The 57,671-nt window shown below is 36.0% G+C and carries 39 protein-coding genes (2 of these 39 running past the window's edge); 19 read left to right on the forward strand and 20 right to left on the reverse strand.

Annotated features, from left to right (window positions below):
* Positions 1-534, reverse strand: partial view of an efflux RND transporter periplasmic adaptor subunit gene (locus K4L44_09290; GenBank protein ID QZE12782.1) — the start only. It extends 582 nt beyond the left edge of the window; 534 of the gene's 1,116 nt are visible here — the first part of the coding sequence; it begins with the start codon at positions 532-534; its stop codon lies beyond the left edge, outside the window.
* A 1-nt stretch (position 535) separates the two neighbouring features.
* Positions 536-2,866 carry a TolC family protein gene (locus K4L44_09295; protein QZE12783.1) on the reverse strand — a complete coding sequence of 777 codons (2,331 nt, stop codon included), beginning with the start codon at positions 2,864-2,866 and terminating at the stop codon, positions 536-538.
* Positions 2,867-3,307: 441 nt separating this feature from the next.
* Here K4L44_09295 and K4L44_09300 point away from each other — a divergent pair, with 441 nt between their 5' ends.
* The 3 genes from K4L44_09300 (at position 3,308) to K4L44_09310 (ending at position 6,777) form a co-directional block, all read left to right on the forward strand.
* Positions 3,308-4,474 (forward strand): DUF418 domain-containing protein, encoded by a 1,167-nt coding sequence (locus K4L44_09300; protein ID QZE12784.1) that lies wholly within the window; start codon positions 3,308-3,310, stop codon positions 4,472-4,474.
* 676 nt (positions 4,475-5,150) lie between these two features.
* Positions 5,151-5,507: a P-II family nitrogen regulator gene (locus K4L44_09305; GenBank protein ID QZE12785.1), complete on the forward strand. Its 357-nt coding sequence runs from the start codon at positions 5,151-5,153 to the stop codon at positions 5,505-5,507.
* A 49-nt stretch (positions 5,508-5,556) separates the two neighbouring features.
* A complete protein-coding gene (locus K4L44_09310) occupies positions 5,557-6,777 on the forward strand; it encodes an ammonium transporter (protein ID QZE12786.1) in 1,221 nt (406 codons plus the stop codon).
* Between the two features lie 275 nt (positions 6,778-7,052).
* On the opposite strand, the gene K4L44_09315 is transcribed toward K4L44_09310, so the two are convergent.
* The 6 genes from K4L44_09315 to K4L44_09340 form a co-directional block, all read right to left on the reverse strand.
* Positions 7,053-8,153, reverse strand: a complete 1,101-nt coding sequence (locus K4L44_09315) for a discoidin domain-containing protein (protein ID QZE12787.1) — start codon at positions 8,151-8,153, stop codon at positions 7,053-7,055.
* 7 nt (positions 8,154-8,160) lie between these two features.
* Complete coding sequence (locus tag K4L44_09320; GenBank protein QZE15989.1) at positions 8,161-8,466, reverse strand: hypothetical protein; 306 nt, start codon at positions 8,464-8,466, stop codon at positions 8,161-8,163.
* 97 nt (positions 8,467-8,563) lie between these two features.
* Entirely contained in the window at positions 8,564-8,959 is a 396-nt protein-coding gene (locus tag K4L44_09325; protein ID QZE12788.1) for a transposase, read from the reverse strand.
* A 43-nt stretch (positions 8,960-9,002) separates the two neighbouring features.
* Positions 9,003-10,676: a transposase gene (locus K4L44_09330; protein QZE12789.1), complete on the reverse strand. Its 1,674-nt coding sequence runs from the start codon at positions 10,674-10,676 to the stop codon at positions 9,003-9,005.
* Positions 10,677-10,731: 55 nt separating this feature from the next.
* Entirely contained in the window at positions 10,732-11,790 is a 1,059-nt protein-coding gene (locus K4L44_09335; protein QZE12790.1) for a transposase, read from the reverse strand.
* Between the two features lie 171 nt (positions 11,791-11,961).
* Positions 11,962-12,543, reverse strand: coding sequence for a carboxypeptidase-like regulatory domain-containing protein (locus tag K4L44_09340; GenBank protein ID QZE12791.1), 582 nt, complete (start codon positions 12,541-12,543; stop codon positions 11,962-11,964).
* A gap of 593 nt (positions 12,544-13,136) precedes the next feature.
* On the opposite strand from K4L44_09340, the gene K4L44_09345 reads away from it, so the two are divergent.
* Entirely contained in the window at positions 13,137-14,351 is a 1,215-nt protein-coding gene (locus tag K4L44_09345; protein ID QZE12792.1) for an ISL3 family transposase, read from the forward strand.
* Positions 14,352-15,169: 818 nt separating this feature from the next.
* Here K4L44_09345 and K4L44_09350 read toward each other — a convergent pair.
* The 3 genes from K4L44_09350 to K4L44_09360 form a co-directional block, all read right to left on the reverse strand.
* Entirely contained in the window at positions 15,170-17,479 is a 2,310-nt protein-coding gene (locus K4L44_09350; GenBank protein ID QZE12793.1) for a family 20 glycosylhydrolase, read from the reverse strand.
* Between the two features lie 311 nt (positions 17,480-17,790).
* Positions 17,791-17,991, reverse strand: a complete 201-nt coding sequence (locus tag K4L44_09355; protein QZE12794.1) for a helix-turn-helix transcriptional regulator — start codon at positions 17,989-17,991, stop codon at positions 17,791-17,793.
* On the reverse strand, positions 17,981-18,451 hold the full coding sequence (locus tag K4L44_09360; GenBank protein ID QZE12795.1) for a hypothetical protein: 471 nt from the start codon (positions 18,449-18,451) through the stop codon (positions 17,981-17,983). The genes K4L44_09355 and K4L44_09360 overlap by 11 nt, the downstream gene beginning before the upstream one ends.
* Positions 18,452-19,104: 653 nt before the next feature.
* Here K4L44_09360 and K4L44_09365 point away from each other — a divergent pair.
* Both K4L44_09365 and K4L44_09370 read left to right on the forward strand, forming a co-directional pair.
* Complete coding sequence (locus K4L44_09365; protein ID QZE12796.1) at positions 19,105-20,553, forward strand: alpha-L-fucosidase; 1,449 nt, start codon at positions 19,105-19,107, stop codon at positions 20,551-20,553.
* A gap of 1,360 nt (positions 20,554-21,913) precedes the next feature.
* On the forward strand, positions 21,914-22,150 hold the full coding sequence (locus tag K4L44_09370; GenBank protein ID QZE12797.1) for a hypothetical protein: 237 nt from the start codon (positions 21,914-21,916) through the stop codon (positions 22,148-22,150).
* A gap of 226 nt (positions 22,151-22,376) precedes the next feature.
* On the opposite strand, the gene K4L44_09375 is transcribed toward K4L44_09370, so the two are convergent.
* Positions 22,377-23,906, reverse strand: a complete 1,530-nt coding sequence (locus tag K4L44_09375) for a SusD/RagB family nutrient-binding outer membrane lipoprotein (protein QZE12798.1) — start codon at positions 23,904-23,906, stop codon at positions 22,377-22,379.
* An 11-nt stretch (positions 23,907-23,917) separates the two neighbouring features.
* Complete coding sequence (locus tag K4L44_09380; protein QZE12799.1) at positions 23,918-27,043, reverse strand: SusC/RagA family TonB-linked outer membrane protein; 3,126 nt, start codon at positions 27,041-27,043, stop codon at positions 23,918-23,920.
* An 812-nt stretch (positions 27,044-27,855) separates the two neighbouring features.
* Between K4L44_09380 and K4L44_09385 the strand changes: the two genes are divergently transcribed.
* Positions 27,856-30,060, forward strand: a complete 2,205-nt coding sequence (locus K4L44_09385; protein QZE12800.1) for a TonB-dependent receptor — start codon at positions 27,856-27,858, stop codon at positions 30,058-30,060.
* Between the two features lie 504 nt (positions 30,061-30,564).
* Here the strand turns inward: K4L44_09385 and K4L44_09390 are convergent.
* Positions 30,565-31,746 carry a hypothetical protein gene (locus tag K4L44_09390; protein QZE12801.1) on the reverse strand — a complete coding sequence of 394 codons (1,182 nt, stop codon included), beginning with the start codon at positions 31,744-31,746 and terminating at the stop codon, positions 30,565-30,567.
* Positions 31,747-32,064: 318 nt separating this feature from the next.
* Here K4L44_09390 and K4L44_09395 point away from each other — a divergent pair, with 318 nt between their 5' ends.
* Positions 32,065-32,532 carry a superoxide dismutase, Ni gene (locus K4L44_09395; protein QZE12802.1) on the forward strand — a complete coding sequence of 156 codons (468 nt, stop codon included), beginning with the start codon at positions 32,065-32,067 and terminating at the stop codon, positions 32,530-32,532.
* 210 nt (positions 32,533-32,742) lie between these two features.
* Here K4L44_09395 and K4L44_09400 read toward each other — a convergent pair whose 3' ends face one another.
* Both K4L44_09400 and K4L44_09405 read right to left on the reverse strand, forming a co-directional pair.
* A complete protein-coding gene (locus tag K4L44_09400; protein QZE12803.1) occupies positions 32,743-35,076 on the reverse strand; it encodes a glycoside hydrolase family 3 C-terminal domain-containing protein in 2,334 nt (777 codons plus the stop codon).
* Between the two features lie 385 nt (positions 35,077-35,461).
* Positions 35,462-38,146 (reverse strand): hypothetical protein, encoded by a 2,685-nt coding sequence (locus K4L44_09405; GenBank protein ID QZE12804.1) that lies wholly within the window; start codon positions 38,144-38,146, stop codon positions 35,462-35,464.
* Between the two features lie 256 nt (positions 38,147-38,402).
* Between K4L44_09405 and K4L44_09410 the strand changes: the two genes are divergently transcribed.
* Positions 38,403-39,680 carry an IS4 family transposase gene (locus K4L44_09410; protein QZE12805.1) on the forward strand — a complete coding sequence of 426 codons (1,278 nt, stop codon included), beginning with the start codon at positions 38,403-38,405 and terminating at the stop codon, positions 39,678-39,680.
* A 65-nt stretch (positions 39,681-39,745) separates the two neighbouring features.
* Here K4L44_09410 and K4L44_09415 read toward each other — a convergent pair whose 3' ends face one another.
* A complete protein-coding gene (locus K4L44_09415) occupies positions 39,746-41,200 on the reverse strand; it encodes a glycosyl hydrolase (protein ID QZE12806.1) in 1,455 nt (484 codons plus the stop codon).
* A gap of 517 nt (positions 41,201-41,717) precedes the next feature.
* Between K4L44_09415 and K4L44_09420 the strand changes: the two genes are divergently transcribed.
* Together K4L44_09420 and K4L44_09425 are read left to right on the forward strand one after the other, a co-directional pair.
* The gene (locus K4L44_09420) at positions 41,718-43,151 is read left to right on the forward strand and encodes a carbon starvation protein A (protein QZE12807.1); all 1,434 of its coding nucleotides are present in this window, start codon (positions 41,718-41,720) and stop codon (positions 43,149-43,151) included.
* A 62-nt stretch (positions 43,152-43,213) separates the two neighbouring features.
* Positions 43,214-43,813: an NAD(P)H-dependent oxidoreductase gene (locus K4L44_09425; GenBank protein ID QZE12808.1), complete on the forward strand. Its 600-nt coding sequence runs from the start codon at positions 43,214-43,216 to the stop codon at positions 43,811-43,813.
* Positions 43,814-43,901: 88 nt separating this feature from the next.
* Here the strand turns inward: K4L44_09425 and K4L44_09430 are convergent, their stop codons facing one another.
* The gene (locus K4L44_09430; protein ID QZE12809.1) at positions 43,902-45,386 is read right to left on the reverse strand and encodes a succinate CoA transferase; all 1,485 of its coding nucleotides are present in this window, start codon (positions 45,384-45,386) and stop codon (positions 43,902-43,904) included.
* A 412-nt stretch (positions 45,387-45,798) separates the two neighbouring features.
* Between K4L44_09430 and K4L44_09435 the strand changes: the two genes are divergently transcribed.
* The 3 genes from K4L44_09435 to nhaC all read left to right on the forward strand — a co-directional run bounded on the left by K4L44_09435 (position 45,799) and on the right by nhaC (position 50,127).
* Entirely contained in the window at positions 45,799-47,457 is a 1,659-nt protein-coding gene (locus K4L44_09435) for an RNA pseudouridine synthase (protein QZE12810.1), read from the forward strand.
* A gap of 176 nt (positions 47,458-47,633) precedes the next feature.
* Complete coding sequence (locus tag K4L44_09440) at positions 47,634-48,227, forward strand: sigma-70 family RNA polymerase sigma factor (protein QZE12811.1); 594 nt, start codon at positions 47,634-47,636, stop codon at positions 48,225-48,227.
* Between the two features lie 424 nt (positions 48,228-48,651).
* Positions 48,652-50,127 (forward strand): Na+/H+ antiporter NhaC, encoded by a 1,476-nt coding sequence (nhaC, locus tag K4L44_09445; protein QZE12812.1) that lies wholly within the window; start codon positions 48,652-48,654, stop codon positions 50,125-50,127.
* Positions 50,128-50,183: 56 nt separating this feature from the next.
* Here the strand turns inward: nhaC and K4L44_09450 are convergent, their stop codons facing one another.
* Both K4L44_09450 and K4L44_09455 read right to left on the reverse strand, forming a co-directional pair.
* A complete protein-coding gene (locus K4L44_09450; protein ID QZE12813.1) occupies positions 50,184-50,840 on the reverse strand; it encodes a leucine-rich repeat domain-containing protein in 657 nt (218 codons plus the stop codon).
* Between the two features lie 1,584 nt (positions 50,841-52,424).
* On the reverse strand, positions 52,425-53,984 hold the full coding sequence (locus K4L44_09455) for an arylsulfatase (protein ID QZE12814.1): 1,560 nt from the start codon (positions 53,982-53,984) through the stop codon (positions 52,425-52,427).
* Between the two features lie 337 nt (positions 53,985-54,321).
* Between K4L44_09455 and K4L44_09460 the strand changes: the two genes are divergently transcribed.
* The 5 genes in view from K4L44_09460 to K4L44_09480 are tightly spaced (at most 3 nt apart) and all read left to right on the forward strand, a layout consistent with a single transcriptional unit that may run on beyond the window.
* Positions 54,322-55,275, forward strand: coding sequence for a MoxR family ATPase (locus K4L44_09460; protein QZE12815.1), 954 nt, complete (start codon positions 54,322-54,324; stop codon positions 55,273-55,275).
* 3 nt (positions 55,276-55,278) lie between these two features.
* Complete coding sequence (locus tag K4L44_09465; GenBank protein ID QZE12816.1) at positions 55,279-56,196, forward strand: DUF58 domain-containing protein; 918 nt, start codon at positions 55,279-55,281, stop codon at positions 56,194-56,196.
* Positions 56,177-56,638, forward strand: coding sequence for a DUF4381 domain-containing protein (locus tag K4L44_09470; GenBank protein ID QZE12817.1), 462 nt, complete (start codon positions 56,177-56,179; stop codon positions 56,636-56,638). The genes K4L44_09465 and K4L44_09470 overlap by 20 nt, the downstream gene beginning before the upstream one ends.
* The gene (locus K4L44_09475; protein ID QZE12818.1) at positions 56,604-57,611 is read left to right on the forward strand and encodes a VWA domain-containing protein; all 1,008 of its coding nucleotides are present in this window, start codon (positions 56,604-56,606) and stop codon (positions 57,609-57,611) included. Before K4L44_09470 ends, K4L44_09475 begins: the two co-directional genes overlap by 35 nt.
* Positions 57,604-57,671: the 5' end (the start) of a VWA domain-containing protein gene (locus K4L44_09480; GenBank protein ID QZE12819.1), read on the forward strand. Its footprint extends 1,669 nt past the window's final position; only the first 68 of its 1,737 coding nucleotides appear in the window; its start codon is at positions 57,604-57,606; its stop codon lies off the right edge, out of view. The genes K4L44_09475 and K4L44_09480 overlap by 8 nt, the downstream gene beginning before the upstream one ends.

Consider the following 57,671-nt stretch of genomic DNA (forward strand, 5'->3'; position numbering starts at 1 on the left):
AGCAAAAATAACTCCATAAGACACCTGCTTTTTCTGAATTTCAACAGATCGAAGAGAGGACTCATAGTTTGCATTGTTGTTGGCATAAGATGTCTTCGCATTCTCATAATCACTTAAAGAAGCACTCCCTTTTTCGTATAGGGTACGTGTACGATCTAGAGTAGAAGAAGCGGTATTTAAAGCGGTCTTAGAACTACTTAGCGCTGCGATCGATTGTTCTAAAGCAAGTTGCGCTTCGGTATTATCAATACGCGCTAACATCTGCCCTTTTTTCACCTTCTGCCCATTATTAATATTTAATGTAGTCAAGATACCACTAGTCCGAAAACTTAGATTTATCTCTTGATCGGAGCGAGCATGTCCTGGAAAAGAAGCCTCTTTATTGATTCCAAACATATTCACTTCAGCAACTTTTACTGGTCGTAAACGAACAATTTTCTCCTGTTTCTTCTCCGCACAACCCTGGATTCCAATCCATAAGAAACCCAGAATAAAAAGTGTCAGGGTGTTATATTTAAGATTACTTCTTTTCATATTATTGCATTATTTTTGATTTCAGATTCATTAGGTACTCCATATTCTCCGCTTCGGTATGAAGAGGGAAAAAGTAGTTTATATATCGTTGAAGATTTAAAGAGACACCAAGAAATTCAGTCACTGCATTCGCCTCATCTTGCTTTGCCTTGATATATGCTTTTTGCGCATCAATTAAAGAGGTAATAGAAGTAGCTCCTGATGCATAAGATATCTGCATTAGATTTAAACTCTCAAAAGCAGACTCAGAAGATATCCGAGACAGACGAATATTAGATGCTTTTGCTACGATATCCCCTAGTAAGGTGTTCACATCTTTTGAAATAACCGACTGAATATTCTGTTGCTCAAAGGATATTTGCTGATATTGATGTGCAGCTTTTCTTTTCTGAATATTTCTTTGATTTCGATCATACAGAGGAATAGACATGTTCAGACCTATCGAATAGTAGTTAGAAGGAATCACGGTACTCTGTTGGTCAATGGTATAATTATAGCTACCCTGCAATGCAATCGTAGGCATATACTTACTTCTATTATACATCTTCATCGTTCTATCTGCACTCAATAAATTGTATCCAAGTGCCTCCAATTCGGGAGAAGACTCTATCGCGATATTTGTAACAATTTGCACCACTTGGACACGTTGTTTCGGATCATCAATGATATCGAATAGTGGTTTGAAGTATTTCTTTTTACTCAACACATCATTAGACTCTATACTCTTCACATCTATCTTCTCTTGAATCGAATTACCAACAATCTGATTTAAGTTGTAAGCGTTTTGTTTCAAGGCAAAATAGGAGTTTACTAACAACTGGGTGGCATTGGCTAACTCACTTTTCCATCGCAAAACATCCGCCTTTCCAGTCTCTCCGGCCTCATAGTTATTCTTAGAGATCGCATAGTTCTTTCGTGTCAAGGAAAGATTCTCATCCGCAATTTGATAATTTGTCTTTGCTACAAGCATCTGATAATAGGCCCCACCCCCTTCACTCATCATATTAAGCACTTGGGTAGAATATTGCGCCTCAGTCGCTTTCTGCTGATATTTCTGGATTTTGATATTGGAGCTCGCTTCTTGAGAATATATCACCTGTTCCACAGAAGCTTTCACCGAGGAGTTGATCGATTTATTGCTTTGGCCCATAACTTCAGCAATTGCTGGGTCAAGATTCATCGCGTTTGCCGATGCGGTCGCCTTTGGCAGGTAGCTACTTTTGGCATATTTCGTATTCTCCTCAGCAATCTTGATATTCTGTTTTTCAGACTGAAGTTTAAAATTCTGATCTACGACCTGCTCTAATACACGCTTCAAATCATAAGTTTCAGCAGCATTAAAATCTAAAACATTACCTGAGATATTCAATCCAAAAAGTTGGCTATACTTAGGATTAAAATCAATCTGATAAGAGGTTTTAATATTAAAATTGATATTATCATCTTGAATTACCTTGGTTGGTAGCTCCTTAGCAGGAGTTCCATTCATTATGGATTCAATATTCAATGCAATACGACGAATAACCTTTTTGTGATCTCCCTCTACTCCTTTAGAGAAAAGCACCCCTAAACGTGCAGCTTCAGGTATTACAGAAGAGAATGTGGGAATCTTCATTTGATTTAAACCATCAATAATCTTTTGGAGAGAATCTAGTTCATACTCCTCTCCCGTTAAAAGATAAGCAGCATCATGTTGCGAAAGTTTCTTACCAAGCTCTTTCTTGTTCGCTTCAAGTGGCACTATCTCATATTTAATGTTGGTTCCCTTAAGAATCGTATCAAGATAATCATTGAGAGGAAATATATTCAATATCATTGGATTCACCAATATTGCCACATTATGATATGATACATAACCTTGAAATGTAATTAAGTCCTTTTTTATAGAGAAAGGAGTGATTACATAAGATATATTTTTCTTACGTTCGCCACTCCACAAACTATTACTTAGTTCCTCAATAATCTTTCCGACGACAAGAGTTGATTTAGTAGGTGCCCCAAGACTTTCAACAATGAAATTCGAAACAGCTCCTTGCGAAATAATAATATCTACAGAAGAATCCTCTTGTAAACGAAGATAATTTTCTTTTGCTTTCTCTCCATCGAAATCGTTCTCGTATACTCTCATTGGTTGATCTAGAACAAGTAGTTCTTTTCCAATAATTCGATGAACTTCTTCTTCCACCTCTTTACAGAAAGTCCGACTTTCTACATTATTTTCATCCACCAAAAAACCAATAGAACATCGTTTCTGTGCGCATACAGTATAACTGAGGGACAAAAAACAGATGATCAGTAAAACTGGTTTTACTATAAAAAAAATTCTTCTCATATAAAATATATTTCTTTTAGGAACAATAGGCAAAATAGATTGTTCGGTTATCTGCCCATTAAATCAAGATTTATTACAAACAAACAAATGTTTTATTATTTTGTATAAAACATTCACTGAAAATCGCGTTCTCTTCAATCAAGGAAACAGATGCAATAAAAAAAGGAATAACGATATGTAATATAACCTATTACACATATTTGTATGCATTCGTTTGACTTAAAGTAGAATTGAAAAACACATAACACCATATAGGAGTATTTTTAGCATAAGAATCTATCCCATTCAATGGACAACCTCCATGAACACTAAAATACCAACAGACACTAGACCCATTGATTTACAGCACAGTTAGTCCTATTTTTCAATCAAGAAACTTTGATTATTTTATCAATTTCATCTTTTTTTACATATCTTTAAGAATAAATAAAACACACAATTATGACTAAAAAACGTATTCTCTTCTTAGATGTACTAAGAGGAATAGCTATTTGTGCAGTACTTCTGCTGCATCATCTCGAACATTTCGATGTTTATCATTTCCCCAAAACGTACCCATCTTGGTTGGTAACTCTCGATAAAGGAGTTTGGCAAAGCCTCTTCTTTATTTTTGCGGGAAAAGCATACTCAATATTTGCGATGCTATTTGGAGTCACCTTCTATATTCAGATGAACGGAGCCAAAGAGAGAGGAACAAAGTGCTGGGATCTTGTTTTTTTTAGACGCATGATAATACTCTTTCTTGTAGGAATGATTAACTCTATATTCTTTCAAGGAGATATTCTATCGATATATTCCGTACTTGGAATACTCTTGATCCCCCTATCCCATATACGAAATACTAAAATATTATGGTCTATCGCCTTTATCCTTATGCTACACCCTCTTGCCGTGTATCAATTAACAGATGGTTTACTTCACCCTACGCAAACATTAGAAAATCCTGCATCGTGGCACTATTTTGGGGAGATGAACAAATATATCACGGAAGGGAGCTTTATTGCAACAGCAAAAGGAAACCTTGTCAATGGTAGAACTGCCGTATTATTATGGAGTTATGAGAATGGAAGATATTTCACCATCACCGCACTTTTTATCACCGGATGGCTTTTGGCTAAAAAGGATCGCTTCTCCCATAATGAAAAGAATCATATTTTTTGGAGAAATTGTGGATTCACAGCACTCGGACTTTCAGTCATTATACACACACTATTCTATCTAGCCAAAGCACATATTAAAGTGATACCTATTTCTCGTCCTCTCATGGAGATTCTTTCGTGTTGGAAAAATATCTCTTTTATGTTTGTCTTGGTAGCACTATTCTATTGGGGGTACAATCAAGTAAAACTAAAAAACATAATGAACTTCTTTGCCCCATTGGGAGCAATGAGTATGAGTAATTATGTATTCCAGTCTCTAACGGGAGGACTTATATATTATGGTTATGGATTGGGACTATACAAGTATACGGGAGCCACATTTAGCTCTCTTATTGGTGTGGTAATTATTATCACGGCACAATACCTCTCTAGATGGTGGCAATCAAGCCACAAAAGAGGTCCTTTAGAAACAGTCTGGCATAAGCTCACTTGGCTAGGTAAAAGATAACCTAATGCTCTCCCCCTCGATAACTGTCTTATAAAAACATTATCGAGGTTTTTTATGTCAAATATATATAGAACAAACCATCATAGTTCTAGTAAATATTAATAGCAGAATGTCAAACAATGGAGTTTGTTTATAAAAGATATATTCCATTCATTTTAATCTGCAAATCCCCATCACCCCTTCCATAGAATTAATCTCTTTCTTAAAAACACACCACACAATCTCCTATTTCCCCCTTCTTAAAACTGCAAAATAGAGAGAATATCCTTTAAAAAGGATCATAAGACCAAGATCACAACATACTAAAGTAACATTTTGCATTTAAAGCTTATCAGGGACACAAAGAAGAAGTAAGAATCATATTACCCAAATATCATTTTATCAGAAAATAAATACAGTCATTTAGTAAACAATCAACATACAGACAAACACAACCAACCATACATAATGCATTTCAAAACAATATCACCCTTAAAACAACAGGGTATTACTCCATAAAACATATTTTTATAAACCAACAACCCCAACAATAAACACATCTGTTAAATAAATATTAAATACTACAATCTTTTAAACAAAACACAAACTTTCCTAATAAAACATGATACTTTTTAGCCTATATTGACATTATGATCGTTTAAAGAAGCAAAAACAACCATTTTGTAAATATATTACTATGAAAAAAATTGAGGCAATTATTCGAAAATCAAAATTCGATGAAGTAAAAGAAGCCCTCCACCTTGTCGGTATAGAGTTCTTCTCTTTTTGGGAGGTAAGAGGAATCGGAAAAACGATAGAAGAGAGATCGTATAGAGGGATTGTTTATGACACCAGTACTATCGAAAGAGTAAAACTATCCATTATCGTAAGAGATAAAAATGTAGAAAAAACCATCGATGCATTGATACAGACAGCACAAACAGGAGAAATTGGGGATGGTAAAATATTTATCGTCGATGTTATCGATGCCATTCGAATACGAAATGGAGAAAGAGGAAACAGTTCTCTCTACCTAAAAGGAGAAGAAGACTAATCTCTCTTTAAAATCAAATCACACAAACGAACGAAAAAATTACTCCATTATGATACTTTTAAATACCCCCTTATTTAACTCTCTTGACACCCTATGGGTATTAATATGTGGCTGTTTGGTAATGTTTATGCAAGCAGGATTTTCGCTTGTCGAAGTAGGGTTCACCCGTCCCAAAAACTCTGTCAATATACTAATGAAAAACCTTATGGACTTTAGTTTTGGATCACTAGCCTATTGGCTTATTGGCTTTGGGCTGATGTTTGGTTCCTCTATAGGCGGATTCATCGGCAATATAAGTGACGATAGTCAATCCATTTTTGGGACCCTCTCTCCCATGACCTTTATCTTTTTTCAAACTGTTTTCTGTGCCACCTCCGCTACGATTGTCTCTGGAGCGATAGCAGAAAGAGCCAAATTTACAACCTACCTGCTCCTTAGCCTTTCGATCGGAATCATCATTTATCCTATAGCAGGACATTGGATTTGGGGTGGAGGATGGTTATCAAACCTTGGATTTCATGATTTTGCTGGATCCACAGTAGTACACTCTGTCGGTGCATGGATCGGTCTATTGGCAGCAAAAATGGTAGGACCTAGAATAGGGAAATACAATGGTAAAGCAAAAGCAATTCCCGGCCACAACCTAACACTAGGGACTTTAGGAGTCTTTATACTTTGGTTTGGCTGGTTTGGATTTAACCCAGGCTCTCAACTAGCTATCGATGGTGCAGAGAATGTAGAGAAGGTCTCCCTTATATTTATCACAACAAACTTAGCGGGGGCAGCTGGAGCCGTTGCTTCTATGCTTGTATCGTGGAGAAGATACAAATTTCCATCTCTCTCAATGACCCTAAATGGAGCATTGGGTGGATTGGTCGCGATTACTGCAGGATGCGATGTGGTCACTCCCACTATGGCTATCGTAATAGGGGCAACCGCAGGGATAATTCTACCTTTTGCAGTGGAATATATCGATCAAAAGCTTAAAATAGATGACCCAGTAGGTGCTGTTTCTGTTCATGGTGTATGTGGAATCTTCGGTACCCTCATGGTTGGAATCTTTGATACTCAAAATGGTCTATTATACACAGGTTCTTTTGCCCATCTAGGAATTCAAACAGTTGGGGTAATTTCTGTTGCTGCATGGGCACTAGGGACAGGATATATCGTTCTATCTATACTCAAGAAATTATTTGGACTTAGAGTTACCAAAAGAGAAGAAGAAGAAGGGCTAGATATCTACGAGCATGGAGAATCTGCCTACAATTAAAATCAAATATAAAAATCTATCAATAACCTAACATCATCATCTATATAAAAGATAGTTCCCCTACTTTTATGGGAATATATCGAACCTTTTTTGAAAGAGAGGTATACTTCGATACTATCATCAATGGATAAGATCTGGGTATCTCTCTAATAAAAACAAGCGGACTACATATAGTATGTAGACCGCTTGCAACTATACCAACTAGCAACGAAATTTATGTAACTAGCAATTGATTCAACGAATCATCCTGTAATCAATTTTCATCTATATTTTTACTATTTCCCTTCTAAACCATTAATGATAAATTCAGCACAGCCAATGTTGTTACTTCTATTACTATTTTCAAAAATTATACGAAGATAACGAGCATCCACAAGATCCTCAACTTCAACAGACTTATGACGTATCTGACTGTTATTAGGAAATAGTAGTGCCCCAAAAGTTTCCCAGGTTATATTGTCTTCACTAGTCTTGATCGTTACATCTGCCATATCACTATAACCCGATCTTTGCCATAGATCAATCATAAACAGCTTATTAACCTTTTGCATATCGATATCAATGACATAAGGCATATCATAAAATGGGTCCCAACTAGAGTGATAAAATGAATTGAAATCATTATCAAACATCTTATTGGCTTCATAACCTCCTGCGACACTATTTACTGATAAAATGGTCCAGCTACTACGATCAATTGTCTTATATGGAAATTTCGCAGTCACACTTTGAGGAGCTTGAAAAACATCTATAGAGGTAGGTTCTGGCTTGAATTTAGTGACATATGTGAACTCTCCTCCTTGAACAAAATCTCCCAACAGTGTCTCATTCTCTCCTTTTGGCACTGAATGATTGACCACCTCTCCATCTTTATTGGTATAAGTCATCTCAACGCCTTCTGACCCCTCCATCACTCTCCAATGAATATGAACAGTATCATTCTCAATAGTGATCGACTGGACTTTCTGATTTTGAAGTTCGGTGACATACTTTTCCCCATATACTTTGATCGATTTGATAGTTTTAAGAGACTTTAAACCTGAACCATCAGAATTAAAGAGTTCAAATATATATCTACCTTCCTGAAGCTCAATGATTGTTTCACAAGTATCCTCTTCCGTTTTAACTAACTCATTTTCTAACTGAATTGATTCTTTTCCATTATTCCATGAGATATTACAGTACTTCGCTTTAGGATCGGAGTTTAACAACCAAGTAATCTTTACCCGATTTTTTCCTGTAAATACTTTTACAGAATCGTTTTTACCGATATAAATATTCTCTCCATCTGCGAGATATTTTTCATGAAGATAATTTTGATCTTCGCAACTATATATAGTAACTAAGGCAACTATTATTAGGATTATTTTTTTCATAGGAAACTTAATTTTGTTGTTCAACGACTTGTCCCCAGAAGGTTAACTCACCCCATTGAGCATATACTCCACCACTCCAGTTTTCAGACATGACAATACGAATATATCGTACAGAAGGAGCATCTAAAGGAAACTCAAAATCCTCACCTCTGTTAATATATTCTCTGTCCTCATTCGTAACAGGACCATCCCCTGAAGGCTTAATAGATTCACAGTCAAGCAGCTTTGTCCATGAGTCGAATGAACCATCAGGATTTGGAGAGGTAGCCCCCCACACTTCCCATTTTTTAGGCTGATTATGCCTGTAGTAAATATTTTGTAACTACTCGTAACTACTCAGCTTCATTTATAGTTTAGCCTCCATTCGCTAAAGAATGGAGGTTCAGAAAATATATAATGTGTAAATTATTTTATTGCCAACTGACCTTAAGATGGTTTTGAGATAACCAATGAGCAATCATTCTCACTACACTCTTTCCTTGTTTTTTAAGTGTATCAACAATAGAGCGTAACATGGCATACCTTTGGGCTCCTTCTTCTGTTCGATAACCTGCAGATACTTTTTGTTTTATTTTAATATTACGTATTGACCTTTCGGATGCATTGTTGTCAAAAGGAACTTCGTAATACTCTAAGAAAGTAAACACACTATCAATCCTTTTAATTAATCGACTCCGTAATGTCTTGATCTCATCTAGCTGATCGTCATACTCGTCATTTTTCAACAGCAATAAAAGCTGTTCTTTAAATATTGATTTGTCTTTTAAAGGATATTGGTTCTCGGCTGATTCTCTCTTTAATTTCATGGCTTTATAGAATGAGTCCCCCACGAGAACCCCTTTTATGGAATTATAGGATTATGCGTATTTTGGGACTTTTTAGTCTACAAAACTGAATCTGAATCTTAGTAACAATAACACTTTCTAATAAAGTCATTTTCGCAATAAAAAGATCACACAATTTACATTTAAGCATGTTTATGACCATCGAAATGTTTAGTTCGGAATAGTATTTTACTATTCGAACAAAATTCACCCATAATGATCTAGCTACTGCCCACATTTGATGTTTTATCAATCCTCTATAGACAGTGTTTTTTCCATTACAATGAAAACCTAATTGAAAAATACTCGCTTCTACATTATTCCTTATTTGAAGCTTTTCTATTGGGGTTTCTTTTATTCTTTGCCTTAAAAGACTTTTCTCAACCTCAGTCAATTTAAAATAGCGAAACTTGCCTTCTTCTAAATATATTTTATATCTATCTAACTCATCTTTTCCTTTGTATTTTGTATAATCAACATACCGTTGATGCTTATTATCAAACACTTTTAGAACTTGTGCCTCTAAACTAAACCGAAATCGTCCTTCTTTACCTTGTATGGCATGTAGATATAGGTGTTGGTTGTTTTCTGCACAATATTCTTGATTTTCCTCACTATTATAAGCCCCATCTGCATGAATGTTTATTACATTATATCCCAATACTTCTTGTGTCCTCTCTATTGATCCCTTAAAATGAGCAGTGTCCGAATGAGATACTTTTTCTACTTGTATAGAAGTAATGATATTAGGAAGTCCATTGTCTCCAACTACTTCTGTCAAATTAGCTGAATACCCTTTGCATTTATCACCTGCTTTATTTCTATAATCACAGTCCGTATCAAACGGAGTTTGCATGTTCTTTGCAGATAAATCTTCTCCTTTTATTGGAGTGGTAACTCCCTGATCATCTTTGAAAAACTGCTCTTTAAATAGACGTAATAGATTATCGTAATAACTATTGGCAGGTCCAGTATATTCATTAAGAATATTTGAAATGAGTATCCCAAGATCCACGATCTTTTGTTTAATTGAATCTGTTGAATTGCGATAAACAACCTTATCTCCATCTGTTGAGACCACATCTGAAATATGAGGTTTAAGATCATCAGAGAAATTAAAATTATTGCAACCTTTTGTCAGAAACAAGGACAATGTCTCATGTATTAGACTATATCGAGAAAGCCATTTTATGTTGCTATTCAGCAGTTTGCTATCCATTCTTATAGTATCACTCTTAATGCCAAGTATTTCTATATGAGAAGAAGTGATTTGTGTAAAAACATCTTCAAATAAATCAGATTCATTCTTCTCATTATATTCTTTTACTTGTTGTCTAAACTTATAATAAGTAGATTGTGCAGGAATAGAATCAGAAGCATGTAAAAGTCCTAACGCTGATCGGTAAAGTAGATTGAATTGACAGTTTTCAAACAACATTTCATCACTTATACCAGCACCTTCTTTCAAAATCATCATACCAACAAGAATACGAATAGGATAGTTGGGACATCCATTATCTTGACAATAGATCGGCGCAAAAATATCCTCACTTATCTGATAAACAACGAGCTTTCTAAATTGATTGTGCCAATGATTGTCATCATGATAGATATTTGATGCACGAGATGGTAATCCTTCAATTATTGAGGGACTATCAAACATATCTAGTTGTTTGTTGGCAGGACTACGTTTAAACATTTTGGATTATTATTGTTCTTAATACCATAAATATAACACTTTAATTAACAATATATTATATTAGGCGTAAGGTTTTCGGAGTGGACTCATAGAATATATTCAAAATATCCTCTGCCCAACTGTTATTCGTTTGTTGTTTAATATAGATTAATTCTCGTTGTAAATGTGCTAAACATAGTTGATAATGTTTGGCTGGAGTTTTTAATTGCGAAGCATAACAGTCACTGACTAAGGTCGCATTAATAAATCCTTTTTTAAAATTTTCTACGACAACTTTATACCCTCTAGACTTATTGGCTGTAATGAATGTTATCTCATGATTTTGCCATACCCACATCCATCCTTTGCCTCCATTGATCTTGCAACCTGTTTCGTCTGAGCCAACTACACTGGATTTGGATATCGATTCACGAAGTGATTCATATAAAGGAGTCATCACCTCTTGGGCTTTATTTAAAATATTAGTAATAGTCCCATCTCCAATTTTAAATGATGTTATCTCTTCCACTAGTGAACCAATACGGTTTAAAAGGATATAATGTTCAACATACAAGCTTACAATTAGTGAACGTAAATGAGAACCGTATTGGACAGGTGCTTTTATATTCGAGGGCATAGAACCTTTGTGTAGTTGACCACAACTGCATCTATTTTCATAAAGACGATGCTCCGTGCAGATTTGTTCAAGAACAGGTGGTATGTCAAAAACCTGACGTTTGCATAACAAGCTAGCGTCTTCTTGATTTAATGTATTACCACACTGACACGTCGATGGAGGATAATATGACTCTATGCTTGTTGGGAAATCACTCTGTTGTAATGTCGATCCTTTATGTTTGGGTTGACCTCCGGGTTTCCTAGTGGATTTATTTCGAAGTGATTGATTTTTCTTTACTGTATGTAAATCTCTTGAAGGTGGAAAACTACTATTACTACTGTTTTTATGATTATGCGATAGTTTGTCTTCTAGATCCTTTACTTTTTCATGAAGCATAGTATTCTCTTGTGACAAAGCTTGAACTCGTGACATCACTCTGTCTAGCTCTTTCAGTAATGTCTCAACCTGCTTCTTTAAAGCTTGATTCTCTCGTTCTAAACGATCTATTGTTCTCATGATTACAAAGATTCATTGATCTTGACAAATTAGAAAATAATATAACAGAAAGTAATCAACAATACGGCCTATTATTATTAACAATCATCACTAAAACAACGTGTTTGGAACTTTTGTGTGATTATTATACTCAAAAAGAACCTGAGTAGTTACCAACATTATCAATCAAAATTAATGGGTTCGCTTTGCCTGTTCCAAAGTAGTCACTCCTCGAACAAAAAATTCTGCATTATCTTGACCCGGCTCCCCACTTCTTTGGTAAGAGATCACTCCAGACATACGTCCCGCAAACGCAGTAGTAAGGTTACTCGAAGGGACCTTTAACTCTTTGGTTGAGACTGTCTCAATAGAGGAAATCACACTCTCTTTTTTCTGCTTACCAAATGCTACAATAGTAACATCTTCTAGTTCATTCTTTACAAGTTCTAGACTTATTTCAATGGTAGTTTTGTTTCCCACTTTTATAGTCTTTGACTCGTAACCTATAAAAGAAAATATCAGTTCATCGTTATTAGAAACTTTAATTTCGTAATCTCCATCAAGCCCAGTAACAACACCACTGGTCGTTCCTTTTATAATAATGTTTGCGCCAGGAAGAGAAGCTCCTTTCTCATCACGGACAACTCCTTTAATCCAACGCTTTTCAGATTTCTGACCGAACCCTTGATCGTTTTTTGCATTAACAATTGTTGCCATCGTGTTAAAGTGACACAACAATAGTGTTAAAACTATGGTCAATAGTTTTTTATTCATACATTTGTTTCGATTAATTAGTTATATAATACCGAAAATGGTATTGTGTAATTCTTTTGGGGAATAGTTGGCGCTATTCCTCATTTTTTAAATAAAGTTGGTTTGTTTAGTTTCAGCCTCCCTTCCTTTTTTGATTAGTCTTACTCAAATATATCTACTTAAAATTTTAATTTCAACTACACAAAGCACTTAATATTGTGTTACATAGCACTAAAATCTACATTTTTGTATCTATAACCAATAAAAAATATCTATTGTTAACAATGTGATATTTATGCTTGAAAATTGGACGTTATAAAAGGGATTATTTTTTTGAAATAAACATCAAACTCTACTAAATAATTGACAAAAAGGACCTACTAACAGAGGTGATAACAAAGACTCCCAAATCTCATATTTACAAAACATAAATAAATATAAGACAGAAAATACAAATGTTCTTTAAGTGCCATTATTATAATTGATTTACAATGAGTTGCCATTCTAAATAACAACGAACAAAACATATATGATTCTTCCATGAATTGCGTATATGAACAAAAAGACTGGTAAACATATTCTATAGTTATTTCTTATATAAAACGCTATAGACTATGAATACCAGTAGTATATATCATTGTTTAGGATTACAAGACCAGCAATTATTATCCACATCCTATGTTGGAGATACCATCCAACTTAAAGTTAAAACAAAAAAAGACAAACTACGTTGTAGTCGCTGTAAAAGAATGCATGTTATTTGTTGTGGAGTTGTTGAACGTAGTTTCAAGGGGCCAATGATAGGCAAAAAGAAGTGCGTTATTATCATAGATGTTCAACGCCTTTATTGCAAGAAATGCAAGATCGTACGTCAGGAACATTTAAGGTTTGCAAAAGAGCAGAAGTCCTATATTCGATCTTTAGAGAAGATGGTTTTACTTCTCTCTTCTCATATGACGATTCAATCAATCAGTCGACTTTTAGACCTTAACTGGAATATTGTAAAAGATATCATTAAGTCTCACTTAAAATCAAAATATCATTCTCCTGGGCTAAAGGGGGTGAAACATATTGCTATCGATGAATTCGCAGTGAGGAAGGGACATGTATACATGACTTGTGTATATGACTTAGATAAAGGAGTCGTTTTGCATGTAGGAAAAGGTAAAGGTTCCGAATCATTGGTTCCATTTTGGAAACGAATAAAGATCAATAAAGTCCAAATAGAGTCTGTTGCTATTGATATGTCAGCTGCCTATATCCTTTCAGTAAAGACCAATGCACCTAAAGCTACTATGGTATTTGACCATTTCCATATAATAAAGAAACTAAATGAGACTATAAGTAAAATTAGAAGAGATCTTTACAACAAAGAGAAGGATAAGGTTATCAAGAAAAGTTTAAAAGGAAGTCGTTGGCTATTGTTAAAAAACCCAGAGAATCTCAACCTTCAGAAAGGGGAAGACTCAAGACTTGAAAAAGTATTAGAAACGAATACCACCTTGTTTTACGCATATTATTTGAAAGAAGAATTGAGAGAATTATGGAATCAAGATAATATTAGAGACGCTTCAAAATTACTTAAACAATGGATAGAAGAGGCAAATGAGACTGAAATACCACGTCTTAAGAAAATGGTTGAACTATTGACCAAGCACAAAACAGGAATTTTAAATTGGTATAAGTGCAATATCTCCACGGGGCCTTTAGAAGGAATAAATAACAAGATTAAAACCTTAAAAAGACAAGCATATGGCTATCGTGACTTAGATTTTTTTATGTTAAAAATAAAAGCAATGCATCAAGATATATACGCAAAATATGGATGAACCATTTTTTTTAGGTTAAGAATAAAAGCAATGCAACAAGATATATACGCAAAATATGGATGAACCATCAAAATCAATAGTAAACTGAGAGAAGAATCGTTGAATACGTCTTAAATTAGAATCATAGCTAGCATTACTATTAAATCCCTGTGTAAGATTCACAAACGAAACAGATTGAAGCTTTATCAGAGAATGGATAAGCATACAAAAGCATTTAACTCGAGACAAATGCCAATTAGTATTTTCTTTTATTAACTCGTCTAAATCACTATATTTACGGTCAACTTTGGTATTCAGGTACATTATAAAAGACGTGATAAATCCTTTACAAGATACTGAACAACAGCAACTTATACAACAAACCTTGTACTAACCCACTAATTACCAGATAGTTATTTCTTGTCATATACTATAGTACAAAATATTACCTATACATTTTATCGTCTACACATGAAACTAAAAATACATTGGGAAGATTGAGATATTCTATTTCACCAGAATGGCATGAAGTATCGTACAATCGCGAAACCCTTCGACAAGCTCAGGAACCACTTGTCGAAGTACAGAAACCAAAACATAAGAAGCTAGTTACAATAACATCTCTCACAGTGATAGTATCCTGTTACTACATCAACAAATGGATCCATCAACCACGTCCTATCATTATTCGTTCTCAAACAAAAAATGGGCAAACATACAAATCCGCAACGACCATAAGAACCATAAAGAATTCCATAGTCATTGCAAACCTGTAGGCTTGCCCATCATCAAAAATATCAATAGATTGTGTCCATTAGAACACAATCTACGTCCAAATATTAATGGCTAAACCATGAAGAAGGGACGTCAGTAATCTCTTTGTCTCCTACCTTCACTTTTAATCCAAGATTATTTCCACCAGAACCTTCAAAATATCGAACACTGATAGGATAAGATCCCGCTTTCAATGCAATAACATCCTTTTTCCACTGCATTCCATGTCCCCCATCATTATCAATAAACACTTTATTGTCTAGAGATAGAATAGATCCATCATCCGATCCGATACCGAAGAAATACACATTATCCTCTGGCACGGTGATAACTCCAGTAAAAATCATTCCAAAATGATCCTCTGGAGCTTGTTTAATAATCTCTACCTTATCCGAAGTATAACGTTTTCCATCTGTTTTCTTCAAAGCCTTACAAGAAGAGACCTTTTTTTGGATTAAATAAACCTCTAACCCCTTTTTTGCCCCTTTAGTCGCAGTTGGGTTAATATAGTCAATCACCTCTACTGGAACAGAAACCACTGCACTCTTTTGATCCTCAGAGATAATATTACAACACTTCACTACTCCTGCTTTTGTTAAAGTGATTGGGCCTTCATATTTCAAAGATTGCTTTGTTGGCTCCGATCCATCAAGAGTATAATATAACGTACCATCGATAGATGTGTTTTCAAACGAAAGTTTTCCTTCCGTAACAAATCTCACTTTAGAAATAGATGCTTTAGGAGCCAATATTTTATCAAATAAATTCACATCCAACAGTTTCAATCGTTTTTTATGATCTACCATAATCTTTTTGAAACGCTCAAACGACTTCTTCGATGGATCTAACCATGCTACTTCTGATAAGGCACATGCTCTAGGATAAACCATATACTCCACATGCTTACTATTTGGCATATACTCAGTCCAAACATTTCCTTGTACCCCAATGATATGCTTCTTCTCCGATGCGGTCAATGAAGATGGGAAAGGATTATAGCTATACACTTTATTTAATGGGAGGAAACCTCCAATTGCAAGAGGCTCTTCGCTTGGATTATTTTGATAGTGATCCAAATAACAGTGGGAACCCGGTGTCATCACCACGTCATGTCCCTCTTTAGCAGCCTGGATACCACCTTTTTCACCTCTCCATGACATCACAGTAGCGTTTGGTGCCAATCCACCTTCAAGAATCTCATCCCATCCAATGATCTGGCGACCATTCTTGTTTAAAAACTTCTCAATACGGTGAATAAAATAACTCTGTAGCTCATGCTCGTCTTTACAATGCTCTTGTTTCATGCGTTTTTGACACTTAGGACACTCTTTCCAACGCTCTTTTGGACATTCGTCACCTCCAATATGGATATATTTTGAAGGAAAGATAGCCATCACTTCAGTCAAGACATCCTCCAAGAACTCAAAAGTCTTCTCATTTCCTGCACAGTACACCTCATTCATCACACCCCAACGAGTAGAGACTTCATAAGGACCTCCAGTACAACCAAGGTGAGGATATGCGGTAAGTGCTGCTTGAGAGTGACCAGGCAACTCAATCTCAGGAATTACGGTTACAAAACGTTTTGCTGCATAAGCAACAACCTCTTTTGCCTCTTCTTGGGTATAGAATCCACCATATTTTTTATCATCCGTTTTTTTACCATGTCCTAGATGACCAACAATTGTTCCCTTACGGAAAGCTGCTTTCTTTTCCAGTTCAGGATATTTCTTAATTTCAATACGCCACCCTTGATCTTCTGTTAGGTGCCAATGAAAAATGTTCATTTTATGATACGCCAATAGATCAATATATTTCTTTATAAAAGATACAGGGAAGAAGTGACGTCCTACATCTAACATCAAACCACGATATTTCAACATTGGTTCGTCTTGAATCTGAACACAAGGAACAGTCCAATCCATATTTGCCACCACCATAGAAGACTCGATTTGTACTGGCAATAACTGTCTTAACGATTGAAATCCATAATAAAGACCTACTGCGGTATTGGATGAGATTATAATTTCGTCCGAAGTAATACTCATTTGATAACTACCCTTTTTCCCTGTTAAAGTTGCATCCTCTACAAAACGAATGGCATTATCTGTTTTGCCTGCATCTTTAGCCACTTGTAGTTCAAACCCTGTAGCTTTGGTGATAAAACGAGAAAATTCAGAAGCCACAAATGAAGCATCTTCACTCCCTTTGTAAGAAATCTTAGAGTCAGAATCTAAATGGAATTGCCCCTGCTCAGGAGTCAAATTAGCCGGATAAGGGACAATATTATATTCATTCTTCTTAGTACTTTGGCTACAAGAAGAAAGAAGCGCACCTACAATGAAAGTGCATAAAAAGAGAAGTCTCGTTTTCATTTTAACGTGTGTTTAGTAATAATTGGTAAAATTCATTATTTAAAGAACCCTTTAACTTATCGACATAAATATACAAAACTATCTCCACATCAATCACCTAAACAAACAACATTTGTCTAAATTATTTTAAATTAAGAGTATATAGAGAATGACTACAGACATCCCAAACTCTCTAAATCAGGCAACACAACAAGCAACAAAAAAAACACGTTCATTACAAAATATCGTCATAGAAATAAATGGATATTTATATCTACGACGATAGAATCTTTAAATAAAGCCACACTTAAGTATGCCATCCTTAAATTTCTTTAATCCTCCTCTTCCAAACTAAAAAGCGCTTCTACTGGCTTCTCAAAAAATCTAGCCAGTTTCAATGCAAGGACCGTAGAAGGAACGTATTTATTCAGCTCAATAGAGTTGATCGCTTGTCTTGTCACTCCAATTTGATTGGCCAACTCTTGCTGGGTTACATCTTTTATTGCTCTCTCTATTTTTAACCTATTTTTCATCCTGAAGTGATTTTTTATTTTTGTATAAAATATAATAGAAACGAGATATATGAATAATCAAGGTCGTAAACATATTAAAAATCATCACATAAAAGAAACTAAATTCATACACAAATAGCATCGACAAAATCAACACCAAATAGTTCATATAAGTTCCCCATACCAACGACTCCAAACGATTTCTACTGATAAACTCATCTTCATTCTTCTCTTTGGAGAAGGAGATCATAAGCAAACCAATGATAGACAAAATTCCAAATATCTCATCCGCAATATTATTCTCTAAGATGCCTATTCCTCCTTTTGAAAAAATATCATTTTTAATACCAAAGACATGCACATTAAGAATATCTATCTCTAAAACATCAAAAAGACCAAGCAAACCAATCACTACAGAAGGGATAAATAACAACCAACCTATCTTTTTAAAACGATGGGAAAATAAATAATTTGTTTTCATATCAGTACAATTTTATAATTAGTACTTCGAAAGTAATGACTATTTTCCATTAAGACAAGTATTATTGTCAAAATGCAATTAATACTTTACATTTTGACAACAATACCATACCCTACTTAAAGTCAAAAAAGACACACAATTCATGCAACTCTGAAGCATTTAATAAAGCGTAAAAACAAAAGATTCCCTAAAAATAGAGCCAATATCTCTCCTCCTCTATAGAGGGGGTCAGTCATTGAAATTTGAGCCTTTTAGTGAAAAAGAAATATAGAGATCACAACAGAAAGAAGTTATCTTATATTAAACAATACAGGAAAAGCACGAATATTTATATCTTTGATAAAACGAACAAACTAATACAATCCAAAAATAGCTTATGAAATACAAGATATTTTTAGCACTGTTATTATTCACAGCTTGTCAAAAGAAACCGAGTCGAAATTATAAGTTACCACAAGTTTACGACACCCCATAAATCTATGTAGAGAGCACCAACCCTTATACTCTTAGAATTCACGACAAAATGATTAAAATTCCATCTGGAGTTTCTCAATGGAAACTAAAAAAGTAAATTTTTAAGAAGTGGGCAAAACTCCCACTTCGTCCTAACAACAGAAATAGTACACTACTAATTAAATAAACACCAAAAGAGAATGAAAAAAACAATTTTAACAAGCACATTGCTATTGATGGCAATCGCTGTTTTCGCACAGTGGAAAGACAAAGAATATTATGTAGAGAAAGATCCCAAAGTACAACAAAAATTAGAAGATTGGAAAGACCTTAAACTAGGTTTTATGGTGCATTGGGGAGCATACTCCGTAGAGGGACTATGCGAATCTTGGCCTATCGTCTCTGAAGATGTAGAGTGGCTTACACCACACAAGGATATTCAGGCCTTTCGCAAACACTACTTCAACCTCGCAACCAAATTCAATCCTACGGAATTCAAACCAAGTGACTGGGCTGATCTTGCAGAAGATATGGGAGCAAAATATTTTATTTTCACCACCAAACACCACGATGGATTCACCATGTGGGACACCAAACAAACCGATTTTAAAATCACCAATCCAAAATATCCATATGCCAAATCAAAGCATGCAGACATCACAGGAGAACTATTTAATGCGATGCGTAAAAAGCATATGATGATTGGGGCATATCTTTCAAAACCAGACTGGCATCACCCTAAATATTGGACTCCCTCTTTTGATGCAGCCACAAGAAATGTGAACTATAAAATATCAAGACACCCTGAATGGTGGAAAGATTACACCGATTTCTTTTATAAGCAAGTAGAAGAGTTGATGACTCAATATGGAGATGTCGACATTCTATGGCTTGATGGCGCATGGGCTACAAAAACCAACAGAGGACAGGATATGAAGATGGATGAAGTGGGCGAGATGTGTCGCAAACACCAACCAGGAATCCTTGTGGTCGATCGTTGGATTGGGGGTAGATGGGAGAACTATCGTACTCCAGAGCAACATATTCCATCGGAGTCAGACAACACTCCATGGGAGTCAAACATGACCGTAAACTGTTGTTTCTCTTATCGTTTTGTCGACAGTCCTGAAACAAGAGTCAAGAGCAGTAGAGAACTTACCCACAAACTAGTAGACGTGGTATCTAAAGGAGGAAACTTCCTTATCAACCTAGGAGCCTCTCCTCAAGGATGGTTCAACCAAAAAGAGATCGAGTCAGTACAAGGTTTGGGACAATGGTTAAAATTAAATGGAAAGGCAATCTATGAAACTCGTGCTATTGCACCATTTGGAGAAGCAAACGTACGCTACACAAAAGCCAAAGACAACAGCAAGGTCTATGCGATAGTCCTTCTTTCAGAGGGAGAGCAGATGAAAAAGGCAATGCTTCCTGGCTGTCTAGTGGCCAAAGGCGCTACAGTAAGAGATATCGCTACAGGCAAAAGAGTACGATTCTCTCAACAAGGAAATGCCACACTCATCGACATGCCTAAGAAAAAAGGAGTGGGACACTATGCTGTAGCATTCGAGATCTCAAAAGTAGAGAGAATGGCAGGTAAAAAATATGGCATGTCTCAAGATGCAATAGATGCAGTAAATAGAAATAAATAACCTTTTGATTCCTAATAGAAATCTAGTTTCTAGCCATACCATAATCTACAAACATAGATTCCTTTCATCACATCGAGATCAACAGTAAAATCAAAAAGGAGAGGCTTCAATAGTCTCTCCTTTTTGATTCTAAAAAAATCTTATTTGTAATATTCCATAAAATAAGAACCTACCATATTTAATTAAATATTTATGAAACGAAAATGTCTTTACCTTAGCCCATTTCAACCGTTTTATGCTTCTTATAGTTTTCTGCCTGATGGAAGATATCATGGGTTAGTCTAAGAGGGTGACATTACTACGCCACAGTATTTGTGCAACATTGCGTTGCACTATATCAACATCTTACCACGCTTCAGCAAATTTTCGTATATATTTTAGGTTACATGGAGTATCAGAACCACGCAAATACGACGACACAAAATATGGTAAAAACATGACTGTCATATCAGGGCAAACACATGGGTTTGCAGCTACCATACAACATATTGTTGCTACAAAATAGAACGATATCAAATATGGTAATTAAAGGAGCATCAATAATCGATGCATCAACACCTGGGAGATAGGAAGCTCCTGCTTCCGTGTGTTGTTTCAATCTTTTTAAAATTATTGACTCAAGGAGTATTGCACGAAGTCTCGTGCAATCTCGAAGCGAGAGCTTCGAGGATCCCAGGAGCTGTCGCTACAAATCGCTATAACAATTTTACACGACATCCACCATGTAGGGGCATCTCCAAAGTACCTTTTGGCAAAACTCTATATAAACAATGAAAGAAACAGATAAAGCAATAGATGTAGCAACCTTAATTATAAGCGCAAATGAAAAAGTGCCCAAAATTACTGGAAATCAAACAAAAGAAGATATAAAAGCATCAATTTACGTAAATTAACTTTAATTATATTATACAATACAAAAAGTATTTTGCTATTTTACAAATAAATTATTTCTTTTTTGCAAAATTTAAAATTGAATATGAAAATGTCCTTAAAATTACTTGTTTCATCTATAGTCTCTTTTATACTTTTAATTATATCTTTTTACGTATTAAGTCAAAGTAATAATTTTAGTTCAGGATTAGTAGCTGTAATTGAACAACTATCAACTCTTTTAACATATATGACGCTCCTTTTGTTTTCAGGTTTCTTTTATAGAAAATACATTGTAAAAGATTAGATGTACTAATGGACATAACATATTCAGAAGACCCAAAGTACTTTAGTCTTTTCTTCAGGCGTAAATTCTAGATTTAGATGCAACACTTATTTTAAAGGCAAATGAAAAGGTTTCTACAATAAATCCTAACCTGCGTAGTAAAGTTTGATAGAATATTTTAAAAAAAACTTATATTTAATAATTATGAAAGAAAATGATAAAAAAAATAAAATTGTATTTCTTACTGGTATTATTACTGCAATTACAACGTTTACTCTCTTGAATATTTTTCTTGATGGAAAGATAATTGAGATACCTAAAGATACACTTGAAGGCAGAATCATTACTATTGTAGGGTACGGAACAATTATGTTTACGACTTCCCTTCTTGCATTTGTGACACTAGTGATATTGAAAAAGAAATCAAGACTATTTAAGTGAGAATCTTTAGTATTATAGATCCCGAATGTAGCAGGCAATTAAACCTATTATCTATCTGTGTTGTTTCTACTTTTTTATTTGTTTATACCTTTTGTTTTAAATTGCAAAATAGGTTGCTCACCTAAAACACCCAAACGAAAATAGCCCACAAGTAAAAACTTGTAGGCTATATATATACAGTATCCCTCTTTTATTATGGGGATACGAAACCATGACCATCACAAAACTATCTTTGCCACCACATTTTATCTCCTAACATGGCGTTTGCATTATACGAATTAGGATTCAGGTTTTTTTCAACGAGAGGATATGCTAGACGATTAATGAAAGTCTCTCCATTTAACGTCGCCGATGGGTCAGGTGCTGGGATCGGAATAAAATTAGGGAATCCAGTTCTACGGAACTCTGTCCATCCTTCGAATCCATCAGGAAAGAGAGCCAACCACTTTTGTGTCGTGATCTTCTCTTGATCAATAGTACCACTTACCGAAGCGATATAGTTCGCTATCTCTTTTTCCGTAGGAACAGGTCCTTGATAAACTTTATGAGACTCTTGGCTCCATTGCAACATACTTGCACGGATACCCTCTTCATAAAGTGATTTCGAATCACCTGAGACACCCAAGTTCATTACAGCCTCTGCTTTCAAGAAACAAACTTCTGCATAGGAAAAGATAAACATCGGAAGTTCTTTACCCGCATCTAGTGGCATGTATTTCTTTTTATCGGCATCATATGTATATTTAGAAGCGATAGGACCTACATTGGAATAGCTACCCAAGTCTCCTGTTGGAACGTCTTTTACAGCCAATCCATTTTGAACTCCTTTAAAGTTTGAAACATCATAAGGATCTTCATTATTACGAACAGCCACTGGTGCCCAATACATCTTCAATCGAGGGTCAACCACTCCTAGTTTGTCACCATTCATATAGATCTCCATGGTCTTACTCATACGGAACTCATTCCAATATGCAATCTCATGAATCGGGTTTGTTGCCTCTCTGTTATTTGGATCACTAGGCAGCACCGCAGCATCGTCATTGCTAGTCATCACTCCAGAAGCGATTGCTTTGGTTGCAGTCTCCCTCGCCAAATCAGGCTCCACATTAGAGATATGTATCGCCATACGAAGAAGCAAAGAGTTTGCAAAACGTTTCCATTTTGCTGTCGATCCTTGATAGATCACATCTGCACTACCAAATCCACCTGCTTCCATGTTTGGATCTAGTTTACTTATCGCATCCTCTAACTCTACAATCAAATTGTGGTAGATAGACTCTTGCGAATCATATTTTGGTTTAGAAATTCCAATACTTGCTTCACTATAAGGAATAGCCCCCCAAGTATCAGTCCATCTTTGAAACATAAAGGCACGATAAATACGAGCCATCTGCACACGATTTACATTCTCATTAGGATCCGCAATAATTTGATTTAGAACTCTAAAATGTTCACTATAAAATTCATTCCAAACGCCTTCGATCCAACCATTATTCATTGTATAACGGTCACTAGGAAAGTAGTTTGTTGTGTTTGCCCAATATTGGGCATATTGATTTACATAGAGACTCTGCATCAACTGGTAAATTCCCCAATTAGAAAATCCGCCTCGCTTCTCTACTGTTGTAAAAAGATATTTAGAATCTAAATCAGTAACCTGAGTCGGATTGTTATTCAATTGATCAAAATCAGATGTACAACCAGACAAAGCGACTAAAGCTAAAAGAACTTTTAATATATTATTTTTAAACATCCTTCGTATGATTAAAAGTTAAACCCAACATTAAAACCTAAACTTCTTGTATAAGGCTGACTAAATGCCTCAATACCTTGTACAGAATCAAAATTACTTGAAGAGCTATTAGGTACCCATCCATCGGTATTTTTATATACATACCAAAGGTTTGATCCATATACACCGACCACCACATTCTTTAAACTAAATTGGTCATTACCAATATCTCCAATTCGATAGCTTAACGAAAGGTTACTTAAAGAGATGTAAGAAGCATCATAAAGGAATGGCTCAACTGCTCCATTCTCTCCACCTACCGCTTGCCAATATTCTTGTGCAGTCACAGAAGTGGTATTCTTCTCTCCTGTCGTAGCATTCACACCTTCTACAACCATTCCACCTTCGCGATAATCTGTTGTGAAAGATCCATTACCGTTTCCTGCCAATACAGAATTTGTCCAAGAGTAAACCTCTCCTCCAAAACTCATATTAAACATGAAATCCAAGGTCCATTTTTTATATCTAAAAGAGTTACCCCATCCTAATAGAACATCAGGCTGATTATTTCCTAAATTCACATAGTCAGTGGTTAGCAAAGGGAGTCCATGATCATCCACCAATACATTGCCATCGCCATCTCTTTGATATCCGCGTCCATAGATATCACCATAACCACCACCAGCAGTAATTCGAATGTTGGCAGGAATAATATTGGAATTGGCCATCACAGAATAGTAATTTAAATCTTCATTCAATGAAACCACATAATTGGTATTTTTACTTGCATTCAAACTTGAAGTCCAATTAAATCCATTCTCGTTTCTGAAGACCTCAGCGGAGATAGAAAGCTCATGACCATAGTTCTGAATCTCTCCAGCATTCACCACACGTTGTTTGTATCCAGAAGAGGGAACATCATCGATGACTAAGATCTGATCTTTGGTACTATTCTTATAATAAGTATAATCCAATGACAGTCTACCATCAAATAATTTAAATTCCGCACCAATCTCATACGAAGTAGTCTGCTCTGGTTTTAAATCATCTGCAGGCTTCACAGGGTCCACACGACCAAATTGATTGCCATCTACTCCAGGCTGTAAAGTATAGGTAGAATTGGTTAGATATGCAGGAGCATCGTTACCCACTTTCGCAACGGACCCACGTAATTTACCATAAGTTAACCACTCTGGAAGAGAAACATCCATACGAGTAAGCATATCAGACCAAACCCATCCTAAAGATGCAGAAGGGTAAAAATAAGATCTATTATTCGATGGTAGCGTCGAAGACCAGTCATTTCTAGCTGTAATATCTAAATAGATAAAATGTCCATAAGAGAGTTGTCCAAAAGCATACAACGAGTTAATACGTTTTTCATCATGACTCCATTTGGTTTCAGGATTCGGTGTATTCGTTACAGAAAACCACCCTGGTACAGTTAAAGAATTGGCTGTCACATCTGTACGATCATAATAGTGATAATACATATTTCCTCCTGCAGATAGCGATGCAGACCAATCCTCATTAAAGTCCTTCTGGGCAGTAATCAAGAAGTCATTATTCATATCAAAAGATCTTGAACTTCCTTCGCTATAACGTCCAGACTGAAATGTTGGGTTTGCATATTTCGATTCCGAAGTGTTACGACTATAATAGTCGACTCCTGTACGAACAAACATAGACAACCAATCATTCGCTTTATATGAAAACTTTGCCATACCTAAAGTACGAGTTTTCTCTGCGGTAGACATCAAATTCTCTGTCAACCAATATGGATTCAAAAAGATGGTATTCTCATTAAAATAGTGATATGAGTGGTCTGGCGTTACATACCCCTGCATCATGCTATTTGGCAAAGAAGATGGTGTATAAATCAACCCTTTTACTGGGTTGGCAGCAGAACTACCAAAATCAGTCTTATTTTGATCGTTATTATACATCATATTGATCTTGGTATCCAAATCAAATTTGTCACTCAGATCAAATGTCGTACGCAAACTAACATTATATTTATCCAAAGTTACATTTGGCGTGATACTATTCATGTCGGTATAGGTCATTCCCAAAGTGCTTTGCACCTTCTCTGTACCACCAGAAATATTCACACTATTAACAAATTCATGACCCGTTTCATAAAAGTCACCATAACGACTTTTACTTTGATTTGCAGAGTACTTGGATCCATCAGGAAGCACTAGCTCTTGTCCAATATTCTTTGATCCCCAAGATGTATAAGCGTTGCTATTATTTCCTGCTCCAGTATAGAACACCCCATTGTTCCCTTGGACATAATCATATTGTAAACGGTCTTCATTTTCTTTTGCAATGGTATTAAAAGTAAATTTACCATTGTAACTCACCTTTACTTGTCCTGACTTACCCTTCTTGGTGGTGATTAAAATCACCCCATTGGCAGCTCTCGATCCATAAAGTGCAGCAGCAGTTGGACCTTTCAACACAGACATACTCTCGATATTATCTGGATTAATATCAGCTGCAGTATTTCCATAGTCTTTACCTCCCCAAAGGTCATCACCACCCAAACTTCTATTGTCTAATGGCACCCCATCAACAACATACAGCGGCTGATTGTTTCCAGCAATAGAAGAACTTCCACGAATCGTAACTCGGACTGATCCTCCTTCACCTGAAGCAGAGTTATTCACCTGAACCCCTGAGACTTTTCCTGAAAGAGAACTCATCGGATTGGAGTCTCCTTTATTGAGGTCATCCCCTCCTAAATCTTGAACAGAATATCCCAATGATTTCTTCTCCTTCCTAATTCCTAAGGCGGTCACAACAACCTCGTCAACCTTCTGAATATCGCTCTTTAATACAATTTGATAAGACTTTGATCCATCAACAACAACCTCTCGTGTTACCATTCCCACATAAGAGATCTGAAGTATATCCCCTTTTGATACTTTAATTTGGAAGTGTCCATCAAAATCTGTTATAGTCCCCATTGTGGTTCCTTTTACAACCACTGAAGCTCCAGGAATTGAAACTTGATCTTCTCCGACAACCTGTCCTTCTGCAATAATTTTAGTTTGAGCAAAAACAGAAAGAGAGAATCCCAAACACAGCCACACCAATATTCCTTTTGCAAGAAAACCGATCCTACTGAACAAGCATTTTTTTTGAGTGTTCATACAAAGTGTGTTTTAAAATTTTTACGATTTAACTTTTCATTTAGATATGCATACTAGATTACCAACAAATGTGCGCACCATTTGCGTAATGGTAAATGTATAAGTTAAGTGAATATTAAATAGAGAAGAGAATCTATTAAGAAACATGCTTTAAAATTTGCTTTTATACAATGAACTATCACACATATCACTAACCCATATTACTAAACATAAAACAAGCCTAATTTAGAAATACAGTTCACTAGAAACACTACATAATACTCTCTATAATAATACATTAGAATTCATTGTTAAAAAATATTTATTCTATAAACCAATCACCCATAAAGCTATAAAACCCACCCATAAAGCGTTAAAATATCGTAATTCAAGCAGGCTTTATAAGTTAACTAAATGTTAACAAGAATCGATTTAAGTCATAAATTGAAGAGGACAAGACTATTATTGATAAAGTAACTTAGGATTATAATTGACACTCTAAAAATAAAAGCTATTCATATTCCATAAGCTCTAGTATCCATCAGTCCATTCAGAGTTTAATCCTTTTAAACAGAATCTAAGCAACCTCAATTATTCAGAAAGGCCATCATTTCTATTTTCACACATTAACTTTATTTCACTTTTGACTATCTTTATCATCCTAACAAAATTCAATCATATTGGAATGAGATATCTTAAAATAATTATCTGGACTTCTATTTTATTATCAAGCATTAAAACTTTTGGACAGGTAAAAATAAAAGGAGTGGTTACTGACTCCATTCAAGCGATTCCCTATTGCACTGTGATACTGAAAGATACACTTCAAAAAAATGGTTGCTGGAGCGGTTACCAACTACGAAGGAGAATTTGAATTAAAAACAGACATAGGCTCATATATATTAGAGATTACCTCTATTGGCTATAAAAAATATCAACATTCTTTTCATATAGAGCAAAATCTATACTTAGGAACTATTTTGTTAAAAGAAGATATCCATTCGCTCTCGGAAGTGACCATCAAAAAAAGACGAAAAGTACTAGAAACAAAAGTAGATAGAATGATCTATAAGGTACTAAAAGAACCGATGAATGAAGGCAAAGATGGATTGGAAATATTAAACAACGTTCCTGGAGTATTGGCAAACCAAGAGGGCTTGAGTGTGGTCACCAAATCCAACTATAAGCTCTATATAAACAACAGGGAGCTGAAGCTGACCAAAGCAGAAATACTTATCTATCTTCAGGGTTTAAATGCCTCCGAAATCGATCGCATTGAGGTGATCACCTCGCCTCCTGCGAAATATGGGTCAGAGGGCGATTTTTGTGTCATAAAAGTGATAACAAAAAAAGAGAATAACCATATAAATGTTCATGCAAGAGGTAGTGTATCCTATGCCAATGAACCATACTATAAAGGAGGGGCAGCAATCACACTACAAGCAGGACGATGGACTTTATCATCAAATGCAGGCTTCCAACGAGGAACCAAAGAACCAACACAACGTTATCAAATTTACTATCCAAACTACCTTTGGGACGAATTGTCTGAAGATATCCAAAAGTCCTCTCAATATAGCCTCTATAACGAAGTGACCTATCAATGTAACGACAAAATTGAATTAGGAGTCACATATGCCATAACTTCTAGTGACCCAACCTTCAAATCTAAAAACAGTTCAAACATAAAGGGGTTGGACAACAAGACAGACTCAATCATTATAGTCCGAAACAATTTCGAGAAAGAGAGGGACTCAAAAGTGCTAGGGGCATATGCAGACATCCAATTAGACACCCTTGGAAAAGCGATTCATCTATGTTTTGACTACCTTGACTACGATATTACCAACCAAAGCAAATATGTCAGTGAAACAATCATATTTCCATTTTCTCCATATTCTTTTAAAAGACTTCGCAATAGTAGTTTTCTTTACGCAACCATCAAAAATGGACAAGTAGATGTTTCATTGCCTTTTTCATGGCTGGATCTGGAGCTTGGATCAAAATATTCGGTGATAAGCAATAAAAATGGCGTGGAATATGATAGCAACAAATTAAATGAGAATAATAGTTATGATTATGATGAGCAAAACTTTGCACTATATGGTTCGTTCTCTAAGAAAATAACGAGCCGATTGGATATAAAAGCGGGAATAAGATCCGAGACGACTCACTACAAACAACAAAATGAGACTCTGAAGAAAAGCAATGAAAAAAGTGTAACGAAGCTCTTCCCCTCTCTCTATATTAAATACCGCTCTCCCAAAGGAAATGCGCTATTTGCAAACTATCAGCGTCGAGTCGATCGTCCCTCTTTTAGATTGCTAGACCCATATCGTTTCTATACAACTCCTTATAATTACTCTGAAGGAAATCCATTTCTTGAAAACTATTTTACCTCCATATACACGGGGGGTATTGCAATGCAACACATGAATTTATCGATGAGTTACTATCATATCACCAACAAATATGACGAAGTAACTTTTGTAAATGACCAAACAGCGGTACAGGTGGTTAGACCAGAAAACTTCTATGATATGGATAGATTTCAACTCTACTTAAATATGAATTATGGAATCAAAAAATGGTACAAAGGTAGTCTAGACATGCTCGGTCTATACTCGCAAACCAAATCAAAAATCCCTAAGGTCGTTCCTTCGCTTTCGTCCTACACGGGGATCTTTGTCAGCAACAATACCATTATGATTCCCCATACTGGTATCGTATTTGATATCTCCTACCTATACTCCTCTCCTAGCCTTGCAGGCAGTTACGAGGTTTCCTCCTATAGTCAATGTGATGTAGGGGCAAGCATCATGATGTTTCATAAAAGTTTAAGATTTCAAGTAGACTATAGCGACCTATTTGACTCCACAGACAAAACTTTCACACAATACGTTCATGGAATAAAACAGGTAAATTGGGACCATATGGATATACAACGTATTCGATTTGCACTATCCTACTCTTTGAATAATAAATTCAAGAAAAAACACAGAGAGGATATTAGTATAGATCAGAAAAATAGACTCTGATAAAAGGGGTCGGTACGTCTTAAAAGAAACAGGAAATCGCAGAGATAAAAAACAATATAGAATGACTAATTTTACTTCCTCTCTTTAAAGAGAGCTGTGGTGAATTTGCCAAACAAAAAACTACATAAAATAAGATCAAAAACCTTTCCCAAAGAGAATTTATATTTTTTTCAACTAGCCACTTCATCCCTAGTTCGGTTACCCTTCCTTTACCCTTCCTTTACCCTTTGGTTACTCTAAGGGTAAAGGAAGGGTATCTGAAAGGTATCCAAAGGTAGAATCAAACTCGACAAAAAAAAGAGCAAAAAAAGGGGTTAAAATGAAGTTATTAAAGCAGTGTTGAGATAAATTAGGGGCAACAAAATGAAGGATAGAATGGAAAATACGACAAAGGAAAAAGAGCTAAGGGTATAAACCAAAACACCCAGCCTGTTTTTAAGAAACAGGACTGGGTGCAAACAGAATCTATATTTAACTAAAATCTTATTCTTGTATTGGTTTTCATCACTCCTTCAATAGGTCAGGATGAAACTGATATAAACGATACGCGCCTCTTTGCTTAGGCTTCAGGTGAATCTGCGAGGTGGTGAAATAGACAAACCCATTTTCATCAATAGCAAAAGAGTCAGCCCACTTAATATGATCATCTTTCCATACGGACTGAATCGTTCCATCAGGAGATCTTCGGTTTATCGTATTTTGCTCAAGTCCACCAAGCCACAAATAACCTTTTTTATCAAAAGCCATTCCATCTGTCGCAGGAATCGTTCCCACTCTGATAACAGCAGTAGCCATTTTTTGTTCATCAAGATTGAAGTTTGTTAACATTTTGGTAGAAATTTTATAGAGTGAATGGCCTGATAAAGCAGCATAAAAAAGATATTCTCTATCTGGCGTCAGAGCCAAACCATCCACATCTACTTTTCCGTTCCATGTAGCACCTTTACAGACCAAATGATCTACTTCAAATTTTGTTGAAGGGTCCTTTTCAAGCCATCTTTTCGATGCTCCTGTCTCTAAATTCAGCACCACAATAGCTCCAGATCCAGAGTCGGTTATAAAAGCATAGCCAGAATGGTTGTCGATACGCACATCGTTGAAATAGGAGTTTGTATGATAATTACCTCTAGGGAATTTATAACTACGAACCAATTGGTTGGTCATTAAATTGAAACGATAAAGTATCGGTCCATCAAGTAACACCCCTTTAAACATCGGATTGCGAGTATCTAAGATCCATAATTGGTCTTTGTCGTCAACAAATACAGATTGAACAGAAACAAATTTAGAACTATTGGGAGCATTCCATACTTCATCTGGAAAAGGCATCGCATCACCACGGACAATTTCAGCCACACTCATCGGGATAGATTCAGACCATTTAGGGTAGTTTACAAATACTCTGCCGTTGCTAGATACTGCGACACCAGTCCATTGAGAAGTGCTTTTAGCTAATAACTTCATCGGTTTTTCATGCATAGAATCGTTGCATGAATTAGCACAAAAGATTAAGGTCGCCACAACGATGATGTAGCGAAATGATAATTTGGAGTAATATTCCATTAGAGATATTTTGATTATACACTGAGATGGCAACGAAACAGAAGCGAGAACAATCCATAAATCAAAGAACACATCCAAAGCGTATATTACAACAGAATACTGTTTCGATACGTGTTTTTCCATTCATTTGATCAGCCTTTTCACTTCCATCCCACCATCCTTTGTTAGATATAACACACTTCTCCCCATGACGGTTCAAAACTAATCATAATAAATAAAGTGGCTAATAATAAAAAGAAGGTATCAATCCCCTTTTTTTATTTTCTTAAAACTGAGATGAACAACTCTATTTCAGAATATTAGAAGATACAACCTGTAATAAATAGGAATTTTTCTGTCTTAGAATGGAACATTTTTCACCCAATATTGTTTAGGAGTTAGTTAGAATAAGACAAACAGATCTCTTTTTTTTACACAGAGATGTATTAGAATTAAAATATTATGAAGAGTATAAAAACCCTTATCCTTTTGGTGATGGTAGTATTTGGTGTAAACACCATAACTCCAAAACAGGCAGTAGCTCATTGTGAAATTCCTTGTGGTATTTATGATGATGCATTAAGAATTAAGATAATTAAAGAGCATATTCAAACAATTAAAAAGAGTATGCACGAAATTGGTCACCTTTCAACGAACAGCAAAACAGACCTACAACAGATCGTTCGTTGGACAAACAACAAAGAAGATCACGCCAAAAAGATTCAGGATATCATGACCCAATATTTTCTCTATCAAAGAGTAAAGATTGGAACAGATACTGCTTCAAAAAAGAGACAACAAGAGCTACTTCTTTCTCTTCACGAAGTGTGTGTGTATGCCATGAAGTGCAAGCAAACACTTGATAGCAAGATGGTAGATAAGTTGCAAGCAGCAACACTCAAATTCGAAAAGCTTTACTTTAATAAATAGTTATTCATTTTGTATTTCTAATTTTACGAGAAAAGAAGAGGCGTCCTAGTTATGGGATTAGCCTCTTTTTTTATTTTTATCTTTGATAAAAATAGATTCTACAAGTGCCACTAATTCAACAATAGAAGACTATGAAAGCTTACAATAGGATAAAAAAAAACGGTCTCTTAAGGATAAGAAACCGTTTTATAGGGGATAGAATGAAATGGGTTAAAGCTTCTCAAAAGAGACTGTTTCTTCTAGTGCAAACTCTTGTTTTAGTTTCTCTATCTGAATTGAAAATGCCCCTTTTTCAGCAATACGTTGTCCATTCTCTAAGACAAAACTGATATCTTTAACAGATAGTTCGAACACCACCTTTTTGGATTCATTTGGTTTTAGTTCAATCTTTTGGAAAGCACGAAGACGTTTTACGTCAGGTGTAATCGAAGCGTAGTGATCCGAGGTATAGAGCTGAACCACCTCTTTCCCGGTACGCTCTCCAACGTTTTTCACTGCCACTTCCACTCGAATCTTCTCTCCTGCATGGAGAGTCGCAGAGGATATCTTCAAATCTGTATATTTAAATTTCGTATAACTCAATCCAAAACCAAAAGGATACTGAGGATAGAATCCCCCAGAATAGTCATACATTCCTTCAGGAGTCTTACTCTCTTCAGAGTGCTTATGATTATACACTGTCAAAGAGTTGCCATACATTGGGTAGGTATAGGGTAATTTCCCAGAAGGGTTCACCTCTCCTGTCAAAATATCCATCAATGCATTCGCAGTATAGATACCAGAAATATAGGTTTGTACAATAGCATTCATCTTTGGTTCGATATTTCGTATGATACGAGGACGTCCTTCACTTAGCACTAGTATTACTGGTTTGCCACTCTTTGCAGCTTCTAAAGCCAATGCTTGTTGATTTTCGGAAAGCATCAACGAATGAAGATCGCCAGGTTTCTCTGTATAGGAGTTTTCTCCAAGACAAAGAAGGATGTAATCGGCAGCTTTTGCCCTACGAATCACCTGGTTCATATTAATTACTGTCTCCGAATCATAACGTCCAGAAGTATAAGTAACAGTAGGAAGATAATCCACATTATTCTTTCCGAAAGTACGTTTGGCTGCGGCTAAAATAGTTTGATCCATATCTCCGAAACGATCTGCCTTATCCCCTTGCCATGAGTAGGACCAACCTCCTAATAGTGGACGTAATGTATTGGCATTCGGGCCAGTGATAAATACCTTTGCCTCCTTAGAGAGAGGGAGAATCTCTTTCTGATTTTTCAGTAGTGTGATGGCCTCTGCTGCTCCTTGATAAGCAACTTCATGAGAATCAATAGCATTAAATTCGGGATACTCTTTTGACCTCGTCACAGGGTTATCAAAAAGATCTAAACGATATTTCATCAAAAGATTACGACGCACTGCGTCATCCAATCTTTCCATCGACACCCTCTTCTCTTTTACTAGCTCCGTAAGCAGGGTACAATATCTTTTATAATCGTAAGGAATCATAGAGAGGTCGACACCAGCATTTATTGCCATACAGATAGCCTCTTTATGATCTTTTGCCACACGATCACGCTGATATAAATTCTCGATATCAGCCCAATCGGTTACGACCAAACCATCGAATCGTAACTCCTTTTTTAATAGATGTGTTAGAATTTCCTTATTGGCATGAACAGGAATGCCATTAATAATCCCAGAGTTTATCATCACCGATAAAGCACCTTTTTCGATCGCATTTTTAAAAGGAACAAGGAAAGTATCATGAAGGGTAGAGATAGAGATATCTTTTGGCGTTCTATCTTTTCCGGAGTTGGAAGCATAGCAAAAGAAATGTTTTAGGCATGCAGCCACATGCAGTGAGTCTATATGATTGGCATCGTCCCCTTGATAACCTAATACTGCAGCTTCCCCCATTTTGGTGACCAAATATGGGTCTTCTCCATATGTCTCCCAAATACGAGCCCAACGAGGATCATTTCCTAGATCTAACACAGGAGAGAAGGTCCAAGGAATACCACTTGCTCTAACTTGATATGCAGTGAGTCTGTTGGCTTCATAAGTTAGGCCTGGCTCCCATGTTGCTGCTTGAGAGATCTCTTGAGGGAAAAGAATAGCAGCCTCCGTATAGGTAGCTCCGTGGATAGCATCAACTCCATACAAAATAGGGACTTGACTCTTCGTATCATGCATTGCAACCTCTTGCAACGAAGCGATTATCTCACTCCACTTCTCACGTGGCAATGCCTTCCCATTTGCAGTGTTCAGAATAGAGCCCACATGGTAATCCACCAATGCCTCTTTTACTCGTTGTGAATCTAACGTTATAGGTTCGTAACTAGAGTAGATGTTGTCTCCTTTGGTTAATACATCTAGCGTAATCTGAGCAGTCTGTCCGACTTTTTCTTCGATAGACATTTGTTGAATCTTCTCCTCAATCATCGGAATCCTTGGTACTACCTCTTTAGGCTCTGTTTTGGTACAAGCACTAAAGAAATAAGATAAAAGGATTAAAATGTGGATCCTTGTTGTCGTCACTTTCATGATTTATTATTTAAATATACAAGAATAAAATATTCATTATTTCATATGGTGTCCCTAAAATCATCTCCCTTGAAAACAAAAGCTTAGGAGAGACTCAATAAGATAGAATAAAGCCAAAATCACAGCCTCCATAATTACCGTTGATATATTAAAGCAAACTCAGGAACAGGGGCTTCTGTTTGATATCCGCTCAATAATAATCCTTTTCGTTTTAAAAATAGCCTTAAACCAACGACATTAAATAGACACACTATTCAAGAACACAGACACCACTCTACATACATCCCAAAATAATTGAATTACAATAAGTTACAAAAACAAAATCAAACATATTAAATCTATAATATTGCTTCTCATTAAACAACATAGAACTCCTTGACTAGTTCTAAAAGTTTTGTACAAAAAGATTTAGATCCACCTCTTTTTCTAGCTTCATCTTCTTTCTCAAACGATATCTTGCAGTCTCCACACTCTTGTCTGAGATATTCAACAGAGAGGCAATATCATGCGTGCTCATATTCATTCGAATGAAAGAGATTAATCGTATATCGTAAGAGGTAAGATCGGGAAAATGCACACGTACATGATTAATAAAGTCTTGATGTATTTCGGAAAATAGAGAAAAATAAAAATAGTTCTTCTTCTCATTATTCACCTCATCATCGATTCTACGAATCCAACGTTGTGCTTCGCTATTACGCATGCGTGCTAATCCATCCTTAATCTTGTTTAAGAATTGATTCTTATTGGAAACGACCTCCATATATTGGAGTAGCTGGTTGTTTTTTGTCTTTAACTCTTCTGCTGCTCTCTTCTCCGCTTCTTGTTGGTGAAACAGCTCCAATTTGTTGCGTGTCCTAGTAGCAACCACTTTCCATATGATAAAAAGTAGTAACGACAGTGTTAGAAGTATAGGAATGAGCACCCAGAGAGTTTCATACCAATGTTTCTCTACTTCAAAAGAGAAAGCAAAAGAAGAGCTCATAGCTCCATTGACAACAGATTTAACCACAAAGCGATAACTACCTCCTTGAAGGTTGGTAAAAGTTTGGGAATGACTCTCAGAACTACGAACTTCATACTTTTCCTGAAAAGGGGTAAGCATCGTGCTATACTCCACCACATCGAACCACCGCTTACTCATCCCATAAGATATGGTGATGGTCTTGGTGTTCTTTGGAAATATTATTTTGTCATAATCAAATGGAGGATACCATACCACAGTCGACTCATCTGAGGTCTTATAAGAGATAGTAATGATTTGAGGCTTATTATCAGATACCACCATATTTTTATAATCTAACAGATAGACCATAACCCCTCTTTCGGTGGTAAAATATGCTTTACGTCCTCTTATAACAATGCGTTCGTCTCCAACAATCAGTTTGTTCTCCATATGACTTAGGAGCTTATTATTACGATAATAAGTTCCATCTGGTAGAAGTTTCAACACCACGATCTGCCCCTCTTGTACATAGATAATATCCTCAAAATCATCTGATATCGCCAGTTCTGTCAAACGTATACCATCAATCTGCTTCACTCCATGTTGTTTAGAAGGAACAAAAAGTCCATGGACATAATCGAAGAGTTTATGTCCATTGTAGAAAAATAGCCCCTCTTCAGTATGAAAGAAAGTCTTGATGTCTGGATACTTCTTTACCTGTATGGTGCCATCCTTGTTCAGCTTACAAGAGTTCAAACTACTATATTTCGAGTCGACCCATACCAACTGATGATCACTGTCGTAATATAACTTTGGATTTCCATGAATTGGAAGACGTTCAATAACCTGAAGTTTCTCATGAGAGATCTTTACATGATATACACCTGTATATCCTGTAAGAAGATAATGATCAGAACGAGACAAAGGAGCCATATCCATGATCCCATCTTCGGAAAAGAGGGCCTTTAATCCCTGCTTTTTACTATAAGTAAAGAGTCCGTTATTATGACAAAGAAAAGTGTGATTGTTAAAATCACATACTCGCCATGACTGCCCATCACTGCCTTCTACAAAACTCTTTTTGTCGTCAGACAATACAAAAAGCCCCTTATTAGAAGCAACAAACATCGTTCTATCTTGTAACAAGATATCGTATGCCGCTCCTTGATTAAACACCTCTCTGATAGGACTCTCCAATACCATGTTCGAGATTCCGTAATCAAGTCCCAGCCATAGGGTCCCATGAGAGTCTTTCGCCATAGAGAGAATGGTGTCATCGAGAAGTCCATCTTTATTAGAGATGTGTCTTATGATTTTGCCATGCTGTGTATCATAAACAAAGAGTCCATGAGATATGGAGCCTAATGCAATCGTACTGTTGTCTAATGAGATGGCAGAAAAGAAAGATTTGTTCTGCATCTGCTTGGGAAATACGACCTTATCCATTCGTTGCTTATTAAGAGTATATATAGATCCATCAAAGAATAGAATATAGATCTTATCATGGTGAATAAAAAGTTCACGTACCTCCGTATGGTTGGGAATATGATATTTAGGAATAAATGCATTCTTCGAAACCACACCAAGATCGCCCTTCTTGGATGTTGCCCACACCTTATCTCTAAAAAAAGCGATACTACTATATCCATTAGGAGTGTCGACATAAGATAGATGACGACTCTGTTTATCATAGATAGCAATACGACTATCTGATTGAAAGTAGACCAAATTAGGGGTACTTAGGACATTCCATATAGCTCCTTGTGAATTGCCCGAAAGCTCAGTATAAACCAAGTCTTTGGCGTCCTTTTTACTAAAATAGCCAAACTGTTTTAGTCCTCCACACCAGATAGTATCCTGATCAATAGCAAGACATCTTATCTCGTCATCCTTCGATGTTTTATTCAAATGCCATTGACCATATATATTTCGAAGAAGACCATTACTATTGCCAAAGAAAACAGTCCCCTGGTTATCGACAGTGGTTGCCCAATTCTGACGTCCTGCTCTATATTGGTCTTTTGAGAAGGATTTCACAACAGGCAGATACTCAAAACTCCATGAAGTAGAAATCGGACCTACAAACAGGAGAAAAAAAAGAAGAATGCGTCTATCAATATTCATAGATGTGTTTCATTGGTTTTCCTACAATATTATTAAATATATGGGATATGATAAAAAAAAGAGACGTAAAGAATTAATAATAATGAAGTAAAAAATCAAAAAGAGAGGAAGTGTTCACCCAATGTCATTAAGTTAAGTAATGTGTTGATTATCAATGGCTTGGCTTGTTATTATGATAAATATTTCGTATATTGTATTCATAATCAACAACATAGACATGGTAAAAAAAACACCTGAGTTCATATTGAAAAAGATAATGCAATATATATATTCGAATGAATTACAGAATCAATATAGAATGAACGACAAAGATTTTACAAGAAATAGAAAATTAAAATTCCCGAAAATACTTCTCTTTTTAATGAATAGAATTACCAAGACACTATCTATTGAAATTGATAATATCATTGGTGTATTTAACAAAGACAAAAAACTTAAAACAGATGATCATTTTACCAAGAGTGCATTTGTTCAAAGCAGAAAAAAGATTGATTACAAGGTGTTTGATGTTTTATCAAAGAAACTTACTGATGAATTTTATACTGATAATACTTATAAGAAATGGCATAAGTTTAGAGTCCTTGCAGTAGATGGATCGCTTCTAACTCTACCCAATACCAAAGAGTTAATGGAAGTCTTTGGATCTAATCAACCACATACAAAAGAACCTATTATTCAGGGAAGAGTTTCTTTATTATATGATGTATTAAATGGATTTGTTATTGATTCAACACTTCAGCCACTTTCTAGAACAGAACGAGATTTAGCGATTGATCATATAAAGCATGCAACTCCTGGTGATCTTATTTTATATGACAGAGGCTATCCTTCTTTTGATATGATGTATCAACATAAGAAAAGGGATATTGACTTTCTTTTTCGAGTTCAAACGAACTTTAATAAAGAAACAAAAGAGTTTTTGAATAGTACGGATAAAACAAAGTTGATTGAATTATCTCCAAGTATAACATGTTTAAAAGAAAAAGGTTACACTGGTGATGAAACTATCATTGTACGCATGAATAAAGTTGTGTTGCCAAATGGCACTGTTGAAATTCTTATAAGTTCTCTTCTTGATAAAGATGAGTATAGAAATAACATATTTAAAGACCTGTATTTCAAGAGATGGAATGTGGAGATTTTTTATAATGAATTGAAGAATAAACTGAAGGTTGGAAACTTTTCAGGGAACTCAGAACAAGTGATATTACAAGATTTTTATTCCACCATTTTTGTTAGCAATATCCAAACCTTATTAATCGAAGAGATTAATGATGAATTAAAAGAACAGAAAGGGACTAAAAAATACAATTACAAAGTAAACAATAATGTATCCTATGGAATCTTGAAGAATAGAATCATTGAGATATTCTTTACAGAACAAGAAATGTCCAAAACGATATTTCAGATTAAAGAACTATTAAAAAAACACACAATTCCTATACGACCGAATAGAAAAAATGAGCGAGACACTAGAAAGTTTGATAACAGAAAACGTCCAAAAACACTTACGAATCAAAGAGATGCAATATAATTAAAGCTTAACTTAATGACATTGAGTGTTCACCTCCTCTCCCTATACTCAAGCAAAGAACCTATCTAAAAAATGATGGTCTGCATCGCATGTGCAGGAATAGTAACAATACTCTCTTTACCACCAATCTGTATCTTGTAACGTATTGGGTCTTCTTCTTTGTTCATCACCACCAACACAATCTCTCCATCACTATTTTTAAATGATGTAGCTTGTAGCGTGCTTCGGCTTACGGAACAACTCACTCTTCTTGTTCCTTTAGAGATAAACTTTGAGAAATGTCCAATATAATAGTAGGTAGGGGTAAAAATAAGGCTATCTTTTTCCGTCATCGCATGTACTGGTGCGAAACATAGATTATGCACATGGTTAGGACCTCCAAATTCGTTTAACAAAATATTCCAATCCGTCCAAATGGTCGTTCCATGATTAAAGTCCTGTATCATCGACTCACCATATCGCTCAGCATTAGACCATCTACGAATATGATCGAACTCAAATCCTTCGTTACATCCTTCAGTAAACACTAAGTGAATGTCTTTGTATGCCTCTTTAAGAGCTCTCTCATTCTGGAACATAGGTTTACCTCCTGCCCATATCTCGTACCAATGAAACCCAACACCCCAAACATATTTTCTAGCTTCTGGATCAGAAAGAATGGTGTTTCCACGCTGAAAAAGAAGGTCACGATTGTGATCCCACACAATCAACTTCTTGTCTTTATAGCCCGCCTCGTGTAGGGTTGGTCCTAAATGATTTTTTATAAAATCACGCTCCTGCGATGCAGTATAGATACATGACTCCCATCTCTGAATAGCCATCGGCTCATTTTGTACTGTCAATCCCCAAATTGGAATTCCTTCTGCTTCGTAGGATTCGATAAACTTCACAAAATAGTCCACCCACATCTGTGCATATTCAGGCTTCAAAGAACCTCCATGCAACATATCATTATTTGTCTTCATAAATGCAGGTGGCGACCAAGGGCTAGCATACACTATTGGAGTATCTTCACATCTTGAAATAGCCTCTTTAATCATCGGGATACGATATCTTCTGTCGTGATCGATGGAAAAAGACTGCAATGTAGTATCCCCATCAGCCAAATAGGTAAAGCTAGAAGAACTAAAATCACTACTATGAATAGGGGTTCTGATGATCGTATAGTTCAACCCTCCTTCTCCATAATAAGCGTCCATCAGCTGTTTCTGTGTCTCTTTCGATAGCTGATCATAGACCTCTGCTGAGGCATCGGTGATAGCACCACCGATACCACGTATTTCTTGATACTCGAGAGAAGGATCTACAAAAACAGTCACCTCATTTTCATAAGGTTGTTTTTTATCATAAAAAGAGATATTGTCAATTTTATTCATCTCTCCATTTCCCCCTTTGGAGGTTTCAAATACACTTGCTGTGCTCTTCTCTACCACACGTTGCTCCTTCTTTGTTTTTCCACAAGAGCTCAAAAGAAAAGATGCAATAAGGGTTATCCCAATTAAGACTCCTCGATTAATCATATCCAATAGTTAAAAAGTTATACCCAAATTTATATGGCATTTCATAATTATTACTGTCATCTAAAAGGCTAAACCTTTACACCTAAAACAAGGGTTACTATCTAAGCATGACACATCACACTAAACAACTCAAAATAAATTACAACCACACTGTTTTCACCAATTCTCTCCTTAAAAAAAGAGTGTTATTGAGTGGTACAAATGGTTTATGAGCTCTCATAACATAAAGACAATTCCTATTAATTTGAAGAGAGTTAGAAAAACAAAAGAGATGTCATGAGAAAAATATACAGAGAGACAATACCCCAGTGTATAATAAAATAATAGGAGGTTTAGCATACTTATAGAACTAAAAGTAGAAGGGTATAGATATGCTAAAAAATACCCATTTAACGGGAATAAAAAATCGAAATATAAAATATTATAATTAAAGAATCTGTTACATTTACTGTACAAGAACTCCAAGAATACTCTTACTCACGCGAGGGTATTGAAAATTGAACTAAACTTAAATACTATGATTACTTTTTCGATTTCAATCGTACTTCTTGTATTAGGCTATTTTATCTATGGCCGATACATGGAGAGGGTCTTTGAGATAGACCCAGACAAAAAAACACCAGCCATAGAGAAAGAAGATGGTGTCGATTTTGTTCCAATGCATCCAGCTAAAATATTTTTAATTCAGTTTCTGAATATTGCAGGACTAGGGCCTATATTTGGTGCAATCGCAGGAGCACTATGGGGGTCTGTCGCCTTCCTATGGATTGTTTTTGGATGTATCTTTGCTGGAGCAGTACACGACTTCTTGTCTGGGATGATGTCTGTAAGACATGGAGGGGAAAGCCTGTCTGAGATTGTCGGCATATACCTAGGGAACGGAATTAAAGTATTCATGAGAATCTTTTCTGTCGTCTTACTTATTTTAGTTGGAGTGGTCTTTGTCAAAGGTCCTGCAACCATTCTTCATGACCTTACAGCCATGAATGTATCCTATCTTATCGCAATAATTTTTGGATACTACCTCTTAGCTACTTTGGTGCCGGTAGACAAACTTATTGGAAAAGTATATCCTCTTTTTGGACTTTGTCTTCTTATTATGGCAGTAGGAATTGGTTGGAATCTTTTCACGATGGATTACCATATACCAGAGCTGACAACCGATATGTTTCGTAATATCCATTACCAACATAAACCAATCTTTCCAATGTTGTTTATCACCATCGCTTGTGGTGCCATATCGGGATTTCATGCAACCCAATCGCCTATGATGGCGCGTTGTATGACCAACGAGAAACTAGGACGTAAGATATTCTATGGAACGATGATCACAGAAGGAATTGTGGCTCTTATATGGGCTGCAGCAGCAATGTCTTTCTTTGGAGGGATTAAGGAGCTAGGAGAACAGATGTCTCTACCAAATCACAATGCAGCTTGGGTTGTAAAAGAGGTGTGTAATACCATGCTCGGCAAAGTGGGTGGCATATTGGCCATATTAGGGGTTGTAGCCGCTCCTATCACATCAGGCGACACAGCCTTTCGATCGGCTCGTCTAACTGTAGCAGATGCCTGTCACTACTCTCAAAAGAGTATCTCAAAAAGACTGATAATTACCATCCCTATCTTTGCTATTGGCTTTCTTTTGACACAGATCGATTTTGCCATTATTTGGAGATATTTCGGATGGGCAAATCAAACACTAGCAACCATCACCCTGTGGGCTGCAACCGTATATCTATTGCAACGTAAAAGAAACTATTGGACTTCTCTTATACCTGCAATCTTTATGACAAATGTGATTGTAACCTATATATTTGTAGCACAAGAGGGACTTGGACTTCCTATGACGTTATCTACCATTATTGGAGCCATCACTTCGCTTATTTTCACCATTTTGTTTTTTCAATACAAAAAGAAAATAGCAAAGACGGATAGACATTTTGATCGCTAAACAAGAACATCTACGTATATTCTTTGTTTTATCATAAGTCAACACACCTAAAAACAGAACCTATGCAAAAAACGTTAATTATATATGGAGATAATAAGAATGAAGGCTATCTACACGAATTAACCAATTCAATAAGTAAAAACTTAGTAGACCACACTCATTCAGTCGATATCATTCGTCTTAATGAAGAGCCATTCTATCCAATAAGGTTGGAGTTTGAAGAGAAAATTTCTAAAATGGGCATAGAGCCCCCTTTAGATGTCCATAACTATTTAGATAGAATTGAGAACGCGCAAGAGGTGATCTTCATCTTCCCTTTGTGGTGGAGTGGTTATCCTGCCATTCTAAAAGGATTTATTGATAGAATCTTTATCCCTAAGAACTATGATGAAGAGACGCTTTTGTACAACCAAAGCAAACGGATTTACCTAATTACACAAGTAGATCCGAACGACATCTCTCCTCTAACAAAGGAGGATAAATCGAAAATCGCTTGGTGTATCAATGACTCATTATGGGGTAAGATGGGGTATACAATCTCTCCTGTAATATGGGTAGAAGATAACTCCAAATTAAGTTATAGGGACGAAGAAGATAGGAAGTCTAGAATCTTTTCTAAACTATTAGCTAAAAAAAATGACACTTTGTTGGGAAAGGATTAGAGACTTATCACACAGAGGTCCAATAAAAAGAGGGATGTTTACACATCCCTCTCTCTTTATAATAATAGATTATCAAAACATCTAGTGTTTACCACTTTGTGTTTCTCATATCTTTAGAATCTGCAAATTCTAGGTGCATATTGAAAGCAGAACCCAATGTTTGTGGAGTATGAACCGTCTTCTCGTTCAACTTAAGATAGTCTATCAACATCTCTTTGTACGCTGGATTCACACAATTCTCGATAATAGTCTCTGCTCTTTGGCGTGGACTCTTACCTCTTAAATCTGCAATTCCTTGCTCTGTAATAATCACCTTCACTGAGTGCTCTGAGTGATCTTGGTGAGATACCATAGGAACAATAGTACTAATTGCACCACCTTTAGCTACAGAAGGACAAGTGAAGATAGACAAGAAACTGTTACGAGTAAAGTCTCCTGAACCTCCAACACCATTCATCATCGTAGTACCTAGTACGTGAGTACTGTTCACGTTACCGAAGATATCTGCTTCTAATGCTGTGTTGATAGTGATCAAACCAAGCTGACGAACAACCTCAGGATTATTTGAGATCTCTTGAGGACGAAGAACAAGCTTATCCTTGAAGAAGTCATAATCACGATAAATACCATCAAGCTCATCTGGAGTTACAGTCAAAGAACATCCACTAGCAAAAGTGATGTCTCCTTTGCGAATCAATCCGATCACTGAATCTTGGATCACCTCAGTATACATTCTGAAAGGAGGAATGTCTGGATTAGAACCAAGAGCTCCTAATACAGCATTTGCAATGTTTCCTACACCTGATTGGATAGGTAAAAATCCTTTAGGGATAGTTCCTTTTTTCAATTCACCAGCCAAGAATTTTGCTACGTTCTCACCAATTTTAGTAGTCACCTCATCCGCTGGAGCAAAAGCACCTACTTCATCTTTACGGTTTGTCTCAACAATACCGATAATTTTTGATGGATCTACTTTTACCACTGGAGAACCTACACGAGTCTCTGGGTTCTCTACAGGAATCTCTTTACGGTAAGGAGGGTCTAACGGCTCATAGATATCATGAAGACCACGGATCTTAGATGGGTGATTGCTATTTTTCTCAATAATCACCTTCTTAGCTAAACGAATTGCTGTAGGAGCAATACCTACACCTGAAGTAAGAACGATCTCACCATCTTCGTTGATATCAGCAACTTCAATGATTGCAACATCGATATCTCCGAAGAAACCATAACGCATCTCTTGTGCAACAACAGACAAGTGAAGATCAAAGTACTCTGCTGAACCATTGTTCAACGCTTTACGTAGATCTTTGTTTGACTGATAAGGAGTACGGAATTTAACTGCATTAGCACGAGCTAAAGCGCCATCAAGAGAGTCTCCTGTTGATGCTCCAGTAATGATACCAATTTTAAATGGTTCTCCTTTTGCATGAAACTCTTCTGCACGATTTGCGATTGCAGTAGGAATTTCTTTTGGTGATCCAGCTGGAGTAAATCCACTGAATGCAACAGTATCATCATGGTTAATGTATGATGCTGCCTCTTCTGGTGTTAATATTTTGTATGACATAAGAGCAATATTGCAATGTTTTTTTTTCGAGTCACAAATATAAGGAGGTAGAATGTAAAAAAAGATATATTTTTAAAAAATATAGTTCCTTTATTCACTTCAGTAACAAAAAAATGATCATTATACACCATGCGAACACAACACATCCCAACACACAAAATACTAATACACAACATATAACACAATATTTTATCTTCGAAACAGTTCTATTAGAATAAGAGTCAGGTATAATAATTTAGATACTTTCTTAGTCTCATTCTACATTTAACCCCATAAAACTGCATCTCTTTCAACAAAAAATGAAGATCAAAATATCCATTACAGGAACGAATCAATAAGCGCGACTTCATTGTTTGTTTTTACAGAATCATCCTATCTTTGCAACTCATACAACCATTACGTTTTTATCGATATGTCTGCCAATACATCCTCTTTTTACGAATTACACGACACAACCATTGAGCCAAACCTTCCTTTTACATATCCTTTCTACTATTCACCACATGTAGAGATAAAGAAGATAGCAGCCCTCTTGCAAGAGGCACTCATGAACTATCAAAATATAGAAGAGTTTGCCATTGCAGTAAATCAAAAGATGTTTGGAGTCTTAATAGTAAAAGACTCGAAAGGTCGTACTGGCTATTTGATTGCCATCTCAGGAATCAATCCCAATATCGAAAAATATATTCGTATTGTACCATCTATAGTCTCACTCGAACAGAAAGATGGATTCTTTAAAAAAGAAGAAGCCTTTATTACAAGAGTAAATCAATTGATTAAGGATATAGACAACAGCCGTGTATATCTAAAAAAGAAGCGTTTGTTAAAGACGATGAAGGAACAGAACGAACGTTTTATTATAGATGCCCAAAAGAGAAAAACGGAGGAAAAAACAAAAAGAGCCAAACAGAGGGAAGATTCCTATAAACTTTCTTTGGAGAACCAAAAGTCTATAGAGGCCGAACTACAAAGACAGAGTCAGCAGATGAAACGCTGGTATAAAGATCAAAAGAGAGAGAGAGGAAATTCCGAAAAAGAGTTGATCCGAGAATTAGAACAGTATACCAATCTCCTTGAAGCGCTTAAAAAGATAAGAAAACAGAGCTCTCGACAACTACAAAATAAGATCTTTCAGAAATATCAACTTCTTAATGGTGAGGGAGTATCGAAATGTATGATGGAGGTTTTTTATGAATATAACGAAGAGTTGCCTCCAGCAGGAGCAGGAGATTGTGCTGCTCCTAAGTTGTTACAATACGCTTTTCAACACAACCTTATTCCTTTAGCCATGGGAGAGTTTTGGTGGGATCCAAATCATCAAGATGAACTGAGAAAACATCAACAATTCTATCCTGCTTGTAAAAGCAAATGCTATCCCATTCTTTCGTATATGACCCAAGGGCTAAGAGTCGAAAAAAATCAAGTAGAGACCATTGCAAAACAAAGCTATCAGCTAGAGACCATGTACGAAGACGACTATATCCTGATAGTAAACAAACCTTCCGGACTACTCTCGGTTCCAGGCAAGGAGATAGAAAACTCTGTATACTCTATAATACACAAACGTAATCCTGAATTTACAGGACCTCTTCTTGTTCATCGATTAGATATGTCTACCTCCGGTCTATTGATTATGGCCAAAGATATGGAGACCTACAAAAGAGTCCAAAAACTCTTTCTTCAAAAGAAGATACAAAAACGATATATAGCTCTTATCAAAGGTGAGTTGAAACAAGAGAAGGGAGAGATACACTTGCCACTTCGCGTTGATCTAGATAATAGACCTCTGCAAATGGTCTGTCAACAATACGGAAAAGAGGCACATACGAAATGGGAGAAGATATCTTATAACAAGGGACAGACAAAGATAGCCCTCTACCCTATCACTGGAAGAACCCACCAACTGCGTGTTCACTGTGCACATAAATTAGGATTAAATGCTCCTATTGTAGGAGACGATCTTTATGGGGAGGTAAGTAAACAACGACTTTGCCTTCATGCAGAGAAGATTATTTTTCAACATCCTTATAGTGCAGAGGTAATGCAAATAACCTCATCACTCCCCTTCTGAATATTAATAAACGATTCATCATAAATAATATTGTTGATTAACATTCAAATTATTTTGTCGAATAAGTTAAAATACATATATTTACAAAAAATAAGCTATTATAAGTATTCATTATTCACTAAAAACAATCGCCTATCGATTCGATTCTACCTTTATAACCAACTCAAACTATATTGATGAATCAAAACAATCTAATCTCAGATCAGTGCTTAGTAAAGAAGTACTTAGAAGGCGACAATTATGCATTAGACGTTCTTATTACACGTCACAAGAATCGCATTTTTACCTACATTGTGATGGTAGTGAAATCACAGTCTTTGGCAGAAGATATTCTCCAAGATACTTTTATCAAAGTTATACATTCTTTAAAAAATGGGAAATATAAAGACAACGGGAAATTTATTTCTTGGGTCATAAGAATTGCACATAATCTTATCATTGATCACTTCAGAAAAGAGAAGCATCTTAATGTCGTATCCAATGATAATTGTGAAGTAGATCTTTTTAATAATACCCAGTTTTCAGACACAAATATCGAAACTCAAATTATCAACGATCGTGTAATACACGAAGTGGGAGAAATCATGAACCTTCTTCCTGAAGATCAAAAAGAGATCATTCGTCTTAGACACTATTACGGACTAAGCTTTAAGGAGATTGCTGAGCAGACAAATGTAAGCATCAATACTGCCTTAGGAAGAATGAGATATGCCTTGATAAATATGAGAAAGATCGTTGACGAGAAAAATCTTGAACTCTCTCTCTCTTAATCAAACAGCGATCCCATCATTGCAAAAATTTAAATCATTTATTGCCTTTTACTCTGATTCTATATAATTTAGAGTATAGATATATATCTATTCGTGAAAAAGCAAACGGGTGAGATACCTATGATTTTAAAAGCATAATTATTCATTACAAATTATTTAACCACAAAAAAAGAGAATAAAAGACAGAAAACAGGAAAAACCCCTATATATCAATCGACAACACAGTTATAATACTCTATCACGATTGGAAATTCATCCATAAAGGAGGGATAATCATCCACTAATAGATCGATACTTATTTTATTATAAAAAGGGTCAAAAAAAACAATTCATCCAAAAAACACAACAAATAATTACAAATCGTAGATTTATAGCTAAAAAAGTAGTTTATTTGCGACAGTTTATAATTTAAGTAATTTTAATTGTGGGTTTTACAAGAAAAGACGTGAGAGAGCCTTCGTTGCTACAGGCACTCATACCAATTGTATTTTTATTGACACTTTTAGCAATAAATGTGAATATTTTTGATGATACGATAGCTGGATCGAATCAAATTGCACTACTTTTAACGGGAGGAATTGCAGGATTAATTGCCATCTTTAATGGACAGAAATGGGAATACATCCAACACAATATATTGAAAACCCTTCATTCTGCAATGCCATCGATGTTAATCCTTTTCCTAATTGGATCTCTTGCGGGAACTTGGATGATTAGTGGTGTGGTACCAGCCATGATCTATTATGGTTTAGATGTTATCAATCCTAAGTTTTTTCTTATATCGTCAGTTGTCGTATCTGCAATTGTATCAATCGCCACAGGTAGTTCGTGGTCTACAATTGCAACCATTGGAGTGGCACTCTTAGGGATAGGTCAAGCACTTGGGTTTTCAGATGCTGTAACTGCAGGAGCCATCATCAGTGGAGCCTATTTCGGTGATAAGATGTCTCCACTATCCGACACAACGAACCTTGCGCCAGCAATGGCAGGGACTGACCTATTTACCCATATCCGCTATATGGTTTATACCACAGTCCCATCGATTGTGATCACTCTTATCATCTTCTTAATATTGGGTTTCACCATTGATGTACATGGAACAGCAGATGTTACTTCAGTAAAAAGTGCTATTGAGTCGACATTTACAATCACACCTGTGCTTTTTCTTGTTCCAATATGTCTTTTGGCAATTATTGTATTGAAAATGCCTGCACTTCCAGCACTTCTTATTGGAACACTATTAGGAGGGATTGCTGCAATTATCTATCAACCACATATTATAAATGGGATCTCAGGCGTATCCAATGACTATCTTCTGTCTTCCTATAAAGGGGTCATGCAAGCGATGCTCGGGGATGTTTCTATCAAGACAGATAATCCCATGGTGAGCGACCTTCTAAACACTTCGGGAATGGGAGGAATGTTATCCACCGTATGGCTAATTATATCAGCAATGGTATTTGCTGGTGTGATGGAAGGGGGGAAATTTCTTCAGCGTATTACACAATCTATTATACGTTTCGCTAATAGTACCACATCACTAGTAGCTTCCACTGTGGGGACAGGAATATTCTTTAACTTTACTGCATCAGACCAATATTTGGCTATTGTTGTGGCAGGTAGAATGTTCAACAAAACGTATAAAGACAAGAAGATTGCTCCAGAAGTATTAAGTAGAGCATTAGAAGATTCAGGTACTGTTACCTCAGTACTTATTCCTTGGAACACATGCGGAGCGGCACAAGCCAAAGTACTTGGAGTGGCTACATTAACATATCTACCCTACTGTTTCTTTAATATCATTAGCCCACTAATGTCGATATTTGTCGCAATGATTGGATATAAAATCCGGTATATTAAAGACAATGACAACAAAGAGCTAGAGTCTGAGTTAGACTAAAAAGTTTAAAAAAAGGATAAGGTTTCAATGAAAACTTATCCTTTTCTTCGTACAATCTATCTTCCACATATCGCGATGATATCCCGAAAATAAAGATCTGACGAAGCTCTTTTAACATGAGTAAAAATATTATAAGGAACATAAAGTAAGGTCCTTATTGATACTTCAAGAGGTAACTCAAAACGACCATTAATACTTTTACCTCGATATAGAACCTCAACAGCATGATATGAGTTATAGACTAACATCCTCAGCCTCTCACATCCACTAAAAGAGTCTGTAGAGATCTTTTTTAGAAGAAATGGAAGTTCTACCACCTCCAAATGAATACAATCTGAGAAAGCCTGATCTCCAATTTCCGCCACATAATTAGGGATGATCAAACACGAACTTAGTAGCGTACAGCCCTTAAATGCTCTCTCTCCAATTACTCTTAAATACCTTGGCCAATGAGTGATCTTTAAAATATCTGTACGATTCATAAAACAAGTTGGGATAATCTCTACAACATCCATAGAATTTACTTGATCAGGAAGATAAATTTCTAAAGGTTTATTGTGATGATTCTTCACTCCCACTATTGCAACGCCTCTTGAATAAATATCGAACTGAAGCGTATAATCGATACAATCAATTTGCAAATCACATGTCTCATTATTTAATAAACATGTCTCATCACTTAATAAAGAAGAAGTAACCGTTGGTGTAACCATATTCAGAAAATCAAATGTTTATAATAGGCTTTTATTTTAAAAACAAATGACAATCAATAATGTTAGAGATAACAACTAATTCATACTCTTTTTACATAAATACAACATTTCTGAGAAAAACTATTAAAAAAACACATCTAGCACTAATATTATGAGTACTAATAAGGTTTAATAAGACAAAGAAAATCCTATTAATTTGATATTTATTAAATACTAATATCAACAAAATAACATATTACCCCTATAAATAACCGAAAAATGATACGAATGGGGTTTTTTTAGTTAAATTTGATCAACAGAGAAATATTTATGCCATTTTGGTGTAACAATTTATTGTAAAACACGTCATATAGATAGTGAGACAAAATAACTATTGATTGTTTTACATAGATTTTCATATTTGATTTTTGTAAGGTGACCCTGCAAGGTCACCTTATTTTGTTTAGTAAGCAATACTAACAACTGTTTAATTTACCTCTTATAGACTATTGTCTTTAGCAAAAAGAAGCATTTACATAGAATATTTTACATAGATTACCGATTCACACCTATTTTAAGCAACCCATTTAAGTCACTTAGCAAATACTATCATTGGGCATTCGAATGGATCACAGAAGAGATTATAGAGACAACCAGACGACAGCACTGTTAAAACAATAACGTGTTGAGTCAAATTACCATGCTACTCACTGAAACAATAACGAACAGAACATTTAAAATCTTCATATTCTCATCCAAAACTCTTGTTCTGGACATTAATCAAATATAACAATACCAATAGCCACAATTAATGACATTCATTGGTAACAAAGCGATACTTAAATGTTATAAAACAGAATCTGAGAGGTTTACAAACATAAACTATCCAAAATCATTGACTTAAAAACCGTCTCATTTCCCATCCTAAAAGATATCATGAAGGTCTTCGTTTTGCTGATAAAATCCTGTTGTCTTAATATATTGACACAACGCCTAAGAAAATCGAATTTACCACATCGTGACTTAAAAAGACTTTGTTAATTAGAATGGTGATAAGATATTGATACATATAAAATTGACATATTTCCCCCTTGAATTAATCACATTGGGCCTATATCTACACCCTGATCATAATAATTACCAAAACAATGCATATAGGATGCCCATTATGAAGGTGATCAAAATAACACCAAGGGAGAAACCAAAATTCAAAAAGAAATCCTCGAAAATAATTCTATAAATGCATACAGCCGCTCTATTTCAAAAAGCACACATAAAGAAATATTCTTACACTAAGAAATAGACACCAATAAATTAATATTTAACACGAAGTTATTTAGTGATGCTATGAATACAATAATTATTACGACTATAGTTATCCACCCATTAATGATGCTTATACCCATCATTGAAAATAACCCTTATAATAAATATTCATACTCAAATTATGTAGATACACACCTAAAGTGTGCCTAAGTTGGTATTGAAATCCAAACCAAACATCTAGAGGAAAACCATCCAAATAGGGAGATCTTTTCACTAGACATAAAAAAAGCCTAGCAGTGCTAGACTTTTTTTAAACTGACAAGTAAGTTTCGGTACTACTTATTTTAACTCAAGTTTTTCCACATTTTTCAAATAATCCTTACCTCTTAGCTCTAAGAATGTCTTTTTCATCTCGGCTAACTTCTCTGGATTACTCTTTGCAAGATTGTTTTGTTCTCCGATATCCTCTTTTACATTAAAAAGTTGATACTCGTTATCATTTCCAACCTCGATATTCACAAATTTGTTCACTGCTTCTCCTTTATATGGAGGGATAAGAATCCAATCTCCTTTGCGTAGAAGTGTACGGCTTGTTGCTTCAGTGATCAGTGTTTCACGTCCATTTTCTGTTTTACCTAAGAAAGCATTCAAGATGTTTTCGCTATCAGGTCCTTCAATCTTACTTCCAACTAATTTTGCGAAAGAGGTCATTAGATCGACTTGACAAACAATTGCATCGGATACTGTAGGTTGGATATGTCCTTTCCAGTATGTGATAAAAGGAACACGTGCACCTGCTTCATATAGGCTATATTTCCCGCCTCTTAATGGTCCCCATGGTTTGTGATCTCCTAGCTTCTCTACAGCATCATCATAGTAACCATCATTCAAAACAGGACCATTATCACTTGTTACAACAATTATAGTATTTTCAAGAATGCCCTCTTTTTCTAGTGTCTTCACAAACTCACCAATTGCCCAGTCCGCTTCTAGAACCACATCCCCACGAGGTCCTAATCCTGATTTTCCAACAAACTTAGGGTTTGGTACACGAGGAACATGAGGTTGCTCTAGTGCATAATAAAGAAAGAATGGCTTATCTTTATGATTTTTTACATAATCTTGTGCTCTTTTCAAGAAAACATTGGTCATCGTCTCATCATTCCAACGAGCAGCTTTACCACCCTTCATAAATCCGATACGAGGGACACCATTCACAATAGTACCATTGTGTCCATGATGCCACTTCATCGTCATCATCTCTGGATTACTAAGGCCAGTAGGCTCGCCATCATAATTCTTTGCATAACTAACATAAATAGGATCTTTCGGGTCTAATCCCTCAACAACCCCATCTTTAAGATAAACGGTCGGAACACGATCGGCAGTTGCAGCCATATAAAATGCATCATCAAAACCTACTTCATTTGGCCCAGGACTAACACGCTTATTCCAATCAACCACTCCAGTACCTAGACCTAAATGCCATTTCCCTACAAGTGCAGTTTGGTAACCCGCCTTACGGAACATCTTTGGCATGGTCATCATCGCTGGATCAATCAACAAAGGAGCTGTTCCTGGAAGAATCTTTGCGTCTTTATTTCTCCAAGGATAACGTCCTGTCAATAGGCCATAGCGGCTAGGAGTACAAGTTGCAGAGGTCGCATAACCATCTGTAAAAAGAGCCCCATTATTTGCCAATTTATCAATATTTGGTGTTTTAAGAGTAGTACCACCATAAGCACTCACATCTCCATAACCAAGGTCATCGAGACATATTACTACGACATTCGGTTTTGTCTCCGATTTCTTACTACTCTCCTTCTTTGTTTGACATGAGCCAAATGATAATATTGCTGCAGAAGAAACAGCAATCTTGCCAATTGTGTTTTTCATCATTATCTTAATATTTCGTTTTATAGATCCCGTACATTGTATCTGAATATTTGCAGAACGAAATGAGTAAATCATCTCATACAACGGACACCGAAATATAGGAATTTATCTACTCGTACAGATACCAACATCATCCACAAAGAGGGATGTAATTATCCAAAAAGCCAGATTATAAATACCAAAAACAACGAACACTCAAACAAACTCCACCACAAACACCTATCCAATAATCAGTTATGTCTTAATAAACATAAAAGTATCTTTTCCCTATTTGAATAAAACAATATTAAATCCATACATGTTAATAAAGACAGAAATAACACTAGAAAAGATAAAATTCATGAAGGATACAATCAAACAGTTACAAGAAGGGATCAAGAATACTATTATTGGCCAAGAAGAGTTGGTAGAATCCCTTATCATAGGACTCATAGCTGAAGGAAACATTCTTCTAGAAGGTCTTCCTGGATTAGCAAAAACTAGAGCTGTAAAAGCACTTAGTAAAGTAATGGAGATTCAAATGAATCGTGTGCAATTCACTCCAGACCTTCTTCCATCAGATATAACTGGAACAGAAATCTACAATCCGGAGAGTGAAACAACGTTTGATTTTAAACAAGGTCCTATCTTTTGTAATCTTGTTTTGGCCGATGAGATCAACAGAGCTCCAGCAAAAGTTCAATCAGCACTACTAGAGGCCATGGAGGAACATCAAGTGACTGTTGCTGGTAAAACCTATCTCATGGATCCACTATTTATGGTGATTGCGACTCAAAACCCAGTGGAACAAGAGGGTACTTATCCACTTCCTGAGGCACAACTAGACCGATTTATGATGAAAATCAATCTCGACTACCTTACTCCCGAACAAGAAGAGCTTATGCTTAAGATGGTAAGAGGCGAAGAGGTCACAGAGAAAAAAGAGATCTCTAAAATAGACAAACAATTTGTCTTCGATGCAAGAAAACAGGTTAGTAATATTCACGTCTCTGAAGAGGTCAATCAATATATTATCCGACTTATTGATGCCAGTAGACACCCAGAGAAATATAGCGACTCTCTCGGGAAATACATCACATTTGGGGCCAGTCCTAGGGGAACAATTGCATTAGACAAAACCGCAAGATGTTACGCTTATATGCAAGACAGAGACTATGTAACTATCGACGATATACGATTGGTTGCTCATAGAGTACTGAGACATCGTATCGCACTTACCTATCAAACGAATGTAGATAAGTTACAAGCGGATGATATTGTCACAGAATTATTAAATGCAGTTCCTATCTCATAATCTATGAAAGAGACTCCAGAAATAACCCTAGAATCATTAATGCGACTCGAAACAGTGGCAGTAGGACCTGAGTTCTTTAAACAGAGACGGGTCTCTGGCTTGCTATCAGGGAAACACCGCTCCTCATTAAAAGGGAGAGGACTCGATTTTTCTGAAGTAAGAAAATATATATTAGGTGACGATATAAGAAATATAGACTGGAAGGTCACAGCAAGAACACGTGTAACCCACACCAAAGTATTTAGCGAAGAGAAAGAACGCCCTCAACTATCTATCATCGATTTAAGCAAGAATACACTCTTTGGAAGTAAACACCTGCTGAAGAGCCATATTGTCCTGAAGATTGCAGCAATCCATGGATTCAGAGCTCTTAAAATTGGAGATAGATATGGGGCAATACTATTTGACGACCAAAATATTCAGATACTAAAGCCATCACGTAGTAGAGGACATTTTCAAGCGATAATGGACTATGGAGTCAAGAGCTGTAACAATGCAACGACCCATCCTATCCAAAACAAACAACAAGTGGATATGGAACAAGCCCTGAGCAATGTAATGAAGGTAGCACATCACGATTATATCATCAATGTCATCACCGATGCTACACTACTGAGTCAAGAAAGCCTCAACCATTTGGTAATGATATCTCGAAGCAACAGTGTAATTCTATCTCACATCGAAGATCCTTTAGATTACGAGCTTCCTTTAGAGAAAATACCATTCTCTGATGCACACTATCAAATCGATTGGAAGGTAAATACAGAGGACCAGCAATCCTATAAAGAGCAATATATTACACTCAAAAAAGATATCGAAGATAAATGTGAAGCATACAATATTCCATTTCTCTGTTTTCAAACAGACAAAGAACTGAAACTACAACTAAAGGAGATATTAAATGAAAGATACAATCAATAACTTCGATCAACTGTTGGCTCCTGATGCGGTCGAATTCTCATTTGATACTACTGGATGGAAAGTTCTTGCTGGAGTCGCAGTCGTATTGATTATCCTAATTATTATAGGCTCAATACGAAGAGTTCAAAAAAACAGATATCGCAAAGAAGCACTCCTTCTCATGAGGGAGGTTCATGGAGATACTGTAGAACAATTAAGAGAGATCAACAGGATTCTTCGGCGCACAGCCTACACAGCAAGTAGAGATCCTCAAGTAAAACAGATATCGGGGAAACAGTGGTGCAAGTATCTGCTCTCTCATACGCCGCCCTATCCTCTAGAAACCGATTTTATAGAGCCTGCGTTAAAAGCAATTTATCAACCAGACAATAACATTAATGAGCATCTTCTTACAAAATATCATCAATATGCAATATTTTGGATTCGAAAACATGAATTTTGAATGGACACATCCCTGGGCATTGTTATTCATCCTTTTAGTACCAGTGGTTTTCATTCTGCTTCCCCCTTATCGTCTAAGGTCGAAAGCAATAGTACATCCAGCATTTCAACGAATGACGGAAGTATCTCATATTAAACCGAGCAAAAAGGCATGGATTACAAAGAAAAACATTCTTCAATGGCTACTTAGCTTCTTGACCTATGTGCTTATTGTACTGGCAGCGGCTGGGCCAAAATTTGTTGGTAAACCTGAAAAGAAGATCAAAACAGCGCGTAGTTTTTTGATTACTGCCGACCTCTCTTTCAGTATGAACAACAAAGATTGGATTCTCGACAACCAAAGAATAACAAGATGGCATGCGGTTCAGAAGATTATGAGTCAATTTATTGATGGTCGTAAGAGTGACCGTGTGGGATTGATTCTTTTTGCATCTCACCCCTATCTGCAAGCACCTCTAACCTCCGACCTTAATTCGGTACAATGGCTACTGAATGACGCAGAGGTGGGAATGGCTGGACAGATGACCAATATCGGGGATGCGATATCCTATGGAATGAAGGTATTTAAAAACGATACTATCAAACAGAAAGTGATGCTACTGCTCACCGATGGCGTCGACAGTGGAATCGGAACCAACCCTCTAGATGCCTCTACTCTGGCCAAGGACGACAGCATTAAAATATACACATTGGGAATTGGAGATCCTAAAGGCAAAGACAAGATCGATGAGAAAATGCTAACCTATATATCAGAATCTACTGACGCTAAATATTTTAGAGCGATGGATAGCAAGGAGCTCAAAAAAGCATACCAAACGCTAAATGATCTGGAGCCGATTAAATATGAAAGTACAGAGATAAGACCAGAAGTGTTACTATACTTCTACCCTCTTGGTGTCTCTTTATTGTGTGCATTCATCTTAATTCTCTATTTGGCGATATTATCAAGATTTAAAGCTTCGAAAAATGAATAATACAGATTTAATAAAATATCTAGATCAGTTCCACTTTCTAAGGCCAGTGCTTTTGTGGTT

It is taken from the genome of Prolixibacteraceae bacterium, assembly GCA_019720755.1.
Classification (GTDB): Bacteria; Bacteroidota; Bacteroidia; order Bacteroidales; family Prolixibacteraceae; genus Halosquirtibacter; species Halosquirtibacter laminarini.

Excerpts from the sequence above, each read along its gene's own strand:
- K4L44_09295 (QZE12783.1), bottom strand. The coding sequence starts at position 2,866 with ATGAGAAGAATTTTTTTTATAGTAAAACCAGTTTTACTGATCATCTGT.
- K4L44_09300 (QZE12784.1), top strand. The coding sequence starts at position 3,308 with ATGACTAAAAAACGTATTCTCTTCTTAGATGTACTAAGAGGAATAGCT.
- K4L44_09305 (QZE12785.1), top strand. The coding sequence starts at position 5,151 with ATGAAAAAAATTGAGGCAATTATTCGAAAATCAAAATTCGATGAAGTA.
- K4L44_09310 (QZE12786.1), top strand. The coding sequence starts at position 5,557 with ATGATACTTTTAAATACCCCCTTATTTAACTCTCTTGACACCCTATGG.
- K4L44_09315 (QZE12787.1), bottom strand. The coding sequence starts at position 8,153 with ATGAAAAAAATAATCCTAATAATAGTTGCCTTAGTTACTATATATAGT.
- K4L44_09325 (QZE12788.1), bottom strand. The coding sequence starts at position 8,959 with ATGAAATTAAAGAGAGAATCAGCCGAGAACCAATATCCTTTAAAAGAC.
- K4L44_09330 (QZE12789.1), bottom strand. The coding sequence starts at position 10,676 with ATGTTTAAACGTAGTCCTGCCAACAAACAACTAGATATGTTTGATAGT.
- K4L44_09335 (QZE12790.1), bottom strand. The coding sequence starts at position 11,790 with ATGAGAACAATAGATCGTTTAGAACGAGAGAATCAAGCTTTAAAGAAG.
- K4L44_09340 (QZE12791.1), bottom strand. The coding sequence starts at position 12,543 with ATGAATAAAAAACTATTGACCATAGTTTTAACACTATTGTTGTGTCAC.
- K4L44_09345 (QZE12792.1), top strand. The coding sequence starts at position 13,137 with ATGAATACCAGTAGTATATATCATTGTTTAGGATTACAAGACCAGCAA.
- K4L44_09350 (QZE12793.1), bottom strand. The coding sequence starts at position 17,479 with ATGAAAACGAGACTTCTCTTTTTATGCACTTTCATTGTAGGTGCGCTT.
- K4L44_09355 (QZE12794.1), bottom strand. The coding sequence starts at position 17,991 with ATGAAAAATAGGTTAAAAATAGAGAGAGCAATAAAAGATGTAACCCAG.
- K4L44_09360 (QZE12795.1), bottom strand. The coding sequence starts at position 18,451 with ATGAAAACAAATTATTTATTTTCCCATCGTTTTAAAAAGATAGGTTGG.
- K4L44_09365 (QZE12796.1), top strand. The coding sequence starts at position 19,105 with ATGAAAAAAACAATTTTAACAAGCACATTGCTATTGATGGCAATCGCT.
- K4L44_09370 (QZE12797.1), top strand. The coding sequence starts at position 21,914 with ATGAAAGAAAATGATAAAAAAAATAAAATTGTATTTCTTACTGGTATT.
- K4L44_09375 (QZE12798.1), bottom strand. The coding sequence starts at position 23,906 with ATGTTTAAAAATAATATATTAAAAGTTCTTTTAGCTTTAGTCGCTTTG.
- K4L44_09380 (QZE12799.1), bottom strand. The coding sequence starts at position 27,043 with ATGAACACTCAAAAAAAATGCTTGTTCAGTAGGATCGGTTTTCTTGCA.
- K4L44_09385 (QZE12800.1), top strand. The coding sequence starts at position 27,856 with ATGGTTGCTGGAGCGGTTACCAACTACGAAGGAGAATTTGAATTAAAA.
- K4L44_09390 (QZE12801.1), bottom strand. The coding sequence starts at position 31,746 with ATGGAAAAACACGTATCGAAACAGTATTCTGTTGTAATATACGCTTTG.
- K4L44_09395 (QZE12802.1), top strand. The coding sequence starts at position 32,065 with ATGAAGAGTATAAAAACCCTTATCCTTTTGGTGATGGTAGTATTTGGT.
- K4L44_09400 (QZE12803.1), bottom strand. The coding sequence starts at position 35,076 with ATGAAAGTGACGACAACAAGGATCCACATTTTAATCCTTTTATCTTAT.
- K4L44_09405 (QZE12804.1), bottom strand. The coding sequence starts at position 38,146 with ATGAATATTGATAGACGCATTCTTCTTTTTTTTCTCCTGTTTGTAGGT.
- K4L44_09410 (QZE12805.1), top strand. The coding sequence starts at position 38,403 with ATGCAATATATATATTCGAATGAATTACAGAATCAATATAGAATGAAC.
- K4L44_09415 (QZE12806.1), bottom strand. The coding sequence starts at position 41,200 with ATGATTAATCGAGGAGTCTTAATTGGGATAACCCTTATTGCATCTTTT.
- K4L44_09420 (QZE12807.1), top strand. The coding sequence starts at position 41,718 with ATGATTACTTTTTCGATTTCAATCGTACTTCTTGTATTAGGCTATTTT.
- K4L44_09425 (QZE12808.1), top strand. The coding sequence starts at position 43,214 with ATGCAAAAAACGTTAATTATATATGGAGATAATAAGAATGAAGGCTAT.
- K4L44_09430 (QZE12809.1), bottom strand. The coding sequence starts at position 45,386 with ATGTCATACAAAATATTAACACCAGAAGAGGCAGCATCATACATTAAC.
- K4L44_09435 (QZE12810.1), top strand. The coding sequence starts at position 45,799 with ATGTCTGCCAATACATCCTCTTTTTACGAATTACACGACACAACCATT.
- K4L44_09440 (QZE12811.1), top strand. The coding sequence starts at position 47,634 with ATGAATCAAAACAATCTAATCTCAGATCAGTGCTTAGTAAAGAAGTAC.
- K4L44_09450 (QZE12813.1), bottom strand. The coding sequence starts at position 50,840 with ATGGTTACACCAACGGTTACTTCTTCTTTATTAAGTGATGAGACATGT.
- K4L44_09455 (QZE12814.1), bottom strand. The coding sequence starts at position 53,984 with ATGATGAAAAACACAATTGGCAAGATTGCTGTTTCTTCTGCAGCAATA.
- K4L44_09460 (QZE12815.1), top strand. The coding sequence starts at position 54,322 with ATGAAGGATACAATCAAACAGTTACAAGAAGGGATCAAGAATACTATT.
- K4L44_09465 (QZE12816.1), top strand. The coding sequence starts at position 55,279 with ATGAAAGAGACTCCAGAAATAACCCTAGAATCATTAATGCGACTCGAA.
- K4L44_09470 (QZE12817.1), top strand. The coding sequence starts at position 56,177 with ATGAAAGATACAATCAATAACTTCGATCAACTGTTGGCTCCTGATGCG.
- K4L44_09475 (QZE12818.1), top strand. The coding sequence starts at position 56,604 with ATGCAATATTTTGGATTCGAAAACATGAATTTTGAATGGACACATCCC.